This window comes from Herbiconiux sp. (assembly GCF_004297105.1).
Lineage (GTDB): Bacteria > Actinomycetota > Actinomycetes > Actinomycetales > Microbacteriaceae > Herbiconiux.
Window position 1 is genome coordinate 1 of the sequence record NZ_SCVE01000019.1, and the last position, 56,958, is coordinate 56,958.

The 56,958-nt window shown below is 67.7% G+C and carries 51 protein-coding genes and 2 tRNA genes (1 of these 53 only partly in view); 32 read left to right on the plus strand and 21 right to left on the minus strand.

Features of this window, described 5'->3' with window-relative positions:
- Positions 1–39 precede the first annotated feature (39 nt).
- On the minus strand, positions 40–1,152 hold the full coding sequence (gene serC / locus EPO52_RS15605) for a phosphoserine transaminase (protein WP_290808287.1): 1,113 nt from the start codon (positions 1,150–1,152) through the stop codon (positions 40–42).
- A gap of 90 nt (positions 1,153–1,242) precedes the next feature.
- On the opposite strand from serC, the gene EPO52_RS15610 reads away from it, so the two are divergent.
- The 6 genes from EPO52_RS15610 (at position 1,243) to EPO52_RS15635 (ending at position 6,831) form a co-directional block, all read left to right on the plus strand.
- Positions 1,243–1,935, plus strand: a complete 693-nt coding sequence (locus tag EPO52_RS15610) for a metal-dependent transcriptional regulator (protein ID WP_290808289.1) — start codon at positions 1,243–1,245, stop codon at positions 1,933–1,935.
- 224 nt (positions 1,936–2,159) lie between these two features.
- The gene (locus EPO52_RS15615) at positions 2,160–3,137 is read left to right on the plus strand and encodes an NlpC/P60 family protein (protein ID WP_290808292.1); all 978 of its coding nucleotides are present in this window, start codon (positions 2,160–2,162) and stop codon (positions 3,135–3,137) included.
- Between the two features lie 352 nt (positions 3,138–3,489).
- Positions 3,490–3,996: an HNH endonuclease gene (locus EPO52_RS15620; protein ID WP_290808295.1), complete on the plus strand. Its 507-nt coding sequence runs from the start codon at positions 3,490–3,492 to the stop codon at positions 3,994–3,996.
- Between the two features lie 39 nt (positions 3,997–4,035).
- Positions 4,036–4,107 (plus strand) — tRNA-Arg (locus tag EPO52_RS15625).
- 26 nt (positions 4,108–4,133) lie between these two features.
- Positions 4,134–5,465, plus strand: coding sequence for an MFS transporter (locus EPO52_RS15630; RefSeq protein WP_290808297.1), 1,332 nt, complete (start codon positions 4,134–4,136; stop codon positions 5,463–5,465).
- A 76-nt stretch (positions 5,466–5,541) separates the two neighbouring features.
- The gene (locus tag EPO52_RS15635) at positions 5,542–6,831 is read left to right on the plus strand and encodes an alpha/beta hydrolase-fold protein (protein WP_290808300.1); all 1,290 of its coding nucleotides are present in this window, start codon (positions 5,542–5,544) and stop codon (positions 6,829–6,831) included.
- On the opposite strand, the gene EPO52_RS15640 is transcribed toward EPO52_RS15635, so the two are convergent.
- Both EPO52_RS15640 and EPO52_RS15645 read right to left on the minus strand, forming a co-directional pair.
- Positions 6,828–7,856: a 6-phosphofructokinase gene (locus tag EPO52_RS15640; protein WP_290808302.1), complete on the minus strand. Its 1,029-nt coding sequence runs from the start codon at positions 7,854–7,856 to the stop codon at positions 6,828–6,830. The genes EPO52_RS15635 and EPO52_RS15640 overlap by 4 nt on opposite strands.
- 4 nt (positions 7,857–7,860) lie before the next feature.
- The gene (locus tag EPO52_RS15645) at positions 7,861–9,516 is read right to left on the minus strand and encodes a glycerol-3-phosphate dehydrogenase/oxidase (RefSeq protein ID WP_290808305.1); all 1,656 of its coding nucleotides are present in this window, start codon (positions 9,514–9,516) and stop codon (positions 7,861–7,863) included.
- 138 nt (positions 9,517–9,654) lie between these two features.
- Between EPO52_RS15645 and EPO52_RS15650 the strand changes: the two genes are divergently transcribed.
- Positions 9,655–10,431 carry a triose-phosphate isomerase family protein gene (locus EPO52_RS15650; protein ID WP_290808308.1) on the plus strand — a complete coding sequence of 259 codons (777 nt, stop codon included), beginning with the start codon at positions 9,655–9,657 and terminating at the stop codon, positions 10,429–10,431.
- Positions 10,432–10,479: 48 nt separating this feature from the next.
- On the opposite strand, the gene EPO52_RS15655 is transcribed toward EPO52_RS15650, so the two are convergent.
- Genes EPO52_RS15655 through EPO52_RS15665 form a run of 3 tightly spaced genes read right to left on the minus strand, consistent with a single transcriptional unit; the run spans position 10,480 to position 13,574 of the window.
- Entirely contained in the window at positions 10,480–11,757 is a 1,278-nt protein-coding gene (locus tag EPO52_RS15655; protein WP_290808311.1) for a RuBisCO large subunit C-terminal-like domain-containing protein, read from the minus strand.
- A 10-nt stretch (positions 11,758–11,767) separates the two neighbouring features.
- Positions 11,768–12,607 (minus strand): HAD family hydrolase, encoded by an 840-nt coding sequence (locus tag EPO52_RS15660; RefSeq protein WP_290808312.1) that lies wholly within the window; start codon positions 12,605–12,607, stop codon positions 11,768–11,770.
- A 22-nt stretch (positions 12,608–12,629) separates the two neighbouring features.
- Entirely contained in the window at positions 12,630–13,574 is a 945-nt protein-coding gene (locus tag EPO52_RS15665; RefSeq protein ID WP_290808313.1) for a hypothetical protein, read from the minus strand.
- A gap of 209 nt (positions 13,575–13,783) precedes the next feature.
- Between EPO52_RS15665 and EPO52_RS15670 the strand changes: the two genes are divergently transcribed.
- The 6 genes from EPO52_RS15670 to EPO52_RS15695 all read left to right on the plus strand — a co-directional run bounded on the left by EPO52_RS15670 (position 13,784) and on the right by EPO52_RS15695 (position 20,925).
- The gene (locus EPO52_RS15670) at positions 13,784–15,283 is read left to right on the plus strand and encodes a glycerol kinase (protein WP_290808315.1); all 1,500 of its coding nucleotides are present in this window, start codon (positions 13,784–13,786) and stop codon (positions 15,281–15,283) included.
- Between the two features lie 109 nt (positions 15,284–15,392).
- Positions 15,393–16,886 (plus strand): glycerol kinase GlpK, encoded by a 1,494-nt coding sequence (glpK, locus tag EPO52_RS15675; RefSeq protein ID WP_290808319.1) that lies wholly within the window; start codon positions 15,393–15,395, stop codon positions 16,884–16,886.
- Between the two features lie 21 nt (positions 16,887–16,907).
- Positions 16,908–17,750, plus strand: coding sequence for an HAD-IIA family hydrolase (locus EPO52_RS15680; protein ID WP_290808321.1), 843 nt, complete (start codon positions 16,908–16,910; stop codon positions 17,748–17,750).
- Positions 17,751–17,776: 26 nt separating this feature from the next.
- Positions 17,777–19,174, plus strand: coding sequence for an iron-containing alcohol dehydrogenase (locus EPO52_RS15685; protein WP_290808324.1), 1,398 nt, complete (start codon positions 17,777–17,779; stop codon positions 19,172–19,174).
- A gap of 84 nt (positions 19,175–19,258) precedes the next feature.
- Positions 19,259–20,131 carry a class II fructose-bisphosphate aldolase gene (locus tag EPO52_RS15690; RefSeq protein WP_290808327.1) on the plus strand — a complete coding sequence of 291 codons (873 nt, stop codon included), beginning with the start codon at positions 19,259–19,261 and terminating at the stop codon, positions 20,129–20,131.
- On the plus strand, positions 20,128–20,925 hold the full coding sequence (locus tag EPO52_RS15695; RefSeq protein ID WP_290808330.1) for an HAD-IA family hydrolase: 798 nt from the start codon (positions 20,128–20,130) through the stop codon (positions 20,923–20,925). Before EPO52_RS15690 ends, EPO52_RS15695 begins: the two co-directional genes overlap by 4 nt.
- A 28-nt stretch (positions 20,926–20,953) precedes the next feature.
- Here the strand turns inward: EPO52_RS15695 and EPO52_RS15700 are convergent, their stop codons facing one another.
- Positions 20,954–21,727, minus strand: coding sequence for a GntR family transcriptional regulator (locus EPO52_RS15700; RefSeq protein ID WP_290808332.1), 774 nt, complete (start codon positions 21,725–21,727; stop codon positions 20,954–20,956).
- Between the two features lie 222 nt (positions 21,728–21,949).
- On the opposite strand from EPO52_RS15700, the gene EPO52_RS15705 reads away from it, so the two are divergent.
- The 5 genes from EPO52_RS15705 to EPO52_RS15725 all read left to right on the plus strand — a co-directional run bounded on the left by EPO52_RS15705 (position 21,950) and on the right by EPO52_RS15725 (position 28,398).
- Positions 21,950–24,124 carry an alpha-ketoacid dehydrogenase subunit alpha/beta gene (locus tag EPO52_RS15705; RefSeq protein ID WP_290808335.1) on the plus strand — a complete coding sequence of 725 codons (2,175 nt, stop codon included), beginning with the start codon at positions 21,950–21,952 and terminating at the stop codon, positions 24,122–24,124.
- 32 nt (positions 24,125–24,156) lie between these two features.
- The gene (locus EPO52_RS15710; protein WP_290808338.1) at positions 24,157–25,584 is read left to right on the plus strand and encodes a dihydrolipoamide acetyltransferase family protein; all 1,428 of its coding nucleotides are present in this window, start codon (positions 24,157–24,159) and stop codon (positions 25,582–25,584) included.
- Between the two features lie 175 nt (positions 25,585–25,759).
- A complete protein-coding gene (locus tag EPO52_RS15715; RefSeq protein ID WP_290808341.1) occupies positions 25,760–26,851 on the plus strand; it encodes an acyltransferase in 1,092 nt (363 codons plus the stop codon).
- 57 nt (positions 26,852–26,908) lie between these two features.
- A complete protein-coding gene (locus EPO52_RS15720) occupies positions 26,909–27,133 on the plus strand; it encodes a helix-turn-helix domain-containing protein (protein ID WP_290808344.1) in 225 nt (74 codons plus the stop codon).
- Positions 27,130–28,398: a HipA domain-containing protein gene (locus EPO52_RS15725; protein WP_290808348.1), complete on the plus strand. Its 1,269-nt coding sequence runs from the start codon at positions 27,130–27,132 to the stop codon at positions 28,396–28,398. The genes EPO52_RS15720 and EPO52_RS15725 overlap by 4 nt, the downstream gene beginning before the upstream one ends.
- Before the next feature lie 55 nt (positions 28,399–28,453).
- Here EPO52_RS15725 and EPO52_RS15730 read toward each other — a convergent pair whose 3' ends face one another.
- Together EPO52_RS15730 and EPO52_RS15735 are read right to left on the minus strand one after the other, a co-directional pair.
- On the minus strand, positions 28,454–28,645 hold the full coding sequence (locus EPO52_RS15730; protein WP_290808351.1) for a hypothetical protein: 192 nt from the start codon (positions 28,643–28,645) through the stop codon (positions 28,454–28,456).
- A 27-nt stretch (positions 28,646–28,672) separates the two neighbouring features.
- Positions 28,673–30,088, minus strand: a complete 1,416-nt coding sequence (locus EPO52_RS15735; RefSeq protein WP_290808354.1) for a glutamate decarboxylase — start codon at positions 30,086–30,088, stop codon at positions 28,673–28,675.
- Between the two features lie 63 nt (positions 30,089–30,151).
- Between EPO52_RS15735 and EPO52_RS15740 the strand changes: the two genes are divergently transcribed.
- A complete protein-coding gene (locus EPO52_RS15740; protein ID WP_290808357.1) occupies positions 30,152–30,436 on the plus strand; it encodes a GNAT family N-acetyltransferase in 285 nt (94 codons plus the stop codon).
- An 82-nt stretch (positions 30,437–30,518) separates the two neighbouring features.
- Here EPO52_RS15740 and EPO52_RS15745 read toward each other — a convergent pair whose 3' ends face one another.
- Positions 30,519–31,550, minus strand: coding sequence for a right-handed parallel beta-helix repeat-containing protein (locus tag EPO52_RS15745; RefSeq protein WP_290808360.1), 1,032 nt, complete (start codon positions 31,548–31,550; stop codon positions 30,519–30,521).
- 152 nt (positions 31,551–31,702) lie between these two features.
- Here EPO52_RS15745 and EPO52_RS15750 point away from each other — a divergent pair, with 152 nt between their 5' ends.
- From EPO52_RS15750 to EPO52_RS15760, 3 genes are read left to right on the plus strand one after another with little or no spacing between them, the layout of a single operon-like run.
- Positions 31,703–32,950, plus strand: coding sequence for a glycosyltransferase (locus EPO52_RS15750; RefSeq protein ID WP_290808363.1), 1,248 nt, complete (start codon positions 31,703–31,705; stop codon positions 32,948–32,950).
- Positions 32,947–35,295, plus strand: coding sequence for a right-handed parallel beta-helix repeat-containing protein (locus tag EPO52_RS15755; protein WP_290808366.1), 2,349 nt, complete (start codon positions 32,947–32,949; stop codon positions 35,293–35,295). The genes EPO52_RS15750 and EPO52_RS15755 overlap by 4 nt, the downstream gene beginning before the upstream one ends.
- Positions 35,296–35,324: 29 nt before the next feature.
- Positions 35,325–36,620 (plus strand): GNAT family N-acetyltransferase, encoded by a 1,296-nt coding sequence (locus EPO52_RS15760; protein ID WP_290808369.1) that lies wholly within the window; start codon positions 35,325–35,327, stop codon positions 36,618–36,620.
- A gap of 102 nt (positions 36,621–36,722) precedes the next feature.
- On the opposite strand, the gene EPO52_RS15765 is transcribed toward EPO52_RS15760, so the two are convergent.
- Both EPO52_RS15765 and EPO52_RS15770 read right to left on the minus strand, forming a co-directional pair.
- Positions 36,723–37,319, minus strand: a complete 597-nt coding sequence (locus tag EPO52_RS15765; protein ID WP_290808372.1) for a TetR/AcrR family transcriptional regulator — start codon at positions 37,317–37,319, stop codon at positions 36,723–36,725.
- Between the two features lie 23 nt (positions 37,320–37,342).
- Positions 37,343–38,458 (minus strand): LLM class flavin-dependent oxidoreductase, encoded by a 1,116-nt coding sequence (locus tag EPO52_RS15770; RefSeq protein WP_290808375.1) that lies wholly within the window; start codon positions 38,456–38,458, stop codon positions 37,343–37,345.
- 67 nt (positions 38,459–38,525) lie between these two features.
- Between EPO52_RS15770 and EPO52_RS15775 the strand changes: the two genes are divergently transcribed.
- The 3 genes from EPO52_RS15775 to EPO52_RS15785 all read left to right on the plus strand — a co-directional run bounded on the left by EPO52_RS15775 (position 38,526) and on the right by EPO52_RS15785 (position 43,207).
- Positions 38,526–39,011, plus strand: coding sequence for a YbaK/EbsC family protein (locus EPO52_RS15775; RefSeq protein ID WP_290808378.1), 486 nt, complete (start codon positions 38,526–38,528; stop codon positions 39,009–39,011).
- Between the two features lie 102 nt (positions 39,012–39,113).
- A complete protein-coding gene (locus EPO52_RS15780; protein ID WP_290808381.1) occupies positions 39,114–42,890 on the plus strand; it encodes an AAA family ATPase in 3,777 nt (1,258 codons plus the stop codon).
- An 8-nt stretch (positions 42,891–42,898) separates the two neighbouring features.
- Complete coding sequence (locus EPO52_RS15785) at positions 42,899–43,207, plus strand: hypothetical protein (protein WP_290808383.1); 309 nt, start codon at positions 42,899–42,901, stop codon at positions 43,205–43,207.
- 72 nt (positions 43,208–43,279) lie between these two features.
- Here the strand turns inward: EPO52_RS15785 and mscL are convergent, their stop codons facing one another.
- The 3 genes from mscL to EPO52_RS15800 are packed head-to-tail and all read right to left on the minus strand — an operon-like array spanning position 43,280 to position 44,716.
- Entirely contained in the window at positions 43,280–43,738 is a 459-nt protein-coding gene (gene mscL / locus EPO52_RS15790; protein ID WP_290808386.1) for a large conductance mechanosensitive channel protein MscL, read from the minus strand.
- Positions 43,739–43,748: 10 nt separating this feature from the next.
- On the minus strand, positions 43,749–44,069 hold the full coding sequence (locus EPO52_RS15795; protein ID WP_290808389.1) for an FmdB family zinc ribbon protein: 321 nt from the start codon (positions 44,067–44,069) through the stop codon (positions 43,749–43,751).
- Positions 44,070–44,128: 59 nt separating this feature from the next.
- Positions 44,129–44,716, minus strand: coding sequence for a 5-formyltetrahydrofolate cyclo-ligase (locus EPO52_RS15800; RefSeq protein WP_290808392.1), 588 nt, complete (start codon positions 44,714–44,716; stop codon positions 44,129–44,131).
- A gap of 82 nt (positions 44,717–44,798) precedes the next feature.
- Between EPO52_RS15800 and galU the strand changes: the two genes are divergently transcribed.
- From galU to EPO52_RS15825, 5 genes are all read left to right on the plus strand, one after another.
- Positions 44,799–45,689, plus strand: coding sequence for a UTP--glucose-1-phosphate uridylyltransferase GalU (gene galU / locus EPO52_RS15805; RefSeq protein WP_290808395.1), 891 nt, complete (start codon positions 44,799–44,801; stop codon positions 45,687–45,689).
- 64 nt (positions 45,690–45,753) lie between these two features.
- On the plus strand, positions 45,754–46,398 hold the full coding sequence (locus EPO52_RS15810) for a GNAT family protein (RefSeq protein WP_290808398.1): 645 nt from the start codon (positions 45,754–45,756) through the stop codon (positions 46,396–46,398).
- Positions 46,399–46,487: 89 nt separating this feature from the next.
- Positions 46,488–47,453 (plus strand): hypothetical protein, encoded by a 966-nt coding sequence (locus EPO52_RS15815; protein WP_290808401.1) that lies wholly within the window; start codon positions 46,488–46,490, stop codon positions 47,451–47,453.
- 68 nt (positions 47,454–47,521) lie between these two features.
- A complete protein-coding gene (locus EPO52_RS15820) occupies positions 47,522–48,838 on the plus strand; it encodes an acyltransferase (RefSeq protein ID WP_290808404.1) in 1,317 nt (438 codons plus the stop codon).
- Positions 48,839–48,867: 29 nt separating this feature from the next.
- Positions 48,868–48,943, plus strand: a tRNA-Ala gene (locus EPO52_RS15825).
- Between the two features lie 72 nt (positions 48,944–49,015).
- Here the strand turns inward: EPO52_RS15825 and EPO52_RS15830 are convergent.
- Positions 49,016–49,897 (minus strand): aldo/keto reductase, encoded by an 882-nt coding sequence (locus EPO52_RS15830; protein WP_290808407.1) that lies wholly within the window; start codon positions 49,895–49,897, stop codon positions 49,016–49,018.
- 141 nt (positions 49,898–50,038) lie between these two features.
- A complete protein-coding gene (locus EPO52_RS15835) occupies positions 50,039–50,494 on the minus strand; it encodes a MarR family transcriptional regulator (RefSeq protein ID WP_290808410.1) in 456 nt (151 codons plus the stop codon).
- 102 nt (positions 50,495–50,596) lie between these two features.
- Between EPO52_RS15835 and EPO52_RS15840 the strand changes: the two genes are divergently transcribed.
- Positions 50,597–51,829, plus strand: a complete 1,233-nt coding sequence (locus EPO52_RS15840; RefSeq protein ID WP_290808413.1) for an MFS transporter — start codon at positions 50,597–50,599, stop codon at positions 51,827–51,829.
- A gap of 237 nt (positions 51,830–52,066) precedes the next feature.
- Here EPO52_RS15840 and EPO52_RS15845 read toward each other — a convergent pair whose 3' ends face one another.
- From EPO52_RS15845 to EPO52_RS15855, 3 genes are all read right to left on the minus strand, one after another.
- Complete coding sequence (locus EPO52_RS15845) at positions 52,067–52,948, minus strand: DNA-formamidopyrimidine glycosylase family protein (protein WP_290808416.1); 882 nt, start codon at positions 52,946–52,948, stop codon at positions 52,067–52,069.
- A gap of 133 nt (positions 52,949–53,081) precedes the next feature.
- The gene (locus EPO52_RS15850; RefSeq protein ID WP_290808418.1) at positions 53,082–55,256 is read right to left on the minus strand and encodes a glutamine synthetase III; all 2,175 of its coding nucleotides are present in this window, start codon (positions 55,254–55,256) and stop codon (positions 53,082–53,084) included.
- Between the two features lie 173 nt (positions 55,257–55,429).
- A complete protein-coding gene (locus EPO52_RS15855; protein WP_290808421.1) occupies positions 55,430–55,909 on the minus strand; it encodes a MarR family winged helix-turn-helix transcriptional regulator in 480 nt (159 codons plus the stop codon).
- Positions 55,910–56,009: 100 nt separating this feature from the next.
- Between EPO52_RS15855 and EPO52_RS15860 the strand changes: the two genes are divergently transcribed.
- Positions 56,010–56,636 carry an NAD(P)-binding domain-containing protein gene (locus EPO52_RS15860; protein WP_290808424.1) on the plus strand — a complete coding sequence of 209 codons (627 nt, stop codon included), beginning with the start codon at positions 56,010–56,012 and terminating at the stop codon, positions 56,634–56,636.
- A gap of 153 nt (positions 56,637–56,789) precedes the next feature.
- Here EPO52_RS15860 and EPO52_RS15865 read toward each other — a convergent pair whose 3' ends face one another.
- A protein-coding gene (locus EPO52_RS15865) for a sucrase ferredoxin (RefSeq protein WP_290808427.1) crosses the window boundary here: on the minus strand, positions 56,790–56,958 show its final stretch. Its footprint extends 815 nt past the window's final position; 169 of the gene's 984 nt are visible here — the last part of the coding sequence; the start codon falls outside the window, past its right edge — the gene reads right to left on this strand; it ends in the stop codon at positions 56,790–56,792.

The following is a 56,958-nucleotide window of genomic DNA, read 5'->3' on the forward strand; positions in this document are numbered from 1 at the left end:
TTATCCGCATCCGGGGGAGCGGAAGCCGTCATCCGCAGGTCAGAGGGCGTCGACCACGTATTCGATCGACGCGATCAGCTGGCGCACATCGGATGGCTCGATGGCCACGAACGTCGCCACGCGCAGCTGGTTGCGACCGAGCTTGCGGTAGGGCTCGGTGTCTACGATGCCGTTCTGCCGCAGCGTCTTGGCGATGGCGGCGGCATCGATCGAATCGTCGAAGTCGATCGTGACGACCACCTGCGAGCGATGCGAGGGATTCGCCACGAACGGGGTGGCGTACGACACGCCCTCGGCCCAGTCGTAAAGGGCCGACGACGACTCGGTCGTGCGGGCCGAGGCCCAGCCCAAGCCGCCGTTGCCGTTGATCCAGGAGATCTGGTCGTCGAGCAGCACGAGCGTCGAGATGGCGGGGGTGTTGAGCGTCTGGTTGAGCCGCGAGTTGTCGACGGCGTTCTTGAGGCTCAGGAACTCGGGGATGTAGCGATCGGATGCAGCCACCCGCTCGATGCGCTCGATCGCGGCCGGCGACATCAGGGCGAGCCAGAGCCCGCCATCCGAGGCGAAGTTCTTCTGCGGGGCGAAGTAGTAGACATCGGTCTCCGCGGCGTCGAAGTCGATGCCACCGGCAGCGCTCGTGGCGTCGATCACGGTCAGCGCACCGGCGTCGCCGTGCACGCGCTCCACCGGCGCCATCACGCCCGTGCTCGTCTCGTTGTGCGGCCAGGCGTACACGTCGACGCCCTCGAGCACCTCGATCTCGCCGCGTGAGCCGCCCTCCGACTTCACCACGTGCGGGGCCTCGAGCCACGGCGCGCCCGCGGCGGCCGCGAACTTCGAGCCGAACTCGCCGAACGAGAGGTTCTCGGCCCGCTTCTCGATGAGACCGAAGGATGCTGCGTCCCAGAACGCGGTCGAGCCGCCGTTGCCGAGCACGACCTCGTAGCCGTCGGGCAGCGAGAAGAGGGTGGAGAGGCCCTCCCGCACCGAACCCACGAGGTTCTTGACGGGAGCCTGTCGGTGGCTCGTGCCGAGCAGGGTCGCTCCTCGCGTCACGAGGTCTTCGAGCTGGCCGGGTCGCACCTTGGATGGGCCGCATCCGAATCGTCCGTCTACGGGAAGTCGGTCGCGGGGGATCTGGATCTCGGCCATGGAGTCCATAGTATCGACGCACGAGGCCCGACCGGCACGGGGGGACACTAGGCTGGTTTAGGTACGCCTCACAAGGCCTAGGAGTATGCAGTGACTGATCTGATCGACACGACCGAGATGTACCTCCGTACGATCCTCGAGCTCGAGGAGGAGAACATCAATCCTCTGCGCGCCCGCATCTCGGAGCGGCTCGGCCACTCGGGTCCCACGGTGTCGCAGACGGTCGGCCGTATGGAGCGCGACGGGTTGGTCGTCGTCACCCTCGACCGGCACCTCGAGCTCACCGAGGCCGGTCGCAAGAAGGCGATCTCGGTGATGCGAAAGCACCGTCTCGCCGAGCGTCTCCTGAGCGACGTCATCGGGCTCGAGTGGGAACTCGTGCACGACGAGGCATGCCGCTGGGAGCATGTGATGAGCGAGCAGGTCGAACGGCGCATCCTCGACATGCTCGACCACCCCACGGAGTCGCCGTACGGCAACCCGATCCCGGGGCTCGACGCCTTCGGAGACGCGGCCTCGATCCCCTTCACCAAGGGCGTCGTCAACATCGTCACGCTCGTGCACGGAGCGGTCGGAGCGCAGACGAAGACCATTCGCCGGCTCGGTGAACCCGCCCAGGTCGACCCCGAACTCCTGCTGCAGCTCAAGCAGGCGGGCGTCGTTCCGGGCAACACCGCGGCCTTCACGGCGGTGGGTTCCTACGTTCTAGTCGAGGTTGAAGGTTTCAGCGAAGGCCTCGAGCTGCCGAACGAAGTCGCAAGCCACATATTCGTTGGTATCTAGCCGACCGGGGCATCCGTAGCGTTACGGAATTGTTAAAAAGCGGGCCGGTGGAAGTGACAAACGGCACGGCCTCCCGTATTCTCGGACGAGTCCACGACCCGCCCCAAGGGTGTGGGCACGGGCCAAGACACCTCGTTTCCCGTCTCTTGGCTGCAGAAACCGCACGCTACTCGGTGTGGACGGGAGCAGAGCCCTAGCTGCGAGAGGTGCCGGAGGATTTGATTTTGGCCCAGACTGGTGACTCGCTCGATTCCGAGCGGAACCCCGAGAACCCGAACACACCCGAGACACCCACCCCGCAGGCGATGACCCGTCGCGAACGTCGTGAGCTCGAAGCCCGTGAGGGCGTCGCCGCATCGACCGCCGTGGCCGTCCCGACCTCGAAGGCCGTGGAGCGTATCGCGGCTCCGGCTGTGCCCGTAGCGCCTGCGGCGGCCAAGCCCCGCGCCGATGTGGCCGTTCTGGCCAAGCGCGGCCCGAGCATCCGCAAGCCCCGCTTCACCAAGCGTGGTGCCGTGAGCGCGGTTGTCATGACCTTCGCCGCGGCCCTGATCGCCACGATGGCACTTCCCGCCTACGCCTTCGGTGGTGGCGGCAGCTTCGACGCCGGTGTGGCGACGGATGCCGACCTGAGCGGTGCGCAGACGCTCGTCGTTCCGGATGCCTCCGCGGCCCTCGCGGTGAGCCGCGACAACTACAAGGCACCGACGACTGAAGAGCTCGCTTCGTCGCGCCAGGCCGCTGCCGCCGCCGTCGCCGCCACGGAAGCAGCTGCGGCTGCGGCGAACACGGCCAGCACCACTGCCGCAAAGGGCGCCACCTCGTCGAGCGCCTTCACCGTCAACCCGCCGTCGGGCTCCTACAGCGGGGCTGCGATCGTGGCCTTCGCCGAGCAGTTCGTGGGCGTCGTGCCCTACGGAAGCGGTGCGAGCCCGGACACCAGCTTCGGCTGCGACGGGCTCACCCAGTACGTCTTCGGCGCCTTCGGCATCTACCTGCCGCGCACCGTGAGCAACCAGGCGGCCATGGGCATCCCGATCTCCCCGGCGGATGCGCAGGCCGGCGACCTGATGATCTACCCGATCGGCCACGTGGGCATCTACGCGGGCGACGGAACGATGATCGACTCGCCCGACTGGGGCCGATACGTCGAGCACCGCCCGGTCTGGGGCAGCTACTACTTCGTCAGGATCGTGGCCTAGCCCGCATCCCGACCCGGTGATGGTGTGTAAACACTTCGTTACCGACACATGAAACGGCGCCCACCTAGTAGGTGGAGCGCCGTTTCTGTCGTAACCTGATGCTCTGATCGTCCTCGAGAGCACGGAGAGCCTGATGACACACGGTAGGAGCGTCCGCACCACGGGCCGTCTCCTGCTGCTCGTGCGCAGGCACACGAGTGGACTGAGTCAGAGCCAGATACCTGGTTCTGCATGCAAGGCGCTGTCATCATGACGGCGCCTTTTTTGTTGTCCGCACGTCTCCTGCCCTCCCTGGCGGGCTGTGAATCATCGAACACCTGGAAGCCGTCCAGGTCTCTTCGAAAGGGAGAGCATGCGAACACTTGTACTCAATGCAGGATATGAACCGCTCGGAGTCGTCTCGTTCAAGCGAGCGCTCGTCCTCGTGCTGAATGAGAAGGCGCGCGTCTTGGCGAGCGATGAGGAGCATCCGGTTCTCGGCACCTCGGTCGCCTTCGACCGCCCGGCCGTCATCCTGCTCACCCGCTACGTGCGTGTGCCCCTGAACCGGATGATGCCGGTCTCGCGCCGGGGCGTGCTGCGTCGCGACAATCAGCGCTGCGGCTACTGCAATGCATCCGCCAGCACGATCGATCACATACAGCCCCGTTCGCGCGGCGGCAAGGACACCTGGGAGAACCTCGTGGCCTGCTGCCTGCGCTGCAACAACATCAAGGGCGATCGCACGCCCGAGGAGATGGGCTGGTCGCTGCGCTTCGCCCCGCGGATGCCGCACCAGGCGGGCTGGTCGATCAAGGGTGCCGAGAAGGCGGAACCGCAGTGGGAGACCTTCCTGCCGGCGGAGGCCCTCGCAGCCTGACGCCGTGGTGTGCGCCCGCCCGCTAAACTGGGCGGGTCAGCCTCTGTAGCTCAATGGAAGAGCAGTTCCGTCCTAAGGAAAGGGTTGGGGGTTCGAGTCCCTCCAGGGGCACCCCTCCACTCCGGTAGGGTCGACGGGTGATTCAGAGTCACTCGGCCGATGCGGAGGCCAGGTCGGCGCGACGTGCGCAGGTGCGCGTCATCCTGGCGGGCTCGGTGCCCAATCTCGTGCAGTGGTTCAACCTGTACGTGTACGCCACGTTCGCCCCGTACTTCCGCACCGAGTTCTTCGATCCCGATTCGACGGAATCGCTCGTCTACGTCTACGGGATCTTCGCCCTGACCTTCGTGGTGCGGCCGCTCGGCTCGTGGCTGTTCGGCCGGCTCGCCGATGCGCGTGGGCGGCAACGGGCGCTCGTGCTGGCGGTCGCGATGATGTCGGCCGGATCCGTCGCCCTCGCGGTGACCCCGACTCAGCAGGCGATCGGTGCGTGGGCGGCTGTGATCCTCGTGGTCGTGAGCGTCTTCCAGGGCATCGCGACCGGGGGAGAGTATGCGGCCGCCACGGTGCTGTTGTCCGAGTCGGGAACTCGGGGGCATCGCGGATTCTTCGCCTCCTTCCAGAGCACGACGATCGTCGGCGGGCTCGTGCTCGCCCAGGCGTGCCTCCTGGTGCTCCTGGCGGCGAGCGACCGCGCGGCCATCTCCGAGTGGGGCTGGCGTCTCGCATTCGCCGCGGGAGGTGCGGCCGGACTCGCCTCGTTGTGGTGGGCTCGCACATCCGATCGCGCGCCCTCGACGCAGAAGGTGCCGGGATCGGCCCCGGCGTCGACGCTCGGAGCGCTGTTCCGCCAGCATTGGCGCCCACTCGTCTGGGTGTTCCTGTTGACCGCGGGCGGCAGCGCAGCGTTCTACACCGCCACGGTCACCGTTCCCCTCCTCGTTCGCGAGACGTTCTTCGCCGCCGACGGTTCGAGCGGAGAGGTCACGGCGACGGGACTCGTGCTCGCCGCCCTCGTCGTGCTGATGCTGCTGCAGCCACTCGGCGGTGCCCTGAGTGACCGGATCGGCAGAAAGCCCCTCCTCATCGCCTTCGGGGCGCTGGGCGTGCTGGGCGCCGGACTTCTGGTGCAGGCGACCACGCGGGCGACGTCACCGCCTGTCGTGTTCGGCATCCTGCTTCTCGCGTTCGCGGTGTTGACCTGTTACCTGTCGGTGAACGGCATCGCCAAGGCTGAGGTGTTCCCCGCCCACATTCGAGCGCTGGGCGTGGGCTTCGGGTATGCCGTGGCGAACTCGCTCTTCGGAGGCACGGCGCCGGTGATCTACCACGCCACGGCCGCCGACGACAGCACCGGCTTCGTCGTGTACCTGACCGCACTGCTCGCAGTGACACTGTTCGCCGCCCTCAGGATGCAGGGAGGATCCGCCACCGCACTCGATGCGCCGAAGAGCGCGGCGGGGCGCTGAGCCGCGTGCTCAGCCGAGGGCCGGTACGCTGGCGGGAGTTCGAGTCCATCGGGGCTCTTGACCTCGGGAGTTTTGCGTGCTGGATCCACTTCTCGACCTCAACATCGTCGACGGGCTCGTGCTCGGGGCGTGCAGCGTCGCGAGCCTCGCCTTCGTGCTCTACCTGATCGCGCGCCGGCCCTCGAGGCTCTGGGTGCTCACCGCGCTCGTGGGCATCCTGGGAGCCGCGCTGATCGCACTCGTGATCGTGTTCCTGGTGGAGAAGGTCTGGAACACCTTCGGCGTCGCCTTCTCGCCCACCACCGTGATGTGGATCGTGCTCACCTTTTCGGCCGTGGGTCTCGCCATCGTGAACCTGTGGCGCTCGCGGGTGCTGCGCAAGATCATCGCGATCGTCGCCATCCTCGTGTTCGTGCTCACCGGTGTGGTGGGGGTGAACGCGAGCATCGGCATCACGAAGACCGTCGGTGCGCTGCTCGGCATCTCCACTGCGAAGCCGTTGCCGGTTCCCGGCCCGATCGTGTCCCCTGGGCCCACCAACGCCGGCCCGCTGTACCAGACGTGGTCGCCGCCGGCCGACATGCCCGCGACGGGCAAGGTCGGGTCGATCGACATCCCCAACACCGTGTCGGGCTTCGACGCGCGCCAGGCCGTGGCCTACGTGCCGCCGGCCAACCAGGTGGAGAACCCGCCTCAGCTGCCCGTGGTGATCCAGCTGAACGGCCAGCCCGGCAGCCCCAGCCTCGATGACACGAAGACCGCTCTCGACGCGATGGCCGCGGCCAACAACGGGCTGGCACCGATCGTGATCAACCCCGATCAGCTCGGTGGCGACGGCAGCGTCGATCGGCTCTGCCTCGACACCTCGCTCGGCAACGTCGAGACGTACATCATGAAAGACGTCGTGCCCTATGTGAGGACGCATTTCAACGTCATCCAGGACCCGAAGTACTGGACCTTCATGGGCTTCTCCAACGGCGGTGAGTGCGCGGCCTACTTCGGTGCCAAGTACCCCGACACGTTCGGCAACTTCGTCGACATGTCGGGCGACGAGTACCCGGGCGTGGAAGACAGCTCGACCGCCGCGAACCTCTTCGGCGGCGATCAGGCGGCGTACGAAGCGACCTGGCCGGTGAACATCATGAAGCGCACGACCTACCCCGACTCGGTGGCGGTCTTCACCATCGGCGGCAACGACGAGTTCAAGGCGGGTATCCAACGCCTCCGGGATGCGGCCACGGCCGCGGGCATCAAGGTGACGTACACCGAGATCCCGGGTTCGGGCCACGACGGCGCCTCCGTCACCGGCGGCCTCGACGCGGCCTTCACCACTCTCTACCCGCGCTGGGGCCTCAAAGCCCCCTAACCGAACAGGCGGAATGCCTCGTCGTATCGGTCTTGCGGAACGGTCTTGAGCTTGCCGATGGCCTCCACGAGCTCGACCCTCACGATGGCGGTCGAGCGGGTGGCGACCATGGTCCCCCAGGCCGAGTCGTGCACGGCATCGACCGCCGCCATGCCGAGACGCGTGGCGAGAACGCGGTCGGAGGCGCTGGGGGTCCCTCCTCGTTGGATGTGACCCAGGGTCGTCGATCGGGTCTCGATACCCGTTCCCTTCTCGATGAGCGGGGCGAGCATCTCGCCGATTCCACCGAGGCGCGGCCGGTCGAAGGCATCGAGCCCGCGCTCGGAGTGCGCGTGGTTCATGCCCTCGGGCACGAAGCCCTCGGCGACGACCACGATCGGGGTGCGGCCTCGTTCGAAGGGTTTGCGCACCCAGTCGCAGATCTCTTCGATCGACGCGCGCTGCTCGGGGATGAGGATGGCATGGGCGCTCGTAGCCATTCCTGCGTGCAGTGCGATCCATCCCACGTGGCGGCCCATCACTTCAGCGACCATGCACCGATGGTGCGACTCGCCCGTCGTGTGCAGGCGATCGATGGCTTCTGTGGCGATCTCGACTGCGGTGTCGAACCCGAAGGTGTAGTCGGTGGCCGAGATGTCGTTGTCGACGGTCTTGGGCACACCCACGATGTGGATTCCCTCGTCGTGCAACAGCTTCGCGGCGGTGAGGGTGCCTTCGCCGCCGATCACCACGAGGGCATCGACGCGATGCTCCCGCAGCACTGCCGCGACACGGCCGGGGCCACCGCCCTCCTCGAAGGGCGAGGTTCGCGATGTGCCGAGGATCGTGCCGCCGAGCTTGGAGATGCCACGCACGCTGCGCCAATCCAGCTCGACGGCGACGCCGTCGAGAACCCCCCGCCAACCGTCGATGAATCCCACGAATTCGTCTCCGTATCCGCGGATGCCACGGAGGACGCACGCGCGGATGACAGCGTTCAGCCCGGGGCAGTCCCCGCCGCTGGTGAGTATGCCGATGCGGGTCATCGCGTCACACCGGCACCACGTGAGGATGCCGCACTCCGCCTTGCAGGCGCGTGATGTACTCGCGGTGGCCGGCGATCTCGGCCTCGATCCGCTCGGTGTCCCAGCCGGCGACGGATGCGGCGAAGATCGCGACCTCGCGCTCGACATCCGTGCCGAGGGCGGGCTCGAGGCCGACCATGGTGCGGCGGTGGAGGATGTCGACCAGCGTGAGGGCGCCCTCCGACGTGAGTGCGTGCACGACCTCGGCTGCCGTGACGGCCCCGCGACCCTGGCCGAAGACGGCCTTGAAGCGGTCATCGCTCGCATGCAGCTCCGCGATCCGCTTCGCGCGCGCGCCGTAGACGGCGACCAGGCGATCCGAGATGTCACCGTCCCAAGGCAGCTGCTCCCGAAGTCGTGAGGCGTTTCGCACCTTGGCTGCCCAGGTGGCGGAGTAGGCGCCGGGCAACGGCCGCCTGGCGGTGGCCGACTTGGGCAGCTTCGTGCCCAGGATCTCGCCCGCCTTGTCGGTGACCTGTTGGCCGAGGCTGAGGTGCGGAGTGAGTTTGCCACCCACGATCGTGATGAGACCCGGGACGCTGTCGTGGGTCAGGATGAGATGGCTGCGCGGGATGGATCCCGGCTTGGCGCCGGGCCGATACGGCAGCGGCCGCACGCCGGTGTAGGTCAGCAGCACGTCATCGGTTGTGAGGTGTGCTCCGGGGATGAGGAGATTCGTCTCCGAAAGCAGATAATCGACCTCGTCGTCCTTCCCCCGTACGGCCGAGGCGTCGCCTTCGAAGTGGTCGTCTGTTGTTCCGATGAGGTAGCGGCCGTTCCACGGGATCACCAGGATCGGCCGGTTGTCGGAGCGCGCCTCGAAGTAGATGCACGCTTCCGGTGCGCCGGGAAAGGCATCGACCACGAAATGCGTGCCGGTGGTTCCACCGACCTGGCGGTCGATGCCGTGCTTCGAGCCGAGCTCGTCGACCCAGGGGCCCGCGGCGTTCACCACACATCGCGCTGCGATCTCGAACGTCTCCCCGGTGAGTGTGTCGCGAGCGGTGACGCCGGTCGCGCCGTCAGAGCCGGTCAGCACCTCGACCGCCTCGACGTAGTTGGCGACGTCAGCACCCGAGGCCTGGGCCGAGAGAATCGTTTCGAGCACGAGGCGCTCGGGGAAATCGACCTGGCCGTCGTAATAGCGGGCAGCGCCCGTGAGGCCTTTCTTGTCGAGTCCGGGAAGTTCGGCCGCGATGTCCTTTCGGCCTAGTCCGCGATGGGTGGGCAGCGACTTCGAGAACGAGAGGACGTCGTACATGATCATGCCGATCCTGAACATCCACCCGGGCAGGTGATTGTGCCTGTAGAACGGGACCACGAAGGCCAGGGGTTGCACCAGATGCGGAGCGATGCGCAGCAGGCACTCGCGATCGTGCAGCGATTCGTACACCAGTGGGATCTCGCCGTGCTCCAGATACCGGAGGCCGCCGTGGATGAGACGGCTGTTCCAGGAGGACGTTCCGATCGCGAAGTCCCCCTTTTCGATCAGGGCCACACTCAAACCGCGTTGCGCGGCATCGCGGGCGACCGCGGCTCCGTTGATGCCGCCGCCGACGATCAGCAGGTCATACGGGCGACGGGTCAGACGGCCGGAATCCGCCCGGAAGAAGTCGTTCATGCTGTCTCTTTCTCCATTGACGTTGACGCTCTCCTGGGTGCGGTCGAATGACTGCACCTAAGATGTATATACATCATCGCACAACTTGATCCCGGGCTGATAGATTCGGGATTCCCACCCCGGCGAGGAGGCCGTTCCATGTTGCCCACGACCCTGATCGGGTGCAGTTCGAAGAGCTATTTCACTGCATCCACCGCCACTGAGTGGCTTGACATCGTCTCCGCCGGCTTGGCTGAGATGCCGCTCCGCGGGGAGGGGGTCTTCCTCTGTGTGCCGTTCCCTCTCGTCACCGAGGCGATCCGGGTGCTCAAGCCCTTGAATGCTCTCGTCGGAACCCAGGACGTGTCGTCGTTCCCGAGTGGGCCCTACACGGGGGAGGTGAGCGCCGAACTGCTCTCCGGACTCGGTTCCCGATTCGCGATGGTGGGTCACCCCGAACGGGTGAAGAACAACGGCGAGGGCCCGGCCGATTTCGCGTCGAAGTCGGAGGCGGCGGCGGCTTTCGGAATCGTGCCCATCCTGGTGGTCGGGGAGCCGGAGCGCGGGGCCGACCCCGAGCAGGTCATACGCCCTCAACTCGACGCGGCATTCGGCCGGGTCGATCCTCGGTGCCCGGTGGTGGTGGCCTACGAGCCCACATGGGCCATCGGTCAGGCAGAGCCTGCACCCGGCGAGCACGTGGTCGGAGTCGTGGCACGCATCCGTGAGCTGCTGGCCGATATGGGCCGTGCCGGCACGCGTGTGCTCTACGGGGGCAGCGCCGGTCCCGGGACATTCGACGGCATCGCGCGAGCCGGCCGCGCTGCGGGCAATCCCGCAGGAGTTCCGGATGGGGTCTTCCTGGGTCGTGCCGGCGTCGATCCACATGGATTCCTGGCCACCGTCACCGAGGTGCGAGCGGCCACCGGTTCCTGACAGGCCGGGGTGGGGCGGTGGCCGCCCGCTGGGTGCCGCCCCACCCGCCTAGAGGGTTCCCCACGCGGCGACAGCGAGGCCGAGTTCTTCGTTGGAGGCCGCCGCCTCGGCCACCGGCACTCCGGCCATCCTCGCGTCGACCGCCTGCCGCATGGCGCGGACGCCGGCGGCGGCACCACCGGGGTGACCCTGAATGGCTCCACCGACGCCCAGCACGATGTCGTTGCCCAGGTCGCTCACGTAGCGATCGACGGTTCCGGGATGCACCCCGCCGCCGATTATGGGCATGGTGGGGCGGATGCCCGGACGCTCGAGCAGCAACTGATGGGCGGTGCGCACGTACTGCAGCGGGCGGACGGGATAGCCGCTGTAAGGAGTCGTGACGAGCGCCATGTCAGCCCCTGCGAGGCGCGGGAGCAGGCCCATGGCGAGGGGCGCGCTCATCCCTGTTGAGGCGCCTTCGAAATAGGGCGCCGCTCCCGCGAAGTGGCCGAGCACGGGTACGCCCACGCTCTCGGCGAGTGCTTCGAGTGCGCCGTAGCCCGCGGTGGCATACGTCACCATCACGGCCCGCGCACCTGCGTCGACCGCTCGCCGTGCGGTGTCGAGCATCCGGTCGGGGCGGTCGGTGACATTGGGGATGTAGAGCGTCTCGATCCCGGTGCTGTCGGCCGCCACTCGTGCGGCGGCGGTGAACCGGCGCACGCGTTCGACCACGGGGGAGTAGGGCGGGTTGGCGATCAGCTCATCGTCTTTGATCATGTCGATCCCACCGAGCGCGGTCGCCAGGAAGATCTCGGCGCCGGCCTCGGGGGTCAGCCCCGTGCAGGGCTTGATCATGTTGAGCAGCAAGGGGCGGTCCACCACGCCCAGGAGCTCGCGCAGGCCCTCGACGCCGAAGGAGGGGCCGCTGAACTCGGCGGCCAGGCTGTCGGGCAGCTCGAGTTCGACGAGCTTCGCCTGCACGGAGGTGGATGAGTCATTGCCGATGACCGTGGTGAGGATCATCGGAATCGACGCACCGAAGTTGATCGTCGGGATCGCGATCCGCACGAAGTAGCCGAAGTACTCGGCCGACTCCCCGACGATGACGTCGATCGGCGGAGCGCTGAGCACGCTGATGACCCGAGCTTCGTGCTGTGCACGCATGCGATCGGTGACGCCGGGCACGGGCAACCAGGTACCGATGGTCTGACCGACGGCGAATGCCGCTGTTCTGGCCAAGACATCTGCATCGGAGGGGAGCGCGAGGTAGTAGGTGGCGACCAGGTAGTCGTCGCCCCGGAGCTTCTCCGGTGTCGCGAAGAGGCTGAGTGGGGTGGGCATGTCGTGCTCCTTAGATCTCGGCCGGTGAGCCGGCGGCGATGAGGTTCCGAGTGAGCTCGAGGATGACGGCGGCTCCGTCATCGGCATGGTGGCCGGTCTGATGGCGGGTCACGTCGACGACCTCCTGCCGGGCGTTCCCCATCGCCACCGGGTGGCCGATCTGTGAGAGCCACACGACGTCGTTGCCGCCGTCGCCGAGACCCAGCACGTCGTCGGGGGAGAGGCCGAGGCGCTCGAGCACGAACTGGAGTGCCGCCCATTTGTTGGCATCGGAGTCGACGAGCTCGAAGAACACGTCCATCGATCGGGTCGCGCGAGGGAGGCGCTCGAGAATCTCCGATGCCGTGTCATCGAGTCGCTCCGGTGTGCCGTAGAGCATCATCTTCACCACCGTGGCGGGCTCGATGGTGCCGGGGTCGGCGACGGCGACCTCGTCTTCGTTCAGATCGATCAACTGTCGTCGCATGGGGCCGTCGCGCCCGACGACGATGTCGTCGGGCGTCCACCAGGTGAGTTCGAGGTCGAGGTCGCGATGAGCGCCGATGGCGGCTTCGACGTCACTGCCGTGCATGGTGATCACGCGGGTGTTCTCTCCTCTCACCGGGTCGACGACCACCGCCCCGTTGCAGCACACGACCTCATTGGTGATGCCGAGGTGCTGGGCCAGCTCGAGGGTGTTCTGGCGCGAACGCCCGGTGAGGAGAATGACTGGGATACCGAGTTCCAGAAGTGACCCGATGGCGGCCCTGGTGCGTGGACTCACACGATGGTCGCCACCGGCGATCGTTCCGTCGACGTCGAGCGCCACCACGCGCACCGCCGCCAGCTGCCCGGTATCCCAGTCGGTCATTGAAATCGTCTCCTTGTGTCGGTCAGCTCAGTGCGGTCACGATTGCCGCCGCGCCCAGAACGAGCGTCGTCGCCGGCCAGATGGCCGCCGCCGGGGGGTCGATGTGCGTGTCGCCGTGAGCCAACCACAGTCGGCTGAAGATCTCGGCGAACCACGCGCCGATCAATCCTGCGGCCGCTCCGATCAGCATCGCGATCCACGCTTCCCCTCCCACGAGTGGGAGGAACGTGACGGCTGCAACCCCCGCGGGGAGGGTGATGTGGTGGGTCACCGGCACCGGCAGGCCGATGCTCAGGAAGATGAGCGAGACCGCGGAGATGCCGAACATGAACGTCTGCGCACTGCCGCTCAGCTGGGGCAGAGCCTGCAACAGGGTCACTGCGACGAACGCGGAGAGCAGCCCCACGAAGATTCCGAGCACGGTATTGGGCACGAAGCGCTCCTGCCCCTCGATCCAGCGTCCTTTGTCGCTCGGCGAGTAGGCGGCCCAGCCCGAAGATCCCGTTCCGTTGTGCTGGAAGACCTTCGTCTTGCCGAAGAGGATGCGCACCACGATCGCCGAGATGATCACGGTGACCGCCACCGAGTCGGTGTGGGCGCCGAACCACGGGATGATCGCCACCAGCTTCTGGAGAACGTATCCGAAGACACCGAAGCCCGCACCCACGAGGAGCACGTCGGGTCGCGCGAATTTCGCGAGCGGAGTCACGATGTCCTTGCCGACGAGGTCGCTCTTGCGGGCGGCGTAGGCAGCCGCCGCCACGCCGCCGGCGAACGCGATGTGCGGCCCGAATGCGGGCCCGAACGCCACCTGGCTCAACAGGGTCGAGTTCGGGTCGGCGATCAATGCCACGACGCCGACGAGCACGAGGATGCCGGTGAAGATGAAGGCTTGGAGTGCCCCGATCGCGGCACCGAAGAAGCCGCCGGCGGCGGCGGCGAGAAGGGAGGCGAAACTAATGTCCATTGAAGGATCCTTTGCGTCACGTCGTTGTGCTGCTGTGGGCGGAATGCCCTGAAGACTCCGGCACGATGCGGGAGCGAGGGGAAGCGTATCGCTCGGATGTCTATCCGGGCAATACTTGACTATACAGCTACGTACGAATACGTTTACGCCAGTCATACAGGTCCCGTGCATTCGCACGGGCCGGTCTTTAACACGACGAAGTGGGAGACATGGTCAAATACATCCTCGGTATCGATGAGGGCACAACAAGCGCGCGCGCATTCGTGATCGATGAAGACAGCAATGTGGTCGGCTTCGGGCAGGCCGAGCTGACGCAGATCTATCCGCGACCCGGTTGGATCGAGCACGATCCGATGCAGATCCTCAACACTCAGCTCGAGGTGATCCGTGCCGCGCTCCGAGACGCGGGCATCTCGCCCGACGAGCTCTCCGGCGCCGGCCTCACGAATCAGCGCGAGACCGGCATCGTTTGGGAGAAGGAGACGGGCCGGCCGATCTACAACGCCGTGGTGTGGGCATCCCGGCACTCCGTCGACGTGGTGCAGGGCTGGGTCGACCAGGGCATCGGCGGGCTCATCCAGGAGCGCACCGGACTGATTCCGGATGCCTACTACACCGGCTCCAAGATCCGCTGGATCCTCGATCAGGTGCCCGGAGCGCAGGGTCGCGCCGAGCGCGGAGAGCTGCTCGCCGGCACAGTCGACACCTGGCTCATCTGGAACCTCACCGGGCGCAAGTCGTTCGTCACCGACTACTCCAACGCCTCACGCACGATGATGATGAACCTCGAGACCCTCGAGTGGGATGAGGAGCTGCTCGGCCACTACGGCATCCCGAAGCACATGCTCGCCGAGATCCTGCCTTCGGACTCGAACTTCGGTGACCTCGAAGCCACGTTCGGAACCTCCATCCCCATCGGTGCAGACCTCGGCGACCAGCAGGCCGGGCTCTTCGGACAGGCCGCATTCCGCAAAGGCCAGGTGAAGATGACGTACGGCACGGCCGGCGTGCTCAACATCAACACCGGCGACACTCCCATGCGCATCGAGGGGCTCACCCCGAGTCTCGCGTGGGGGGTGCAGGGCACGACGGCCTACGAGATCGAGGGCGTGCTGTTCTCGATGGGCAAGACCATGCAGTGGTTGCGTGATGATCTCCAGCTGATCCACGCCGCGCCTGACAGCGAATGGTATGCCGGTCAGGTTGCCAGCACGGAGGGCGTCTACCTCATCCCCGCCTTCACGGGGCTCGCCGCCCCCACGTGGGACCCGTACGCCCGTGCGGCCCTGATCGGGATGAGCAACGCCACCAACCGCCTGCACATCATCCGCGCCGCGGTCGAGTCGATGGTCTACCAGACCCGTGATGTCGTGGATGCGGCGATCGCGGGTTCGGGCATCACGATTCCCGAGCTACGCGTCGACGGTGGCGCAGTGAAGAACAATCTCCTCTGCCAGTTGCAGGCCGACATCCTCGGCATTCCGGTCGTGCGGCCCAAGGTGGCCGAAGCCACGATCTTCGGAGCGATGCTGATGGCCGGCTTGTCCACGGGCGTCTTCTCGAGTCTCGAAGAGCTCGAGTCCAAGTGGGCTGTCGATCGGGTCTTCGAGCCGGAGATGAGTCGCGACGAAGCCGAATCGCTCTACGCGGGCTGGACGGCGGCACGGGAGCTGACGAAGGGCTGGACCAAGAAGGTCAACCTCGCGTGAGCGGGTCGACCCTCTGAACACCGGGGCGGGGCGGATGCGATCGGTCGCGTCCTCCCCGCCCGCCTGGCCGCCCCGGCCTCCCCATCAGACACGATGAAGTGAGAGAACTATGACGCAGTACATCCTCGGTATCGACGAAGGAACGACGAGCGCTCGCGCGTTCGTGATCGACGAGGACGCGAATGTGCTCGGTTTCGGACAGGCGGAGCTGACGCAGATCTATCCGCGGCCCGGCTGGCTCGAGCACGACCCCATGCAGATTCTGAACACCCAACTCGACGTCATGCGCACCGCACTCTCACAGGCAGGCATCAGGGCTGATCAGCTGAGTGCCGTCGGTCTGACCAACCAGCGTGAGTCCGCGATGGTCTGGGAGAAGGACACCGGCCGCCCGATCTTCAACCTCATCGTATGGGCATCGCGTCACTCCGACGAGATCGTGCAGGGCTGGGTCGATTCCGGCTTCGGGGAGCTGATCAAGGAACGCACGGGACTCGTGCCCGATGCCTTCTATGCAGCCTCGAAGATCCGCTGGATCCTCGACAGTGTGCCCGGCGCCCAGGAACGCGCCGAGAGGGGCGAGTTGCTCGCCGGCACGGTCGACACCTGGCTGATCTGGAATCTGACCGGACGCACCTCGTTCGTGACCGAACCCTCGAACGCCTCTCAGACCATGATGATGAACCTCGACACCTGCGAATGGGACGAGGACCTCTTGCGAGGCATGGGAATCCCGCGCCACATGCTCGCCGAGATACTGCCCTCCGACGCGACGTTCGGCTCGATCGAAGCCACTTTCGGGGCGGATGTCCCGATCACGGCCACTCTCGGCGATCAGCAGGCCGGTCTCTTCGGTCAAGCCGCGTTCAAGCAGGGCCAGGTCAAGATGACCTACGGCACGGCGGGTGTTCTCAACATCAACAACGGGGCGACTCCGTTCCGGCCGGAGGGTCTCACTCCGAGCGCCGCCTGGAACATCCAGGGCCGCATCAGCTACGAGACCGAGGGCGTGGTCTACGCGATGGGGAAGACCATGCAGTGGCTGCGCGACGACCTCCAGCTGATCCATGCCGCGCCCGACAGCGAATGGTACGCCGGGCAGGTTGCGAGCACAGAGGGCGTGTACTTCGTGCCGGCCTTCACCGGTCTCGCGGCTCCCACCTGGGACCCGACCGCTCGTGCCGTCCTGGTGGGCATGAGCAACGCCACGAGTCGGCTGCACATCATCCGTGCCGCCGTGGAATCGATGGTCTACCAGACGCGCGATCTCGTCGACGCCGCGGTGCAGGGTTCGGCCTTCGACATCCCGGAGCTTCGCGTCGACGGGGGAGCGGTGAAGAACGATCTGCTCTGCCAGCTCCAGGCAGACATCCTCGGTATCCCGGTGATGCGACCGAAGAACGCCGAGGCGACCATCTTCGGTGCGATGTTGTTGGCCGGGCTCTCGGCAGGGGTCTACACGAGCCTGGACGAGTTGGAGACGAAGTGGGTGGTCGACCGGGTGTTCGAACCGGGCATCAGCCGGGACCACGCCGACTCGCTCTACGCCGGCTGGACGCAGGCGCGCGATCTCACGGGCGGCTGGACCCGCAAGTCCGCCTGAGTGCGAGGAACAGAAGAGACGATGCGCGGCACAGCACTCCCCGCTCTGAGCGGGCACCCCATCGAATTCGATTCGTACGTCTTCGATCTCGACGGCACCATCTATCTGGGGGAGGCGCTGCTCCCCGGAGCCGAAAGGCTCGTCGAAGGCCTCCGCGACCGAGGGAAGCGGGTGGTCTTCTGCAGCAACAACCCCACCAAACGGCCGGAGGACTATGCGGAGAAGCTCACCCGGCTCGGTCTGAGCACAGATCCCTCAGACGTCTACACCAGCCTGACGGCAACGGTGAGCTGGATCTCGCGGATGATGCCCGAAGCCACGGTCTTCCCGATCGGTGAGGAACCACTTGTGATGGCCCTCGCCGAGGCGGGAATCGCGATGAGCGACGATCCCGAGCGCGTCGATCTGGTCGTGACCTCGTACGACCGCGGGTTCGAGTACCGCAAGCTCCAAATAGCGTTCGACGCGCTGTGGTTCCACAAGCGTGCCCGGCTGGTCACGACGAACCCCGACCGATTCTGCCCCTTTCCGGGAGGCCGAGGAGAGCCGGATGCGGCCTGCATCACGGCCGCGGTCACGGCCGGCACCGGGGTCGAGTGCGAGGCCGTCTTCGGCAAGCCGTCGAAGGATCTGCTCGACATCATCAGCGCGGAGACCGGCCTCGACCCGGCCACGAGCGTGATGGTGGGGGACCGGCTGGCCACCGACATCCTGTTCGCCCACAACACGGGCATGTGCTCGGCTCTGGTTCTCACCGGAGAGGCCGACCTCGACCAACTGAGTGCCGCGCCGGAGGAACAGCGGCCGACCTGGGTGCTCGAACGAATCGACGATCTACTCGACTACGACCGTGTGAGCGCCTGACCATGGTGCGCACGCCGAAGGGACCCATGACAACCGCCTCCGAAACCGCACACCCGGCCGGATTCGCCGACACGCTCGCGGAACACTCGCTCTCCGCCTCCGGTGGGTCGATGACGACCGTGGCCGGACCGGGCGCACTCGCTGCACTCACCGGTCTCATCGCCCACATCGCGCCCGAAGGCGAGATCGTCATTCTCTCGGACGGTGCACCGAAGACGGTGGCCGGCAGCGCTGTGATGGACGCGGTGATCGCTGTGCTGCCTGCCGGGCGAACCGCCCGGTGTCTCGTCGCGGCCGAGTCGGGCCACGGCGTGGTGCTCGACGAGACGACGATCGCCGAGGTCTCCACTCGCGCACGGGGTGCGGCGGTCGTCGTGTCGGTGGGATCCGGGACGGTGAGCGACCTCGGCAAGGTGGTGGCCGCAGCCGTCTCCGCTCCCCTGATCTCCGTGCAGACCGCGGCCTCGGTGAACGGGTTCGCGGATCCGCTCTCGGTCGTCGTCGTCAAGGGCGCCAAACGGACCGTGCCGACTCTGTGGCCCTCTGCGCTGGTGATCGACCACGGTCTGGTGGCCGAGGCGCCTGCGGCGCTCACCCGCGCAGGCGTGGGTGATGCGGTGGCCATCTGGTCGGCACCCGCGGATTGGTATCTGGCCTGCGAGATCGGTATGGATCCTGGGCGCTACGACGACCGGTTCGTGGAACCGGTGAAGCGCATCGCGCCGCGGCTCTCTGATGGATCCGTCACCGAAGCCGACAGGATCGCCGCACTCATCGAGGTGCTCACGGTGGGCGGTCTCGTGATCGGTGACGCCGGCACCACGGCGCCGCTCTCGGGAGTGGAGCACCTGGTGAGCCATGTGCTCGACATGGCGGCGATGGCAGAGGATTCCCCGCACGACCTGCACGGCGCTCAGGTCGGTGTGGCGAGCATCCTCTCGGCAGCTCTCTGGGACATCGCTCTGCATGAGGAGAAGATCCTCGACGCGGATCCCGCTGACTTCGCGGTACCAGAAGGTCTGCGTGAGCGCGTCCTCGCCACCTGGGCGAGCTGCGATCCGTCTGGTGTGCTCGGCGAGGAATGCTGGAGCGCGGTGCAGAAGAAGATGGGGCGATGGAACGATGAGCAGCCGGCGGTGCGTGCGTTCTTCGCGGAGCGCGACCGCCATCGTGCACGGCTCGACGAGCTGGCAGGAGACCCTGCCGAGCCGGCGGCGGCGCTCGCGCTCTGGGGGGCTCCTCGCACCTTCTTGGCTCTGACGCCGGCGGTCTCACCCGAGCGCGCTCGTTGGGCGCTCGCGGCCCTGCCGTTCATGAGAGACCGCATGAGCCTCGCCGACCTGCTCGTGCTGAGAGGGTGCTGGAACGACGAGCTCTTCGACCGGGTCTTCGCGCGAGCCGCCGATGTCGGAGGTGGGTTGTAACTAGATGTATAGAGTTGCCTATACTTGTTATATTGGTAGACGATCCGTGCAACGCTGCACGATCCTCGAGGAGGGAATACCTGCATGACTTTCGCCAGCACGAAGAAGCTCGCGCTCGCCGCCCGGGCGGGAGGCTACGCGGTTCCGGCCGTCAACATCGTCGACAGCATCTCCATCGCTGCGGCGGTCGAAGCTGCCGACGCCGCGGGTTCACCGATCATCTTGCAGACGTCGGTGAAGACGGTCAAGTACTTCGGGGCCCCCGTGCTCGCTGCGGTGGCGCGATCGGCTGCCGAGGCCGCATCGGTTCCCGTGGCGCTCCACCTCGACCACTGTCCCGACCGATCGGTGATCACCGAGGTGATCGCGCACGGCTGGTCGTCGGTTCTCTTCGACGCCTCCGATCGTGCATTCGAGGTGGCTCGGGGCGAGACCGCGGAGGTCGTGGCCGAGGCGCACGCGGCTGGTGTCGACGTGGAGAGCGAGATCGAGAACATCGTGGGAGTAGAGGACGGTGTCGGATCGGATGATCCGAACGTGCACTTCTACTCCGACGAGCAGCTCGTGGGAGTGGCTCTGGAGACGGGAACGGACCTCATCGCGCCGGCGCTCGGCACGGCCCACGGTTTGTACAAGGCCTCACCCGTGCTCTTGGTCGATCGTGTCAAAGCGCTCGCCGCTCTCACCGACGTCCCTATCGTGCTGCACGGCGGCACCGGCCTCTCAGCGGAGGACTTCAGCGCGTTCATCTCCGCCGGTGTGTCGAAGATCAATATCTCGACCGCTCTGAAGCTTGCCTACATGCACTCCGCCCGCGACCACCTCGCCGAGGCGGAGAGGGCGGGCAAGTGGGAGCCCGTGAAGCTCTTCGACCAGATCGGCGGAGCTGTACGGGCCACGGTTCAGGAGAACATCCAGCTGTTCGGCTCTGCCGGCCGAGCGGGGGAGTCCGCATGAGCGCCGCCCCCCGGGCCTTGCTTCTCGACTGCGACGGCGTTCTCGCCGAGACGGAGCTCGACGGCCATCTCGTGGCCTTCAACCGCACATTCGAGCAGCTCGGATTCCCGTTCCGCTGGACGGCCGAGGAGTACGGACCGCTGCTGCGCATCGGAGGCGGCAAAGAACGTCTGAAGGCGTACCTCGCCGCGCATCCGGAGATCGACCTCGGCTCGGGCGACGAGCTGGACGAGAAGATCCTCGCGGCACACAAGCTCAAGTCGGCGATCTATGTCGACCTCGTCGACTCGGGGACCCTGCCGGGCCGTACCGGGATCGCCCGCATCATCGGCGAAGCACTGGATGCGGGCTGGCAGGTGGCGTGTGCCTCCACATCGGCGCAGAAGAGTGTGGAGGCCGTTCTGGCATCGGTGATCGGGCCCGAGCAGCGCGAGCGGATGGCGGGCGTGTTCGCCGGCGACGTGGTGCCTGCCAAGAAGCCGGCACCGGACATCTATCTGCTGGCAGCCGCCTCCCTCGGACGGTCGATCGACGAGGTCGTCGTGGTAGAGGATTCGCAGTCGGGTGCTGCTGCTGCCGCCGCCGCCGGGATGGCCCACGTCGTGACGGTGAGCCACTTCACCGGGGATGACGACTTTCCTGACGCGACCGTGGTGGTCGATTCGCTCGGCGACGCCGGTTCACCCTCGAAGCTGCTCGCCGGCCTCGACGTGCGCAATGCCGATGGCTTCATCGACCTCGACGGTCTGGAAAAGGTCATCGAGGCCGAGGCCGAGGTCGTGGCCCGCGGCTGACTCGGGGTGCGGCGTGGTCCCGGTCGCCTCAGAGGTCGTAGTGGAACTCGAGGCGGATCATGTCTCCACGGAAGTGGATCCGTGAGAACTCGAACGGCAGCCCCGAGGCCGAGGAGATGCGCTGCTCGAGCAGCAGCAATGGCGTACCGACCCTGTTGCCGAAGAGCTTGGCCTCGACCTTCGTTGCGGACGAGGTCTCCAGAGTCTCGGTGACCTTCGCCATCTGCAGGCTGTAGTCGAGTTCGAGCACCGTGCACAGCTGCTGGGTGGCCAGATCGCGATCGATGATGCCCGGCGCGAGCGACTCGGGCACGTAGGACTCGTGCAGGCTGATGGGGGTGTCGTCGACCCGGCGCAGTCGCCGGATGGCATAGACGGGCGTGCCCTCGGTGAGCGAGAGCTCGCGCGCGACCCGGCCGTCGGCCTCCACCAGCGCTTCACTCAGGATCTCGGTCTTCGTGGCGTAGCCCTGCTGCTCGAGCTGCTCACGAATGCCCATGTAGCTGGGAGAGCGGGTGCTGATCTTGCGATGTGAGACGAAGGTGCCCTTGCCCTGCACGCGGAACAGCAGGCCTTCATCGACGAGACGGGCCAAGACCTGGCGTGCGGTCATGCGGCTGATGCCGAAGAGCGTGTTGAAGTCGTTCTCCGACGGGATCTTCTGATCGGGTACCCATTCGCCACCCGTGATCTTCTCGCGGATGAGGTCGGTGAGTTGCACGTAGAGCGGTATCGCAGAGTTGCGATCGAGTGTTTCCGGGCCCGCAGACCCGCCCATCGTGGCCCTCGAAGTCTCTGTCACCGTCGGAATCTCCTTACATGAGACCAGCACGCTCGGACCGATTTGCCGAATCCTGCCCACGCTCTCGCATTGGCGATGTGTACATGTATAGAGTTGTACGGTAGCCTGATTGATGCGCGACGCAATAGTTGTGCTTCGCTCAAGCATACCGGACGCCTTCGGCGACGAGGCCGACAGTCAACTCCGCACTCCCTGCGGCGGATTCATCAAGGATGAGGATTCATGGCAACCACCACACGACTGAAGCCTGCGGCCCAGTGGGTCGAGCTTCGCACCACGAAGTCCGACTGGGACGCTGCAGACCCTGCCCTGCTGCAGACCATGCTCGTGCAACTCAATCTCATTCGAGCGTTCGAGGAATACGTGCTCGAACTCGCCGGACAGAAGCTCATCAACGGTCCCGCGCACTCGTCGATCGGCCAGGAGGGTGGCGCCGTCGGATCGATCCTCCCGCTCGTCAGCGCCGACCAGATCAATGGCTCGCACCGAGGCCACCACCAGTTCATCGCCAAGGCGCTCGGCCACATCCAGCCGGATGGATTCGACGCCACGGCGGAGTTCTCGCCGGCAGTGCGTGAGGTGCTCTACCGCACACTCAGCGAGATCGCGGGCCTCGCCGACGGCTACTGCAACGGTCGAGGTGGCTCGATGCACCTGCAGTGGACGGAGGCGGGCGCCATGGGCACCAATGCCATCGTCGGTGGTGCCGTGCCGTTCGCCGTGGGGTTCGGCTGGGCCGACCGTCACGCCAAGACCGACAATGTCGCCTTCTCCTACTTCGGTGACGGCGCGATGAACATCGGTTCGGTTCTCGAGAGCTTCAATCTCGCCGCGGCCTGGACGGTGCCCACCTGCTTCTTCGTGGAGAACAACCAGTACGCGGTGTCGACCAGTGTGCAGGAGGCGACCGGCGAGGCGCGCCTCTCCGGTCGCGGACTGGGGTTCGGCATCCCGTCCTGGCGGGTCGACGGGCAAGACACCCTCGCGGTGTATCTCGCCACCAAGGCGGCGGTCGACTACATGCGCGACGGCGGCGGCCCCACCATCATCGAGGCCGACACCTATCGGTACTTCCATCAGAACGGTCCGTTCCCGGGGAGCGCCTTCGGCTACCGCAGCAAGGACGAGGAGAAAGGCTGGCGCGACCGCGACCCGATCGCGCTCGTGGAGCAGCACCTCGTGCGCCGCGGCATCCTCGCCTCAGACGACGCGAAGGCACTGCGCGCCCGGTGCAAGGCCATCATGCAGGAGATCGGCACGACGGTCGTCGAGCAGGACCCGAATGGCAAGCCCGGACAGCTCCGGATCCAGGAGCAGTTGTGGCCGAGCCCGGAGTTCATCAACGTGGGCATCCGAGGCGAGATCCCGTCTCTCGAAGGTGCGACCGTCAAGCGCGTGAGCGACTTCACCGCCGACGACCTGGTCGAGAAGAAGTTCGTCGATGTGGTCGCGGATGTGATGCATCGCCGAATGGAGCAGGATCCGTCGATCGTGGTACTGGGCGAGGACGTACATCGTCTGAACGGCGGTTCGCGTGGAGCCACCAAGGGGTTGGCCGACGACTTTCCCGATCGCACGCTCGGCACCCCGATCTCCGAGGCCGCGTTCACGGGCTTCGGCGGAGGGCTCGCCCTCGACGGTCGCTACTACCCGGTGGTCGAGCTGATGTACGCCGACTTCCTCTGGGTGGCGGCAGATCAGCTCTTCAATCAGATCGGCAAGGCGCGCCACATGTTCGGCGGCGAGCACGACATGCCGTTGCTGCTGCGGATCAAGATCGGCACCAATACCGGGTACGGATCGCAGCACTCGATGGACCCTGCCGGCATTCTCGCCACCAGTGTGGGCTGGCGCATCATCGCGCCGTCGACACCGCTCGACTACGTGGGCCTGATCAATACCGCGATGAAGCTGAAGGACCCGATCGCCGTGCTCGAACACGACGCCGACCTCTACAAGGCCGTGGGCCAGGCTCCCAAAGACCTCGATTTCTGTCTGCCGTTCGGTGAAGCCGAGGTGCGCCGAGAAGGCTCCGATGTCACCGTGATCAGCTACCTGGCCATGGTGCAGCGCTCGCTCGATGCCGTCGAGGCCGCGAACGTCGATGGCGAGGTCATCGATCTGCGGTGGCTCGACAAGGCGAGCCTGGACTGGGCGACCGTCGGCGAGTCGATCAAGAAGACCAACCGCGTGGTGATCGTGGAGCAGGGCTCGGCCGGGACCTCCTATGGCGGATGGCTGGCCGACGAGATCCAGCGGCGCTATTTCGACTATCTCGACGCTCCTGTCACCCGGGTGACCGGTTCCGAGTCCTCGCCCAGCATCTCCAAGGTGCTCGAAAAGGCCGCTCTCGCGAGCGCCGACGACATCGTCGCCGCGCTCGTCGGAATCGTCTGAGCGCCGAGTGCTGAAGGAAAGGAACTTCTGACATGGCACGTCTACTGAGGATGCCTGGCGTCTCCGCCGATTCTGATGAGGCTTCGCTCGAGGGATGGCTCGTCGAGGCCGGCGCCACACTGGCCGCCGGCGACTCCGTCGCATCAGTCGAGACCGAGAAGGCCGTCGTCGACATCGAGGTCGACGAGGAGTCGATCATCCACGCCCTGCTCGTCGAGTCCGGCTCGATGGTGCCGGTCGGTGATCCGATCGCGGTGCTGCTGTCTCCGGGGGAGCCGGCCAGCGCCGGCGACGAGCTCGTGGCCCAGCTGAACGGTGGCGCGGACCCGACGCTGAGCCCGCGCTCGGAGGTCGCGGAGGCCGTGGCCACAGGCGACAGCGGCGGTGGTGCGAGTGCGCTACCTTCCGTGGAGTCGGCCGAGACGGTTCCGGGAGTGGTGCCGGTAGAAGCGCCCCCCGTCGCTGCGGCGAGCGAACCGACGGCGATCCCAGCCTCGAGCACCGAGCCGACGTCGGCCACGTCGGAAGGCACATCCGCACCGCGCGCGGGGGAGCGGCTGTTCGCCAGCCCACTCGCCCGGCGGCTGGCGAAGGAGTTGGGTGTCGACATCGTGTCGCTCAGGGGCTCCGGACCCGGCGGGCGCATCGTGCGCGACGACGTGAAGGCGGCAGTGCCGGCGCAGGCCTCGCCCGCTACTCCTGTCCCGGCGGCAGCCGAGGCGGTCTCACCCGCCGCGGTTCCGGTTCCGGTTCCGGTCGTTCCGGCGGCCGTACCCGCCGGGGGGACTGCCACCCCGCACTCGAAGCTCCGGAGGCTCATCGCGACGCGGCTCCAGGAAAGCAAGCGCACCGCGCCGCACTTCTATCTGACGCGCCAGTTGGATGTGAGCGCCTTGCTGGCGCTCCGTTCCCAGCTGAACCAGCAGTCTGCAATACGGCTCTCCGTCAACGACTTCTTCGTGAAGGCCGCCGGCCTGGCGCTGGTCGACGTGCCGGAGATGAACGTGATCTGGACGGAGGACGCCGTTGTGGGCTTCGCGACGGCCGACATCTCGGTCGCGGTCGCGAGCGATCGAGGACTGGTGACCCCGACGATCCGTGGCATCGAAGGTCTTTCGTTGACCAGTCTGTCGTCGAAGATCAAGGATGCGGTCGGCCGAGCCAACGAGGGGCGATTGCAGCAGTCGGAACTCGAGGGGGGCACCCTCTCGATCACCAACCTCGGCATGTTCGGCGTGGATGAGTTCGCGGCGATCATCAACCCTCCGCAGGCCGGGATCCTGGCCATCGGCGCGGCACGGAGACAGCCGGTGGTGCGTGAGGATGGTTCACTCGTCGCCGGCGATGTGATCACCGTGACCCTTTCGGTCGATCACCGGCCTGTGGACGGTGTGGTCGCAGCGAAGTGGCTGGCCCGCCTCGCCGAGCTCGTCGAGAACCCGATGCAGATCCTGCTCTGAACCCGCACGACGTCTCGCAACCTCGCTCGGCCCACGTGCTGAGCGAGGTTGCGCATCGTCGAGCCGCATCCGGCGCCAATTGGTGGGTTCGCGCCGGATGTGATGTGCTTGAGCAGCGGGTCGGCGGATGCCTCGGCCGACGAGACGGGGACTGATTCTGGATACGACGAGTGCGGTGGACAGCGAGACGGGCACCCGTCCCGCGGTCGCCGCCCCGGCGAGACGCGCGATCTGGCTCGACGTGGCGCGGGGCGCCTGCGTGATCGCCGTGGTGATGCTGCACGTGCGCATCTTCGTGTACGACCCGCTCACGCCGCCGACCGCGGGCACGGATGCCTGGCGGCAGTTCACAGAGTTCTTCGGGCCCTTCCGGTTGCCTCTGCTCTTCACCATCTCGGGGCTGCTCGTCTCGAGGCGGGTGCGGGGCGGGTGGGGCGACCGCCGGAACGTGCTGCGGGTCGCATCCTCGTACTGGATCTACCTCGTGTGGCTGTGCGTGTTCGGGGTGATGTCGGCCGTGGTGGCGGCGACCGAGCTGCCCTTCCAGATCGAGTCCACGGCCGACTTCCTGCGCCAGCTCGCGATGCCCGACACCACTCTGTGGTTCGTGTTCGCTCTGGCCCTGTACGTGGTGGTGATCACCTCGCTGCAGCGCTTTCCGCCGATGGTGGTTCTCGGATGCTTCGCCGCCCTCGCCGTGCTGTCGGGCTTCGTGCCGGCCGAGCACGCCGAAGAGCAGTGGCTGCACATGATCTACTTCGCGGTGTTCTTCGCCGCCGGTGTCTACCTGCCGGCTCTGCTCGTGTGGTTCTCGGCCGGGCGCATCCCCACCAAGCTCGTCGGCACCCTCGGTGCGTTCGTGCTGTTCCAGCTGCTCTGGCAGCTCACCGAAGAAGGCACCGTGTTCGAGACCTCGGCGCGGCTGGTTCGCGATTCGGCGGCCGTCACCCTGGCGATCGTGGTGTGCACGGTCCTCAGCCGCATCCCCGCAGTGACCCGTGTGCTGGCGAAGGTGGGGCGCCGCACGCTGCCCATCTACATCCTCCAGCTCCCGGTGATCTGGCTGCTCTTCCTGCTGCCGATTGTTCCCGAGCTCTACGAGATCCCCGTGGTGCGCTACTTCGGCCCCGTGTTCGGCACGGTCGTGGTGGTGGCCGCCTCGCTGGCGGTGTTCTGGCTCATGGACCGCACCCACCTCCGCTACATGTTCCGCCTGCCCGGCCGCGTGAGCGCCCGCATCCTGTCGCCGAACGGCGACAGGTGCTAATGTAGCCGTACGGCGTCAAGTGATGATGTCGCCGAGCGGCTACAGGCGGGGAGAAGGATGCTCACGGTTCGAGAAGCGGCGGCGGTCATCCGTGAGCTGCGAGAAGAGAAACGCTGGACACAGGCAGACCTGGCACAGCGGGCCAGAGTATCGCGATCATTCATCGCGGACTTGGAGAGCGGCAAGCCGACGGTCGAGGCCTCGAAGCTCTTCGATGTCTTCCAGGCGTTCGGTCTCGAGATGGCTCTCCGCGACCGAGAGACCGGCGAGGTGCGCTGGTGAGCGACCTCGAGATCTACCTCGATGGCGTCGAATGTGGCGTCGTGACGCAGACCTCTACTGGGAACATCACGTTTCACTACGACGAAAGCTATCGCCGAACGCAGAGAACGCCTCTTTCGCTGTCGATGCCGCTCGCCGCGTCGACTCACAAGAAGCGCGCGATCCTTCCCTACCTACAGGGTCTGCTGCCCGACAGTGAGGATGCTCTGACCGCAATCGCTCGACGGTATTCGGTCTCTGCGAAGAGTCCGGTCGCGCTTCTCTCCCACATCGGATCAGACGTTGCGGGGGCCGTGCAGATCGTCGTCGAGCAGGGGACTTCGACGGATGCCACCTTGTCGCGCTCCGATATTCGACCTGTCGACGACGCCGAGGTCGGACGGATGTTGCGGCACGTGATGTCGGAGTACTCGGAGGGTGTGCCCTACTACGATTCCGTGGGTCACTTCAGCCTTGCTGGCGCTCAGCCCAAGATCGCGCTGCACAAGGACGTGACAGGTGGATGGAACGTTCCTCAGGATGCCACACCGACGACGCACATCCTGAAACCCGTCGCGGGAACCGTTCGGCGCATCGACGTCGTCGAACAGGTGACGATGCAGGCGGCCCGAGTCCTGGGAAGTCAGGTCGCCAAGTCGGATCTCGAGACCATCGACGGCGTCGATGTCTTCGTCTCGGAGAGATATGACCGCCGCGTTGTCGACGGTGAATGGCGACGGCTCCACCAGGAGGATCTCTGCCAGGCACTCAGCGTGCCGCCTGACAAGAAATACCAGCATCGCGACGGCGGTCCGGGACTGGCGGTGATCGCGGGCCTGATCAGGTCACTCCCTCTCGAGCGAGACAGGCGCGAAGCCGGTCGTGCGTTCTATCAGGCGTTCGTCTTCAACGTCGTGGCTGGGTGCACTGACGCTCATGCCAAGAACTACTCACTGATGTTAGACGGAGAGTCCGTCCGGCTGGCACCTTTGTACGACCTCGTCACCTCTGCGCCATACTGGAATGGCGAAGCCGGGATCGACAGCGCGATGAGTGTCAACGGCGAGTATGCATTCGCGCGGATCGGTGCCGAGATGCTCTCGAAAGCCGGCAAACAGTTCGGAGTCGGAGATGAAGCGGCGGATATCGTTGCAGCGACCCGCGAAGGGATCTTCGAGGCATTCGAGTCGGCGGTCGAGGGTCTGCCGGAAAGCGTGAAGAACTCGCGCGACATTGTCGACGACCTCTTCAGTGGGCTGCGAGCCCTGCCACTCGTGATCTCCTGACGCCGGGGAGGAGAGGGAATGCCGCCGCCGTTTCGTGGCGGTTACCCTGGCAGATTTAGGAAGGGCGGGTGAAGAGAGCGCGGAACCAGGCGCGGAAGCGGGCCGTGTGGTGGTCGGTGAATTCGTTCGAGAGCGCGAGGGTCTCCTCGCCGAGATGGGCGCCCGCGTGGATGGAGGCGAGTGCGTCGAGGGCGCGCTTCTCCTGCTCGGCGGCCCGCCGCATCCGTTCGCTCTCCTCGGTCGCCATACCGCCAGCGTACGTCGCAGCGAGAGCTCAGTGCGTGAACGCGTGCGTCATGCCCTCGGTGGGCATGGGTGCGTCTAGTGCGTCGAGGTAAGCCACGGCGTCACGGATGTCGGTCATGAGGCTCTCGGCCAGGTTGCGACTCAGCCCGTTGCGCACCACGATGCGCTGCACCACGATCTCGTCGAGATCGGCCGGCATCGGGTAGGCCGGGATGAGCCAGCCTTTCAGGCGCAACCGCTCGGAGAGGTGGTACAGGTTCCACGTGTCGGTGTAGCCCGCGGTGAGCTGCCAGGCGAAGACGGGGATGTCGGTGCCGTCGTTCCAGAGGTCGAACGCCGGCATCGTGGCGATCTCGCCGGCGAGGTACACCGCGACGTCCTGCGACGCCTTCTGCACCTTGTAGTAGCCGTCGAAGCCGAGCCGCAGAAAGAGGTAGTACTGGAGCAGCACCTGGGCGCCCGGCCGCGAGAAGTTGAGCGCGAAGCTCGGCATGTGACCGCCGAGGTAGGTGACGTCGAACACGAGGTCGGACGGCAGGTCGTCGACCGTGCGCCAGATCACCCAGCCCAGCCCGGGGTAGACGAGGCCGTACTTGTGCGCCGACGTGCTGATCGAGGCCACGCGCTCGACGCGGAAGTCCCACGCCAGATCGGGCTGCAGGAACGGGGCGATCATGCCACCGGATGCGCCGTCGACGTGGATCGGGATGTCGAGCCCCGTCGTCTCCTGGATGCGGTCGAGCGCGGCGGCGATCTCGGCCACCGGCTCGTACATGCCGGTGTAGGTGACGCCCATGATGGCCACGACGCCGATGGTGTTCTCGTCGACGTAGTTCTCGAGGTCGTGGCCGTCGAGCACCTTGTGCTCGAGCGAGATGGGAATGTAGCGCGGCTCGACGTCCCAGTAGTTGCAGAACTTCTCCCAGCACACCTGCACCGCGCTCGACAGCACGAGGTTCGGCTTCTCGGTCGAGAGCCCCGCCGCCTTGCGCGCGTGCTGCCAGCGCCGTTTCAGGGCGAGGCCGCCGAGCATGCAGGCCTCGGACGAGCCGATGGTGGAGGTGCCGATGGCCTTCGACGCATCCGGAGCATTCCAGAGACCGGCGAGCATGGTCCAGCAGCGGGTCTCGATGGCCGCGGTCTGTGGGTACTCGTCTTTGTCGACCATGTTCTTGTCGGCGGTCTCGGCGTAGATGCGGTTCGCATGCGAATCCATCCAGGTGCCGACGAACGTGGCGAGGTTGAGACGGGAGTTGCCGTCGAGCATCGCCTCGTCGTGCACGATCTGGTAGGCCGTCTCGGGCAGCGACTCGCCGTCGGGCAGCACTCCGAGCGGGAAATCGGTGGCTTCGCCCTCCCGTGCGAACAGGGGGTTCAGCTGATTCTGCCGGGTGAGATCGGCGTGCGCGTGAAACGGGTTCTGCGGCGTGCGAGGCGTGCTCATGGCTTGAGACTAGGGGTTCGCTCCGCCGAGCGACACCCGCCGGATGAGGCGTAATCTTGCAGCATGGCACGCGAATTCCTGCACGATGAGGCGCAGCACCGCTATTCCCTCCGGGTCGATGGCGCGATGGTGAGCGCCGTCGACTACGTCGTGAACGACGGCCACATCTCGTTCACCCACACGTTCACCGACCCCAAGCAGCGGGGCCACGGGTACGCCGGCGAGATCGTGACGTACGCGGTCGACGACGTGGAGTCGACCACCGACTACCGCATCGTGCCGATGTGCTGGTACGTGGGGAAGTGGTTCGACGAGCATCCGGAACGCGCCGGGCTGCTGTCGCGCTGACCGCGTTCCGTCGATTGGCCCTCGGGCCGGTGGGCTTGATATGCTTCTTCGTGGGGAGGGCTTCGGCCCTCTCCACCACTCTTTAACCCGCGGTCCGGCAGGTGCCGTTGGTGGTGAACGCCGGCACGGGGGCGCCGCTCACGGTGGCGACGTTGTCGCACTCCACCACATTGCCGGCGGAGCGCGCCGCCCCCTCGAGCAGCACCGCGTAGCCGTCGGATGCGACCGCGAACGTATTGGCCGAGAAGCGGTTGCCGGCACCCCATCCCGCGAGGATGACGTGCACCTGGGCGCCGTCGATCGGTGCTGCGGTGCCCGTGTTGCCGGTCACCAGCCACTCGGAGCCTTTGACGTCGAGGAGCGAATCGACGGCGGTGGTGCCCGCGCCATCGACCCGGTTGTCGCGGATCTCCCCGCCCGTCGTGCCCTCCTTGACGTCGATGCTCTCGGCGGGGGTGGCCGAGATGGAGTTGCCCAGGAGGCGATTGCGGTCGCTCGCATCCGGAGCGCAGTCGCTGATGTCGCACCAGTTCGACTCCGCCGTGCCGACGTAGATGCCCTCGCCGAACTCGGGGGAGCGGAGGCCCGTGCCGGAGATGGTGCTGCCTTCGACGAGATTGTCGCTGCTGCCGGCGCGCAGGTGCAGGCCCTCGTCTCCCGTGCCGGAGATGGAGAGGCCGGTGAGCTGGTTGTTCGACGAGCGGTCGAGCATCACGCCCTTCTGGCCGCCGGAGACGGTGAGCCCGTCGATAACCCAGAAGGAGGCGCCGTCGAGGTGCAACGTGTAGCCGTGATCGGTCGAGCCGCCGTCGAGAACGGCGCCCGGGCCGGCGCACAGGGTGATCGGCGCGTCGGCGGTGCCGCTCCTCGTGATGGTGAATTCGCCGGAATAGGTCGCATCGGCGAGCACGATCACCGCGCCCGGCTCGGCCGAGGAAAGGGCGGCCGAGAGCTCTCCGGCGGAGGTGACCCCCTGACCCGCGGGGCAGGATGGCGGCTGGACGAACTCGATGGCCGGTTCGGCGTCGGGCGAACAGGCAGAGAGGGAGATCAGGAGAACGGCCGTCAGCAGCACTGCGGCGGTACGCCCGGTCGCCGTTCGCCAGGCCATCATGACCCCAGCATACAAAGGGCTCCCATGCGCCACGGCCAGCCCTGAACTGGGGGTAGCGCATGCATCGTGAGGTATATGTCGCGCTCACTACACTGACAACAGCTCCGGACCCCTCTTCTCTGCTGACCCACGAAAGGCTGGCGGCAACCCCGATGCCCAGCGACCTTTCCGCCTTCTTCGACGACCTCGGCCGCACCCTCGTGTGGCTGGTGCCGTTCGGCGTGTTCGGCGTGGTCTCGTGGAGCTTCTGGTTGATCCGCAAACTCATCTCGGCCAGCACGAAGCCGGTTGTGAACGAGTACCGCACCACGACCACCGTGGTGGTGCCGTCGTACCACGAGGATCCGGATGTGCTGCTCCGCTGCCTCGACACCTGGCGGGTGCAGAATCCGTCACGCATCGTGATCGTGCTCGACGTGGCGGATGTCGAGGCCCAGCAGCGGATCGAGGCGCTGAAGCTGCCCCGCGTCGACGTGATGATGTTCAAGCACCACGGCAAGCGCTCGGCACTCGGCGTGGGCATCCGCTCGGTCGACACCGAACTCGTCATCCTCGTGGACTCCGACACGGCGTGGGAGGACGGGATGCTCGACGCCATCCAGATGCCGTTCATCGATGCAGCCGTCGGCGCCGTCAGCACCCGTCAGAACGTGTATCTGCCGAAGACGAGCGTGTGGCGCCGCGTGGCCGACTGGATCATCGACCAGCGCTACTTCGACTACGCCCCCGCGATGGGGCGGTTCGGCGGGGTGATCTGCGCCTCGGGACGCACGAGTGCCTATCGCCGCGAGGTGATCCTGCCGAAGCTCCCCGACCTCGAGCACGAGATCTTCATGGGCAAGGAGTGCGTGGCCGGTGACGACGGCCGGCTCACCTGGCTCGTGCTCTCCGAGGGCTACCGGGTGACCCACCAGGACTCGGCGCGGGCGCTCTCGATGTTCCCCGACACCTTCCGGGCATTCGTGAAGCAGCGCGTGCGGTGGAGCCGCAACTCGTACCGGTGCTATCTGACGGCCATCCGGCGGGGCTGGATCTTCCGGGTGCCGTTCATCTCGCAGCTGACCGTGATGCAGATCCTCTTCACGCCCGTGAGCATGCTGATCGCGCTGTTCTACGTCTTCCACGCGCTCACCGCGCCTTTTCCGGCGCTCGCCTTCGGCATCGCGATCCTGTGGGCGATGGTGGGGCGCGGCATCCGGGGCGTCTCGCATCTCTGGCGTCGCCCCGAGGACATCGTTCTCCTGCCGCTCGTGACGGGGATCATCGCGTTGGTGGCGTTGCCGATCAAGCTGTTCGCGCTCTTCACCATGAACACGCAGGGCTGGCTGACGCGGTCGGCCGATTCGATCGGTGGCGAGGGGCAGACCGAGTCGACCCTGCGCACGGTGACCGAGGCATGACGGGGACCGACGGGGAGACCGCGGTGCCCTCTGAGCCCGGGGAGTCCGCGGTGCCCTCTGAGCCCGGGGAGCCCGCGGCGCCCGGTGGGGAGACCCCGTCGGCCGTTCCTGAAGCGACCGCCGCGGTGATGCCCGAATCGGCCCCTGCACCTGGTACGAGGCCCGTCGTCGGGCTCACGGCTGAGGAGCGCGGCGACACGGTGGGCCGGGGGCGCCGGGCGCTCGTGCGCGTCGTCGTCGCCGTCGTGATCCTGGGCGGCATCGCTGCCACGATCGTGGTGGCGAACGGGATCCCGGCCCGGGTGAGTGGCTTTGTGAACCAGGTCGCCGCGGGGGTTCTCGGCGGGGCGGCGACGGCGATCCCCTCCCCAGGTGCGAGTGGGCCCGCCGCGACGCCCGCCGCCACGCCGAGCCCCACCCCGACGGCCGAACCGATCTCGGGCGACGAGCAGTACATCGCGACCATGAACGGGAACGAGTCGGCCGCCCGGCCCTCATCGACGCTCGCCCCCTATCCGGTCGACGCGGATGCGAAGCACCAGAGTGATCTCGTCGCCGCGAACGATGCGCGCTGGTCGTTGATCGCCCGAGGCCTCGGGATCGACACCGGCTCGACCGACAAGGTATTCGTGCTCGCCGGGCTCGATCGCCCGTGGACCCTGGCCGACCTCGTGGCGAACGGAGCGGTGCGGCAGCTCGACGACACGACCTACCTGATGACCAAGACGGTGTTCGTGAGCAGCGGCTCCACCCTCGATCTGAACGCCCCCGGGGTGACACTGCGGCTCTCGAGTGGGGCATCCGGATACACACCACTCGTGGCGTGGGGTGGTGCGATCTCGTTCGCGGGCACCGCGGAGGCGCCGCTCACGATCACGTCGTGGGACACGGCGGCGGATGCGGCCGACACCGATGTGACCGACGGCCGCGCGTACGTGCGTATCCACGAGGGAACGGTCACGACGAGCCACACCGACTTCAGCGACCTCGGCTTCTGGAGCGGGCGCACGGGTGGGTTCGCGCTCACCGGTTCCAGCATCCTCCTCTCGACCGGCACGATCGACTCCACGACGTTCTCGGGGATGCACATCGGTCTGTACCTCGACGCCGCGGAGAAGGTGGCGATCACGGGCACCTCCATCCGTGACTCCCTCGAGGAGGGCATCGAGCTCGGCGACGGTGTCATCGGCACCACGATCACCGACACGAGCGTGGTCGGTTCGGCCACCAACGGCATCGACGTGCGCAAGGGCAGCGACGACCTCACGGTCACGGGCGCCACGCTCTCGCGCAACGGCGGCTACGGTCTCCGGTTCGACGGCGCCCCCCGAGCGGATGCGGCCAACTCCTCCGGCTTCTCCGTCGACAACTCCTGGGGACTCACCGTGGCCGACTCCACCATCGGGGACAACGGCTCGGGGGCGATCTCGGTGATCGGTACCAGCCAGGTGGAACTCCGCGGCAACACCGTCGATCAGAAGACCGTGGGATTCCTTCTCCGCGACTCGCAGGCCGAGATCACCGGCAACACGGTGGCGGTGACCCCGGGCAACGGCATCGTCTTCGATGGCGCCCTGTCCTCGGCGCGGGTCGCCGGCAACACGATCTCGGGTGAGGGCCCGAACGCGATCGCGCTGAGCAACGGCGCCGATGACGTGGTGCGGGCCGACAATGACGACTCGGGATGGACGGAGCGGTGGGAGGTCCTCGTGTGGATCGAGGCGCATCCGCTCGCTCTGCTCTGGGGGCTGCTGCTGATCATCCCCATCGTGGGCATCGCCTTCGTGTTCTACCGGGTTCGGCGCCAGCGCAAGATCCGTGAGCTCGTGGAGTCGGCCACGATCGCCGTGGCGGCGGCCGAGAAGGCGAGCTACGAGGGGGCGCGGGGGATGGCTGCCCCGGATGTCGCGGGCGTCGCCGAGGGGGAGGTGCCCGCATCCGCGGCTGCGCCCTCGCCCCTGCCTGCGCCTGCGCCTGCGCCGAAGCGTTCGCCCGCGCCGAAGCCGGCGCGCGCGGCCTCGGTGACACGTGCGGCCGCGGCACCCGCGCCGCCTTCCGTGGTGCGCGCCATGCCCGTGAAGTCGCAGAGACCCATCGACGCGCGCGCCCCGCAGAGCAGCTCGGGGCCAGGTGCCGCCTCGACGTCATCGTCTGCCGAGCCTGCGTTCGGGCGCTTCGCCTCCGTCGAGGAGCTGGCCGTCGCTGCCGTGCTCGACGCCGGCAAGCCGATCGACCGGGTGGCTCACGCACTGCGGGTGCCCGTGGGCTCGGTGGCCGGATGGGTCTCGAAGGCGCGCCGGCAGCGCGAGGCCGCGGAGCGCGAAGCCGCCGATCGCGACCGATGACGTCGCCGGTCTCGCGTAGCGTTGGGGGTATGAGCACCACCGACGACTACGTCTTCCGCACCTTCCCGGCACGGGCGCCCGGCGAAGACCAGCACGATGCCACCCGCGCCTGGCTTCAGGCCGATGCGCAGGGGTTTCACGACTCCCGGCTCGGCGACGCCTCGCTCGATCGGTCGGCCACGAACCTGGCCAACGACCATCAGCAGCTGACGGCGGTCTACACCACCTCTCCTCGGCCGTCGGCGCTCGGCGCGGATGTGCCGGTCGCCACGTTCGCGAGCTTCGAGCGCAGCATCAACGTCGGCGGCGCAGTGCCTCTGCCGGCGCACCTCATCTCGTCGATCACGGTGCGGCCCACCCACCGCCGGCACGGCATCCTGCGTCGCATGATGACCGACGACCTCCGGTCGGCGCACGAGGCCGGCTATGCGGTGGCCGCCCTCACCGTCACCGAGGCCACCATCTACCGCCGCTTCGGCTTCGGGCCGGCCACCACCGTGCACGAGGTCACGGTCACCACCGACCAGCGGTTCCGCCTGCTCACTCCGGCATCCGGTCACACCGAGCTCATCGACCCGGCCACCCTCCTCACGCTGAGCCCCGAAGTATTCGCGGGCTTCCACCGCGTGCGGCCCGGTTCGGTCGACCGGCACCACAGGTACCCCGGGCGCGTGTCGGGGCTCGACGGGCCGAACGGCGAAGAAGACCGCACCGTGCGTGCCGCCGCCCACTACGACGAGAGCGGTGCGATCGACGGCTACGTCTCCTACCGCTTTCTCGGCTGGGACACGAGGCCGCACACGCTCGAGGTGGTCGACCTCGTGGCCACGACCGATGCGGCCTACCTCGGCCTGTGGGAGTTCCTGGGCTCGGTCGACCTCATCGAACGCGTGCGCTACGACGCGGCGCCGGCCGACGACCCGCTGCGCTGGGCCCTCGTCGACCCCCGCCTGATCGAGACGCGCGATGTGGTCGACTGGCTGTGGATGCGCGTTCTCGACGTGCGCGCGGCGTTCGAGGCGCGAGGCTACACCGCCGATGCGGCAGGCGAGGTGGTGCTCTCGGTGACGGATGCGCTGGGCTACGCGCAGGGTGCATTCCGCCTACGGGTGGCCGACGGCCGCGCCGTCGTCGAGGCCGCCGACCGGTCGCAGGCCGAGCTCGAGCTCGACGTGTGGGTGCTCGGCACGCTCTACCTCGGCGGGGTCGACCCCGCCGTTCTCGCGGCGGCGGGTCAGTTGCACGAGGTGGCTCCGGGTGCCGTATCGCGCCTGCGCACGCTCCTACGCCCGGTGGCCCCGGTTCACGGCATCACGCACTTCTGAGCGGCGTCCCCTTCCGAACGGTATGAGATTCGGGGTTCGCGTCGACAGAGTGTCGATCGACCCCACGATTCTCATACCGTTCGGCGCGGGTGGCGCAAAGGACTAGTGCTCGAGGGCGCGGCGGGCCGTGCGGAGGAACGTGGCGCGGGTCGCCGTGGCCCCGTCGAGGTAGCCGCCGATGAGGGCCGCGTCGCGCAGCAGCACGAGCGCCTCGGTGTCTTCGGCGGGATCGGCCGCGCCTGAGGCTTCGAGGGCGGAGTGCACCGCGTCGCGGAACCAGGCGCGGTGCTCGGCGACGATGCGGCGCACCTCGCCCGTGGCATCCGGGTACTCCACCGCGGCGTTGATGAACGGGCAGCCGCGGGTGTGGTTGAGCGCGATGTCGTCGGCGATGGCCTCGAGCAGGTGGTCGACGAGATCGGAGGGCGATGAATCCGGCGTCATCGCGGCCGTGAACGCGGTGCGGATGGCGTCGTCTTCCCGCCGCAGGTAGGCGGCCACGAGGGACTCCTTGCCCACGAAGTGCCGGTACATCGTGGCGCGGGTGACACCGGCATCGGAGAGGATGCGATCCATGCCGGTGCGGTGGATGCCCTCGCGGTAGAAGAGCTCCGACGCCACGCGCAGCAGTCGCTCCCGCGCTTCCGATGGACGCGCCGACGGCACCTGCGTCTGGCCGGCGGCGGTGTCGAGCGTCATGACCTCAGCCTAGAACAGTCGTTCTACCCGAGTGTCGATGTGAGGTGGCCCGCGAGCTCGGGGAACTGCGCGGCCAGCAGCTCGAGTGATCGCACCCGCGCCGGAACAGCGTCGATGGGGTCCCCCTCGAACGCGCCCGCGACGGGCGACACCATCACTTCGTCGACCCCGTACTGCGTGGTGAACTGACGGATACGCTCCGCCACCGATTCGGGCGTGCCGATCAGCCAGCGCCGCGACTGCTCGAGCACCGAGTCCTGCTCCACGGGCGAGAGGTCGGTGCTGCGCGCCTCCTCGATGGTGAGCTGAGCGGCCAGCGTTCCGCCGGTGCGGAGGCGGGCCATCGAGATGAGCTGGGGGAGTGCCGCCAGCTGTGCCTCGTCGGCCGACTCGGCCACCGAGATGTTCGTGGTGAGCAGGGTCTTCGGCGCCGCCAGCGACTCGGATGGCTGAAAGCCCGAACGATAGATCTCGAGTGCCTGCTCGATGCCCGGCTGCCCGAAGTGGTTGGCGAACACGTAGGGCAGCCCGAGCTTGGCGGCCAGGGTCGCGCTGAAGTTGCTCGACCCGAGCAACCACACCTGAGGTGCCGAACGCACCAGCGGCGTGGCCTTCAATTCATAGGATCGGCCCCGGATGCTGAGCCCCACGCCGGGCTGGTCGTCGGCCCCGAAGGCATCCGGAGCAGGCGCGCGGTCGGAACCGAGCAGCGCCGCCACGGTCTCGACGTCGGTGGGGAAGGTGTCTGCGGGGTCGCCACCCTCGCCGCGCTGCCCGCGCAGCATGTAGGCGGTGACGGGGTCGGAACCGGGCGCGCGGCCGAGCCCGAGGTCGATGCGCCCCGGGTGCATGGCCTCGAGCAGTGCGAACTGCTCCGCGATCGACAGGGGGGCGTGATTCGGCAGCATGACGCCGCCCGAGCCGACACGGATGCGCGACGTCTGCGCCGCGAAGTGCGCGATGAGCGTCGACGGCGAGGTGGAGGCCACCGCCGGCATGTTGTGATGCTCGGCCATCCAGAAACGCGTGTAGCCGAGCCGGTCGGCCGCCTGGGCGAGCGCCAGGCTCGCCGCCACGGCGTCACCTGAACTCTGCTTGGTGCGGACGGGGATCAGATCGAGAACCGAGAGGTGCGTCATGGTCTTGTTCTCAGCGGTCGGGAGGGCGTGTTTATTCCGGGCCTCGGGCATCCTCTAGCATCGGGGGATGGCCGTCGATCGTGATCATCCCGCCGTCGTGCGCGTGCGCGCCGCCCTCGAAGCCGCGGGGGCGCCCGCCGAGGTGGTCTGGCTCGACGATGCGGCGAGCACGGCGGCGCTCGCCGCCGAGGCGCTCGGCATCGAGGTAGGTGCCATCGCCAACTCGCTGGTGTTCCTGCTCGACGGCGAACCGCTTCTGGTGCTCACGAGCGGCTCCCACCGTGTCGACACCGCGTGGCTCGGCGAGCAGCTGGGCGGCCGCATCACGCGCGCCGATGCCGGCCGTGTGAAGGATGCCACGGGCCAGGTGATCGGCGGGGTGGCCCCGGTCGGGCATCCCGCGCCCCTCCGCACCATCGTCGACGTGGCCCTCGCCGCCTACCCGCAGATCTGGGCCGCCGCCGGCCACGCGCACACCGTCTACGCCACCACCTTCGACGAGCTCGTCCGGGTGACGGGTGGCACCCCGTCGGAGGTCGTACCGGGCGACTGAGAGCCCGACCCGGCCCCCGACCACACCACGACGCGCCGCGGATCTTCGCGAAACCCCCACCGATTGCCGGGCTTTCCGGCCTCGCGCACGTACGGTAGCGGTGTGTGGCGTGCCGATAAGAAACGAGAAGCAGACGATTCGACGTCTGCCGCCGACTCCGTGGAGTCGGTGTGGGGCCGCAACGGGCAGACCGCCGATGGCGGCCCGGTCGGCCAGGTATTCACGACTGAGAGCCTGGTGGAGCCCACCCGCGAGCGCTGGCGCGAGGAGATCGCGTCGCTCGGCGGGCCATCGCCCTTGCTCCATTTCGATGATTCGCCGCGCTCGCGCATCGAGCTCAGCACCACGCATCCCGGTGGTCTCGCCCAGTTCATCACGGGCAACGCCACCCTGCTCTCGAGCCTGATCCGCGACGAGCTCGCGCTCCGCAATGCCCGCATCGCCGCGGGAGCCATCACCGATAAGGGCGTCGAGCTGCGCTCGGTGCGTGGCATCGACTCCGTGCACCTCGCCATCGGCCTCGCCGAGTGGCGCGTCACCCGGCCCGATGGCACCGATGAGGAGTTCCGTGCCCCGGTGCTGCTCCGGCCCATCTCCGTGCGTCGCTACGGCCGCGACTTCGAGCTCAAGCTGCGAGGCCTGCCGTTCGTGAACCCGGTGCTCGCCCGGGTGCTGCAGGAGCAGTTCCAGATCACGGTCGACCGTGAGTCGCTCGTGGCGCTCGCCGCGCAGAACGGCGTGTTCAAGCCGCAGCCCGTCATCGACCGGCTGCGCAGCCTCACCTCGCACCTGGCCTGGTTCCAGGTGCACCCGCGCCTCGTGGTGTCGTCGTTCGCGGATGTCGCGAGCAGCATGCTCGCCGACAGCGTCCAGCTGGCGCATCCGGTGCTCGACGCTCTCGCCGGCAACCTCACCTCGCGCCGCGCGGTGCAGGACGGGTACCACCCCGTCGACCCCTCGCCGCAGGATCACCGTGCCCCGGCCACCGACACACTGCTTCTCGACGCCGACCCCGAGCAGGAGAACGTGATCGCCCAGATCTCGGGCGGCAACTCCCTCGTGGTGAAGACGTTGCCCGGCACCGGCGGGACGCAGACCATCGTGAACGCCATCGGCGCCCTCGTGTCGCAGAACAAGCGCGTGCTCGTGGTGAGCCCTCGCCGGCTCAGCCTCGGCGGCATCAACCGCCGCCTCTCGGATGTGGGGCTGCCCGGCGTGGCCGTGTCTCCACGCACCCTGCGCCGCGACCTCATCCAGTCGATCGGCCGCAACGAGAAGGCGACTCAGCCCCGCGTGGCCGACGTCGACGAGGCGCTCGTGCGCCTGCGCAGTGTGCTCGTCGACTACCGCAGCTCGATGGCGCGGGTCGACCCCGTGCTCAAGGTCTCCGTGCTCGACGCGCTGCGCGAACTGGCTCGTCTCGCCCTGCTACCGAATCCGCCGGCCACCACCGCGCGGCTCGACCGTTCGGCCCTCGAGTCGCTCGCCTCCGGGCGCGCGAAGGCCGCCAAGACGCTCAGCCGCGCAGCCGAGCTGGGTCAGTTCCGCTACGGCCCCGACGACTCGCCCTGGTACGGCGCTCAGTTCTCGTCGAGCGACGACGCGCACCGCGCCCACCAGCTCGCGAAGCGGCTCAACACGTCTGATCTGCCGAAGCTGCTCACCGGCGCCTACGACCTCATCGGTCAGACGCGCATGCGCCCCTTCTCGTCGCTCAACGAGCTCGGCACCTACCTGCGGCTGCTCGCCGAGCTGCGCGAGACGCTCGACAAGTTCTTGCCCGTGGTCTTCGACCGCTCGCTCACCGACCTCATCGCCGCCACCTCGGCGCGCCGCGATGCCCCTCAGATGTCATCCACCTCGCGCCGCCGCCTCAAAGCGCTCGCGAAGGAGTACGTGCGACCGGGCGTGCACATCGGCGACATCAACGAGGCGCTGCGCCGCATCCAGCAGCAGCGCACGCTGTGGTACCGCTTCGCCGCGGCGGGCATCCCGCCGGAGATCCCCACCGGCATCAACGACGTTCAGGTCGCGTTCCAGCGCGTCACCGAAGACCTCGCTCAGCTCGACCTGCCGCTCGGCACCGTGGGCACGTCGCGTCAACTCGCGTCGCTGCCCATCGACCAGCTCATCGGCATGGTCGAGGGCCTCGCCGCGGAGTCCGAGGTGCTCGCCAACCTGCAGGAGCGCACCGCCCTGCTCGACTCGCTGCACGAGCACGCGCTCGACCCGCTCCTGGTCGATCTCTCGAACCGGCACGTGCCCGAAGCCGGCGTGGCCGACGAACTCGAGCTCGCCTGGTGGCAGTCGGTACTCGAGCAGATGCTCGCGCACGACCGCGCGCTGCTCGGCGCCAACACCGGGGTGCTCGACAGGCTCGAGGGCGACTTCCGGCTCGTCGACGAAGCGCACGCCTCGATGAACGGGCAGCTGCTCGCCTGGCAGCTCGCCGAGACGTGGAGCGTGGGCATCCTCGACCACGCCGATGAGGCTGCAGCGCTGAAGGGCCTGCTGCGATCGGATGGCGTCACCTCTGCCTCGCTGCACGCCGCGGCCCCGCACCTCGGGAAGACCCTCGCGCCGGTCTGGGTCGCCTCGCCCTACGAGGTGTCGGAGATCACGGATGCGATCACGTTCGACACGGTGATCCTCGTCGACGCGGGCGCCACCACCCTCGCGGAGAACGTGGGCGCCATCCGTCGCGGCCGTCAGGTCGTCGCGTTCGGAGACCCGGTCACGCAGACCCCCTCGCACTTCGAGGTGGCCATCCGGCCGATCGACGAACAGCGTCTGCGGCCCTCGGCCGAGGCATCCGCCGTCGACGACCTGCATGCCGACTCGGCGTTGGCGAAGCTCGCCGACCTCGTGCCGACCCTCTCGCTCACCCGGAGCTACCGCGCCGGCGGCGAAGACCTCGCCGAGCTCGTGAACCACCGCTTCTACGGCGGCAAGATCGACTCCCTGCCCTGGGCGGGAACGTTCCTCGGGCACGGCTCGCTCGCCCTGCACTACGTCGAGGGCCGCGGCGGCATGCCCGACGCCGAGACCGGCGCCGTGGAGTCGATCGACGCCGAGGTCGACGAGGTCGTGGCGCTCGTGCTCGATCACGCCATCAACTACCCGCGCGAGTCGCTCATGGTGATCACGGCATCGCCGAAGCACGCCGTGCGCGTGCAGCAGGCCGTGCTCGCGGCGTTCGCGAAGCGCAGCGACCTGGCCGACTTCATCCTCAAAGAGAGGGCCGAGCCGTTCATGGTGGCGACCCTCGAGCAGTCGGTGGCGCAGAGCCGCGACCGGGTCATCTTCTCCGTGGGTTATGGCAAGACCGCGCACGGCCGCGTGCTCACGAACTTCGGCGGACTCGCCAAGCCCGGTGGCGAGCGACTGCTCGCGGTGGGCATGACGCGCGCCCGCCGCTCGATGGACATCGTGAGCTGCTTCACTCCCGCCGACATCGACGAAGACCGCATGAACTTCGGCGTCGTGGCGCTGCGCCAGATCCTGCAGGAGGCCGAGTCGGGCCCGACGCCCGACACCTTCTCCTCTCCGGGCGACGCCCTGCTCATCGACCTGGCGCGCCGGCTCGGTGCGCGCGGTCTCGACGTGGCGTTCGAGCACCGTGGCAAGCTCACTCTGGTGGCGTCGCACGACGGCCGGGCGATCGCGATCGAGACGGATGCGGTGGTGCACTCCACCTCGTTGCGCGAATCGCTGCGGCTGCGCCCCGACATGCTGCGCCGCCTCGGCTGGCACTACCTGCGCGTGCACTCCTTCGAGCTGTTCTCCAACCCGGAGGCCGTCGCTGCACGTATTGCGTCGGTCATCGGGGTGCGCGAACTCTCCCTCGTGGAGACGTCGCCGATCACGGTTCGCGTCTAGGCACCTCAGTGGCAGGCAAGCACGCGGGTTCACCGGAGCCCGAGGAATTCGGTGAGTCGCCGCATCCGGAACCGCAGGATGCGGCGGAAGCGGATGTGCCGCCGCCACCTGTTGTGAACGTGCACCGAACGGGCTCCCGGCGGGTCTCCACCGTGCCGGCGCCGGGCAGTGACCCGACGCCTCAGGCGACGCCCGAGAGCACGCCGGTTCGTGCATCCGAGGACACCGACGAGGCCTGGGGCTCCCGCCCCTCGTCCGTGGGGGCCGCGGGCCCCAACGACGACCGCCTCAAACGCGACGTCCCACCCCACTGGTAACTCCTCGCGACTCGCCAAAAAGCGGCCTGTTTCCTTCACAATGCGCCATATTTTGGCGAGTCGCGAGGAGGGTCAGTGCTTCGGGGTGGTGGGGGAGGTGAGGGATTCGCCTGCGGCCGCGGCGCGCTCTGCGGCGAGCAGGTCGCGGATCTGGATGAGCAGCTCCGTCTCGGTGGGCGGCAACTCCTCGTTCTGCTCCTCGAGCGACTCGGCCGGGGTCTTCTTGAGGGCGAAGGCCGCCTTCTTGAGGTGGTTGATCGGAACCACGAACACGAAGTAGACGACGATGGCCACGAGCAAGAACTGGATGATCGCACCGAGCACGGAGCCGAACTTGATCTGGGCGTCGCCGACCGTGACGATGGCGATGCCGTCGAGCGTCTCGGCCTTGAAGATCGCGCCGATCAGTGGGTTGAAGATGTTCGTGACGATCGAGTTGACCACCGCGGTGAATGCAGCTCCGATGACCACCGCGACGGCCAGGTCGATGACATTTCCGCGGAGGATGAACTCCTTGAATCCTTTGATCATGCCGACAAGCCTATGGTGTGGTCTTCGGCGCGGAGGGTGTCGAGGAGGGCGTGGTGGAAGCGGGCGCGCTCGACGACTTCGACGAGTCGGAGGAGCTCGACGTGCCCGACGAGCTCGATGAACCGGAGCTGCTGCCGTCGCTCGACGACGACTTCGCGCGGGAGTCGGTGCGGTAGAAGCCGGACCCATTGAAGGTCACGCCCACCGGGCTGAACACCTTGCGCAGCTTGCCCCCGCACACCGGGCACTCGGTCAGGGTGTCGTCGGTGAAGGCCTGCTGGATGTCGAACGCGTTGTCGCACTCGGTGCAGCGGTAGGAGTAGGTGGGCACGGGAGCCTCCGGGAGAAGAGTGACGAGGTGGAACGGATGATCGCGCGAAGCGGTGGGGTTCAGGACGGGAAGCGCACGATCCTCGTGGGTGTGACGGCACCGTCGACGGGTGCGTCATGCACTTCGCGCGGCACCTCGTCCAGGATCTCATCGTCGAAGACCACCGCAAAAACGGGCGGGCACTTCTCCATCGAACCGAGCGTGCGGTCGAAGTAGCCGCGGCCCCAGCCCATCCGTGTGCCCCGCTTGTCGACGGCGGACGCGGGGATGAGGATGAGGTCGGCATCGTTGATGGCGATGGGCCCCAGAATGCCGCCCACGGGCTCAGGCAGGCCGTACAGGCCCTCGGTCTCCGTCTCGCCGTCACCCTCGGCCCAGTCGAGCAGACCGTCTTGCCGCGCGATGGGCAGCAGCACCCGTCGGCCGTGGGCCAGCGCCCAGTTGAGGAAGGGGCGGGTGTTGGGCTCGAAGGAGGTGGAGAGGTAGGCGGAGATGGTGCGGGCATCCGTCGCCGTGGCGAGTTCGATGAGCTTCTCGGTGAACCCCTCGTTGGCCGTGTCGACGACGTGGGCCGGGCGGGTGCGCCTGCGCTCGCGCAGTTCCGCGCGGAGCGCCCGCTTGTCGTGCGAGACGTCGTCGGAGGCCATGCGAGCAATTCTAGGCGCGCCCAGATGACGGGTGTGTTTCGTGCGGCGTTGACGAACCGGGAATCTGGCTACGCTGGTGACCATGGGGAAAAAACTGACCAAAGCTGTCATTCCGGCGGCGGGCCTCGGCACCCGCTTCCTTCCGGCCACCAAGGCGATGCCGAAGGAGATGCTGCCGGTGGTGGACAAGCCGGCCATCCAGTACGTGGTGGAGGAGGCCGTCGATGCCGGTCTCAACGACGTGCTCGTGGTGACGGGCCGCAACAAGGCCGCCATCGAGAACCACTTCGACCGGGTGTACGAACTGGAGTCCACGCTCGAGCAGAAGGGCAAGGGCGACATGCTCCGCGTGGTGAACGAGTCGACCTCGCTCGCCGAGATGCACTACGTGCGTCAGGGCGACCCGCTCGGCCTGGGCCACGCCGTGCTGCGCTCGCGCATGCACGTGGGCGATCAGCCCTTCGCGGTTCTGCTGGGTGACGACATCATCGACGCCCGCGACCCGCTTCTGAAGCGCATGATCGAGGTGCAGGAGAACCGGAGCGCGACGGTGATCGCGCTGATGGAGGTCGACCCGTCGATGACGCATCTCTACGGCGTCGCCTCGGTGGAGAAGACCGATGAAGACGACGTGGTGAAGGTCACCGGCCTCGTCGAGAAGCCCGAAGACGGCACCGCGCCGTCGAACCTGGCCGTGATCGGCCGTTATGTGCTGCAGCCCGAGGTGTTCGACATCCTGGAGAAGACGCCTCCCGGCAAGGGCGGCGAGATCCAGCTGACGGATGCGCTGCTCACGCTCGCGGCCGATGACTCGATCGCGAACGGCGTCTACGGCGTGGTGTTCCACGGCCGCCGGTACGACACGGGAGACAAGCTCGACTACATCAAGGCGATCGTGCAGCTGGCCAGCGACCGCAACGATCTCGGGCCCGACCTGCGGCCCTGGTTGAAGGACTTCGTGGCCGGTCTCTGACCCGCCGCGAATCCGAGCGCGACACACTCTCCGCGGCGCTCGCGCACGCGGTAGTGTTCGAGCAATGTTCGTACCCACACTCTCCGAGGGGCCGGTCTCGATCCGGCCGATCCGCGTTCGCGACGCCAAGCCGCTCGAACGCGAGCTCATCGAGAACCGCAGCTGGCTGCGCAAGTGGGAGGCCACCAACCCGCAGGGGCCGATGTCGTTCGATACCCGGGCGAGCATCCGATCGCTGCAGGCGAACGCGCGGGCGGGGCTGGGGCTGCCGTTCATCCTCGAGTACGACGGACAGCTCGCCGGTCAGTTGAACGTGTCGTCGATCAGTTACGGCTCGGTGGCCTCGGCATCGATCGGGTATTGGGTGTCGGAGCGGTTCGCCGGCAAGAACATCACGCCGATCGGGGTGGCGCTCGCGTCGGACTACTGCTTCTACTCGGTGGGCCTGCACCGGATCGAGATCTGCATCCGGCCTGAGAACGGGCCGAGCCTGCGCGTGGTGGAGAAGCTCGGCTTCCGCTACGAGGGTCTGCGACGGCGCTTCATCCACATCAACGGCGACTGGCGCGACCATTTCTGCTTCGCGCTCGTGCGCGAAGAACTGCCGGTGGGGGTGCTCCGACGCTGGCAGGAGGGGCGTATCCCTCCGGGCGACGGATCGGTGCCGGAGTCGGAGCGCATCGCGGCCCAGCGGCAGTTGCCGATCTAGCTGCGCTGCTGCTTCATTCCCGTGGCGGAGTGCGGGACACGCTCGCTGGCGTGCCGCGCTGTGAGCGTCTCTGCGCTTACCGTGGGGGAATGACAACGGAATGGCTCGGCGGAGGGTTCATGATCGCCCTCGCGGCGGTGCTGTGGCTCGTCTACCTGGTTCCGTCGTGGTTCCGCAGTCGGCAGTACCAGGCGACCGAGCGCAACGCGGTTCGGTTGCAACAGACCCTGCGCATCCTGGCCGAGACCGCCGAGGTGCCGCACGAGGTGCGCGTCGAAGCGAATGCCCGCAGCATCGCGGAGCAGGAGCGCGTGCTCAGGCATCGCGCCGCCGTGCGCGAGATCGAGACGGTGCCTGCGGCCGTGCGCACCGCCGACCGCATCCGCCGCTCCCGCGCCGTCACCGCTCTCGTTCTCGCGATCTCCGTCGTGGTGGCTGTGCTCGGAGGGGTGCAGGTGGTGTCGACCGGCACCTGGATCATCCTCGCCGCCGGCGTCATCGCCTCCGTCGTCAGTTTCACGATGATCCTGAAGCTCGCGAAGGCGGGCAGGCGGCTTCGGCTGCCGCGTCCCGCCGGACTGGTGTCGCCCCCGCTGGTCGACCACGGCGATGCCTTCGAGACCGCCGAAGCCGTGGCATCCGCCCCCGAAGAGGAGCAGGCCGGACTCGAGCAGGCCGACGACGACACGTCCTGGGTTCCGGTGGCCGTCCCTCGTCCCGCTTACCTCGCGCGCACGGCATCCGTTCCTCGGGGGCTCATCGACGACCTCGATGAGGAATCCGCGTCGGAGCAGGCCCCGGTCGACGTCGAGACGGATGCTGCCGCCCATCACGAGTCGCTCCGTCGCGCCGCCGCTGCGGCCGAGGCCGCGCTCCGCGAACGTCTGCGCCTCGAGCACGAGACGGTGGCCGAGCTTCCCTCCGCGACATCGGCGCCCGCATCCGTCGTGGAGCGACCCGTGCCCTCGCGCTTCGCCCGCATGGGCATCGTCGACGGCGACACCGCGCCGCACCTCGACCTCGACGCCGTGCTGGCCCGCCGCCGCGCCGGCTGATCCACCCGACGCCTCGTCGTGCGGTGGTATTCCGTGCCGGCGATACACCCTCCTCCTAGGATGACTGCATGAGCGACGCCGGAGTCCGACCCTCGCCGACCGCCACCAGCGCGGCGGGCACCTCATCCTCGATCGACCTCTCCAAACGCGATCTCACCCTCGACCTGGCGCGCGTGTTCTGCGTGCTGCTCGTGGTGGTGATCCACCTCCTCATGGTGGGAGTGGGTCTCGGGCCGGATGGGCAGGTGCTCGTCTCGCGGCCGCTCGAATCCCAGTGGTGGTTCGCGCCGGTCACGTGGGCGGGGCAGATCATGCCGCTGTTCTTCGTGGTGGGCGGATTCGCGTCGATCACCGCGTGGCGGAGTCTGGTGCGACGCGGAGGCACGGGCGTCGACTACGTGCGCGGCCGGGTGCTGCGTCTCGCGCAGCCGGCGCTGCCGCTGTTCATCTTCTACGCGGTGGTCATCGGCGGAGCGCGGCTCATCGGAGTCGACCCCGAACTGGTCGACGTCGCGGTGGTGGGGGCTGCTTCGCCGCTCTGGTTCCTGGCGGCCTACACACTGTGCCAGGCGCTCGTGCCGGTGATGGTGTCGTGGCACCAGCGTGCCCCACGGGCGACGCTCGTGGTGCTCTTCGTGGGTGCCGTCGTGGTCGACACGATCCGTTACTCGACCGGCATCGACGCGATCGGACTCGCGAACCTCTTCTTCGTCTGGCTGCTCGTGCAGCAGCTCGGCTTCTTCTACGCCGACGGATGGTTCGCCGCACGCCGCTGGTGGACCCTCGTGATCATCGCGGTGGTGGCCTACGCGTCGCTCGTGCCGATGACGGCCATCGGTCCCTACGCCGACGACATGCTCACGAACCTCAACCCGCCCACGGTGCCGCTGATCGCGCTCGCGGTGGCCCAGGCGTGCATCCTCCGCCTCCTGCGGCCCGCCCTGGCCCGGCTCATGAACACGCATGCGGCACGGGCGGTGGTGTTCCTCGTGGGCACGCGGCTCATGACGATCTACCTGTGGCACCTGCCGGTGATCCTCCTCATCTCGGGCATCGCGCTGCTCATCCCGGGCGCGAGCCCCGAGCCCGCCAGCCTCGTGTGGTGGTGGACGAGGCCTCTGATGTTCCTGCTCGTGATGGCGGCGGTCTTCGGGCTCTCGTTCCTCGTGGGCCGCTGGGAGGCTCCGCGGGAGTTCGGGCCCAAGCCGCCCACACCGGTGGTGGCGGTGGCGACGGTTCTGGCCTTCATCCCGCCCTTCGCGGTGATGGAGTTCTTCATGGATCTGCCCCTCGCGATCGGCGGCAGCGTGCTGCTCGCGGTGGCCGTGCTGCTGCTCGGGCGGTGGCCGGCGGCGAGTTCGCGTTCCGCCCCGATTTCGTCGTAGACTTTCGGGGTTGTCGTTTCGACGTCAGCGGGGCTATGGCGCAGTTGGTAGCGCGTCTCGTTCGCAATGAGAAGGTCCGGGGTTCGAATCCCCGTAGCTCCACCACAGAACCCCCGGGATCATCGCGATCCCGGGGGTTCTTGCGTTCGTGCGCCGATCGGAGTCGACGCGTGCGGGTCAGGCCTCCGGGATGTCGCGGCCGAACGTCTCGAGGGTCACGGCCTCGGGCGCCGGTCCACCACGAACGCCCGTGTCGAGGGCGTCGATCGCAGCGATCTGCTCGGGGCTCAGCTCGAAGTCGAAGACGTCGAAGTTCTCGGCGATGCGCTCGGGCTTCGTCGACTTCGGGATGACCGAGCGGCCGTCCTGGATGCCCCACCGCAGCATCACCTGAGCGGCGGACTTGCCGTGCGCATCCGCGATCTCCAGGATGGCCGGATCTTCGAGGGCGCTCTTGTCGGAATCGCGGTAATGCGTGATGCCGCCGATCGGCGACCACGCCTGGGTGAGGATTCCGCGCTCGGCGTGCAGGGCCTGCACCTCCTTCTGCTGGAAGTAGGGGTGCAGCTCGATCTGGTTGACCGCCGGCACGACGGCGGTCTCGGCGAAGAGCTTCTCGAAGTGCTCGGGCATGAAGTTGCTGACGCCGATTGCGCGCACCCGGCCGTCGGCGAGGAGTGTCTCGAGCGCCTTGAAGGCGTCGATCGTGAGGTCGAACCGGCCGGGGAGGGCCTGGTGCAGGATGAGGAGGTCGATCGTGTCGACGCCGAGCTTGCCGGCGCTCTTGTCGAAGGCGTGCAGTGTGGCGTCGTAGCCGAAGTCGTTGATCCACACCTTGGTCTCGATGAAGACGTCCTGCCGGCGCAGGCCGGAGCGGCGGATGCCCTCGCCGACCTCGCGCTCGTTGCCGTAGGCGGCTGCCGTGTCGATGTGGCGGTAGCCCGTGTTCAGGGCTGCTGCGACGGCGTCGGTGGTCTCATCCGGCGGGGTCTGGAAGACGCCGAGGCCGATCGTGGGGAGTTCGACGCCGTTGTTGAGCGTCAGGATGGGGACAGTCATCGTGATCTTCTTTCCTACTCGGTTCGCCACTCACGCTACGCCGCACCGGGCGCGACTGAGGGGCACTGATGGTACCCGCCTCCGGGGAAACCCGTGGCACGCTCCAGGTGCGGTGAGGCGGGGTGCCTTTCCTGAGGCGCGTCAGGCGGACGTTGGGGCGTCGAGGGCGTGGATGGCTTGCACGAGCGGCGCGAGCTCGGGGGTTCGGTCGGCCTCGGCCAGGGCCTCCTCGAGCACGGTATCGTGCACCGGGCGCGCCTTCTCGAGCAGGCGGTGGCCGGCGGTCGTGAGCTCGGTGTAGATGCCGCGGCGATCATCGGCGCACAGGATGCGCGTGAGAAGGTTGCGGTCTTCGAGACGGTTCACGAGACGCGTGGTGGCGCTGCTGCTCAGAGCTGCCGCTCGGGCGAGTTGCTGCATCCGCATGTGCCAGCCGTCTTGGCGGTTGAGGGCGTCGAGAACGGTGTATTCCACAACGGAGAGGCCCGCCTCGGCGCCGAGGGCCTGCTCGAGGCGTGTCTCGATGAGGCCGTGCAAGGCGGCGAGGGTGCGCCAGCCCTGGGCGCGGATCTCGACTGCATCGTCGGCGATGCCCATGGGTGTCTCCTTCCGGCGCGGGATACTTGCTTGCGCTATTAGCTAGCGTGTGCAACTATTTTACCCAGCGCCTGCAACTAATACTAGACGAGGAACACACTCATGCCCATCGGATTGATCGCACTCGCCATCGGCGGCTTCGGAATCGGCCTCACGGAATTCGTGATCGCCGGTCTGCTGCCCGAAGTGGCGGCCGACTTCGCCGTCGACGAAGCCACCGCGGGCTGGCTCATCACCGGCTACGCCCTGAGCGTGGCGGTGGGCGCCATCGCCCTCACCCTTCTCGTCACCCGCCTTCCGCGCAAGCAGGTTCTGATGGGGCTCCTCGGCCTCTTCATCCTGGGCAACCTCGTGTCGGCCATCGCCCCCGACTACTCCGTGATGCTGCTCGGCCGCATCATCGCCGCCCTGTGCCACGGCGCCTTCTTCGGCATCGGCGCGGTCGTGGCGGCCGACATGGTCGCCCCCGAGAAGCGCTCCGGCGCCATCGCCATCATGTTCACAGGACTCACCCTGGCCAACGTCCTGGGCGTGCCATTCGGCACCTTCGTGGGCCAGGCCTTCGGCTGGCGCGCCACCTTCTGGGCCATCACCGTCATCGGCGTCGTCGCTCTGGCCGGCATCGCCGCCCTCGTGCCCGCCCGCACCGGCAACGCGGATGCCCCGGCACTCAGTGTGCGGCGGGAGCTCAGCGCGTTCCGCTCCCGCCAGGTGTGGCTCTCGATCATCGTGACGATCCTCGGCTTCGGCGGCATGTTCGGCGCCTTCACCTACATCGCCTACACGCTCACCGGTGTCTCGGGATTCGATGCATCCGTCGTGCCGTGGTTGCTCGTGGTGTTCGGCGTGGGGCTGTTCGCGGGCAACCTCCTCGGGGGCAGGCTCGCGAGTCGCTCGATCGACGGAACCCTGATCGCGCTGCTCGCCGGCCTCACCGTGGTGATGGTGGCGTTCGCCCTCCTGGCCGCCAACCCGGTGGCGACGGTGATCGCCCTGGTGCTCATGGGGGCGTTCGCGTTCGGCACCGTGCCGGGCCTGCAGACCCGGGTGATGGTCCACGCGGAGCACGCGCCCACACTGGCTTCGAGCGCCAACATCGCCTCGTTCAACGTGGGCAACGCGCTCGGCGCCTGGATCGGCGGCCTCGCCATCGCCGCGGGGCTCGGCTACACCTCCCCGATCTGGGCCGGCGCCGCCATGACGGCGGTCGCCCTCGGGGTGATGGTGTTCGCAGCCACCCGCCGCTCGGCGAAGCCCGCCGGGACCGTTGGGGCGCAGTCTGCGCCTGCGTCGGCCGTGGCCTCGGCGACTGGCGCGACCCCGCTCGCGCAGTAGTGGTGGTCGCGGGTGCTGCGCGTCGTCTGCGGGGGCGTCGGCCACCGGTGACGCTGCTCCCCGCGGTGACTCAGCTCGTGGGTGCTTGAGTCCTGTGCTCTGGTGCTGCTGATTGTGGTGGGGTGCGCATCCGTCGCGACTCGGCGGTCGGAGACCGGAGGTCGGGGCTCGGAGGCCGGGGCTCGGAGACCGGAGGCCGGGGCTCGCTGAGCGGCCCCATCCGCTCGGCGTCGCGCGCTACTTGAGGAGGCGGGAGAGCACTCGGTCGGCCAGTGGCTTGCCGCCCGTCTGGCAGGTGGGGCAGTACTGCAGGCTCGAGTCGGCGTAGGTGACCTGCCGCACGGTGTCGCCGCACACGGGGCAGACCTCGCCCGTGCGACCGTGCACCTGGAGGTTCGACTTCTTCTCGCGCTTCAGCTCGGAGGCCGCGAGGCCGTCGGCGCGCTCGATCGCGCCGCGGAGGGTCGACTGCACCGCGGCGTAGAGGAGTGACGCCTCATCCGGGGTCATGGCCGCGGGCTTGAAGGGCGACATCCGTGCCGCGTGCAGGATCTCGTCGGAGTAGGCATTGCCGATGCCCGCGATCACCGACTGGTTGCGCAGCACTCCCTTGATCTGCGAGCGGCCCGCAGCCGCCAGGATGCCCGCGAACACCTCCTCGGTGAACCCGGGCTCGAGCGGGTCGGGGCCGAGGCGCGCGATGCCCGGCACCTCGGCGGGATCGCGCACGAGGTACAGAGCGAGCGACTTCTTGGTGCCGGCCTCGGTGATGTCGAGCCCCGACCCGGATGCGCCGAGCCCGTCGTCGGCCAGCACGAGCCGAGCGGCGAGCGGTCCCTTCGACGGGCGACCGGAGGGCGGGGGAGGAGGGCCCTCGCGCCAGCGGATCCAGCCCGCGCGGGCGAGGTGGAGTACGAGGTGCAGGTCGCCGATCTCGAAATCGAGGAACTTGCCGTGCCGCGACACCCCGCGAACGACTTCGCCGGCCACGGCGGATGCGGGCGGATCGAACGTCTTGAGCGCGGCGAACGACACCAGGTCGAAGCGCTCCACGGTGCGCCCGCTGAGGCGCGCCCCGAGGTCGCCCACGAGCGCATGCACCTCAGGCAACTCCGGCATGCCCCCAGTCTCCCCCCACCCCCCCCCGACACCCGCCAAACCTCCTCGCGACTCGCCAATATCCGTTCAAAGTGCGCAGATCTAGGCCTGATTTTGGCGAGTCGCGAGGAGGGAGGGTGAGGGAGGGGGAGGGCTACAGCACGAAGAGCATCTCCTGGTAGGTGGGGAGCGGCCAGAGGTCGTCGGCCACGATCTCCTCCAGGGAGTCGGCCGCGGCGCGCACGGCGAGCATCGCGGGCAGGAGCGTTGCCGCGTGCTGGGCCTCCGCGAGCGCGGAGTGGCCGTCATCCGACGCCAGCGACGTCTTCAGTGAGGCCAACGACGAGCGGAGCGCCGCGACCGCCGCCGACACCTCGTCGAGCGGAGCGGTGTCGGGCTCGACCCCGGCCGCCTTCAGCGCCACCACGTTCTGTGCCACCTCGGTCTGGTGCCGCACGGCCGCGGGCAGCACGATCGTGGTTCCCATCTCGAGCGTGAGGCGCGCCTCGACGCCGATCGTGAGCGCGTACTGCTCCAGGCCGATCTCGTAGCGCGAGTGCATCTCGCGCTCATTGAACACCTTGTACTTCGAGAACAGCTCGAGCGCCTCGGGCGTGATCAGCTCGGGCAGGGCGTCGAGCGTGGTCTTGAGGTTCGCGAGACCGCGCTTCTCCGCCTCGATGGGCCAGGCATCCGCATAACCGTCGCCGTTGAACACCACGGCACCGTGCTCGGTGATGATCTCGGTGAGCAGCGCCTGCACGGCCTCGTCGAAGTCGGTGCCGGATGCCACGGCCTCCTCGAGCGCGGTGGCCACGTAGTCGAGCGAGTCGGCCATGATCGTGTTGATCGTCACCATCGGCCCCGAGACCGTCTGCATCGAGCCCGGCGCGCGGAACTCGAAGCGGTTGCCGGTGAAGGCGAACGGGCTCGTGCGGTTGCGGTCTCCGGGGTCGGTGGGCAGGTGGGGCAGCGTGTCGACGCCGATCACCATCGTGCCCTTGCCCTTCGACGACTTGGCCGGCCCCTGCGCGATCTGCTCGAAGATGTCGGCGAGCTGGTCGCCGAGGAAGATCGAGATGATGGCCGGGGGAGCCTCGTTGGCGCCCAGACGGTGATCGTTGGTGGCGGATGCGACCGACGCGCGCAGCAGGCCGGCGTACTTGTGCACGGCGCGGATGACGGCGGCGCAGAACACGAGGAACTGCGCGTTGTCGTGCGGGTTGTCGCCCGGTACCAGCAGGGAGCCGAGCTCGGAGTTGCCCAGGGAGAAGTTGACGTGCTTGCCCGATCCGTTGACGCCCTGGAAGGGCTTCTCGTGGAACAGGATCTCCATGCCGTGCTTCTTGGCGATGGTCTTGAACGTGGTCATGAGCAGCTGCTGGTGGTCGGCCGCGATGTTGCCGCGCTCGAACATCGGAGCGATCTCGAACTGGCCGGGGGCCACCTCGTTGTGACGCGTCTTCGCCGGGATGCCGAGCTTGAACAGCTCGCGCTCGGTGTCCATCATGAAGCCGAGCACGCGCTCCGGGATGGCACCGAAGTAGTGGTCGTCGAACTCCTGGCCCTTGGGCGGCTTGGTGCCGAAGAGCGTGCGGCCCGCGTTCATGAGGTCGGGGCGGGCGAGGAAGAAGTGGCGGTCGACCAGGAAGTACTCCTGCTCGGGGCCGCAGAAGGAGACGACCTTCTCGATGTCGGTGTGCCCGAAGAGCGCCAGGATGCGCTCGGCGTGCTCGCCCATCGCCTGCTGCGAGCGGAGCAGCGGCGTCTTGTGGTCGAGGGCCTCACCCGTCATCGACACGAACACCGTCGGGATGCAGAGGGTGTTGCCATTGGGGTTCTCGAGCACATAGGCGGGGCTCGTGACATCCCAGCCCGTGTAGCCACGGGCCTCGAACGTGTTGCGCAGCCCGCCGTTGGGGAAGCTGGAGGCATCGGGCTCGCCCTGCACGAGGGTCTTGCCGGCGAACTCGGCGAGGGCCGATCCGTCGCCGGTGGGCTCGAAGAAGGAGTCGTGCTTCTCGGCAGTGAGACCGGTGAGCGGATAGAACACGTGGGCGTAGTGGGTGGCGCCCTTCTCGAGCGCCCAGTCCTTCATGGCGCTCGCCACGGCATCCGCCACCAGGGGGTCGAGGCTCGCGCCCTTCTCGATGGTGGAGATCACCGACTTGTAGACGGATTTCGGCAGGCGCTTCTGCATCACGGCCTTGCTGAACACGTTCTCGCCGAAGACCTCGCCGGGCGCTTCGGATTCGTCGAAGCTGTGCGCAGGAGGGACGTATGCCTCCACGTCGCGGATGGCCTGCATTCGAACGGCATTACCACTCATCTGAATCTCCCTCGGCGCGGCGCGGCCTCTGGGTCCGAGGCTGTAGTCGGACACCGCTCCCTCAATCTAGGGATGTGTCATGGCGGGCTTGTTTCGGGCGTGTGACGGTTTGAATCCGCGTGATTCCGGGGATCTCGCCCGGTGCCGCCGTGCTGTCGCCCGATCGGGGGACGTCAGGGCAAGCGGCGAAGAGTGTTCTCGGGATCAAGCTTCTGCAGCATCGCCTGCATGATGTCGTCGAGCTGGCGGAGCTGCTCGTCGCTGAGCACGTCGATCACGTGGGCACGCACGTTCTCGACGTGACCCGGGGCGGTGGCGACGACCTTCTGCCAGCCCGCCTCCGTCAGGTGCGCATTGGTGGCGCGCCGGTCTCCGGGGCACGGCACCCGTTCCACGTAGCCGCGTGCCTCGAGGCGGCTGACGACGTGCGAGAGACGGGGGAGCGTGGAGTTCGTCGTGGCGGCGAGTGCCGTCATCCGCAAGAGGCGCTCGGGGCTCTCGGAGAGCTTGGCCATCACGAGGTACTCGAAGTGGGTGAGCTGCGCGTCGCGCTGCAGCTGTGAGTCGAGAACGGTGGGCAGCAACTCCACCACGGCCTCGAGCCGGATCCACGCCCTGAGCTGCTCGGGGGTCAGCCAGCGCGTGTTCTCCATGGCCTCCAGTCTAAGTCACTTGTAGATACAACTAAAGCGGCGTAGTGTTCTGATTATTAGTTGTAGCAACAACTAAAATCATCGGAGAGCAGGAGTCACCATGTCAGACATCACCATCATCGGCGCCGGGTCCATGGCGGGAGCCATCGCGGCGCTCGCCGCCAAGGGAGGCCGCAGTGTGCAGGTGCTCGCACGCGATGCGGATGCCGCAGCGGCGGTCGCCGGGCCGCTCGAGGGCGCGACATCCGGAACCGTCGGAGACGATCTCGCCAGCGAGATCGTGGTTCTCGCCGTGCCGTACCCGGCCGTGGCCGACCTGCTCGCCGCGTATGAGGGCCGCCTGAACGGGAGCGTTCTCGTCGACATCACGAACCCCCTCGACTTCTCGACGTTCGACTCGCTCGTGGTGCCCGCCGACGGATCGGCCGCCGCCGAGATCGCCGCGGCCGTGCCGGGGGCCCGCGTGCTCAAGGCCTTCAACACGACGTTCGCCTCGACGCTCGCGAGCGGTTCGGTCGGCGACGCGCAGCCGACGACGGTGCTGATCGCGGGCGACGATGCAGCGGCGAAGGCGGCGCTCGCTGCGATCGTGACGGATGGCGGCCTCCGCGCCGTCGACGCCGGCGCCCTGTCGCGGGCTCGCGAGGCCGAGGCGCTCGGCTTCCTCCAGCTCACGCTCGCAGCGCAGGAGAAGATCGCCTGGACGGGCGGCTTCGCCCTCATCTGACCCTCCCTCCCTCCCAGATCCGTCACTTTTTGCTCAAATCCGCCCAGTTTCGAACAGATTCTGACGGATCTGCAGGGTGGGGGTGCGCGGGTTCGTCACTTTTTGTTCGAGAATGCGCGCATTTGAACAAATACTGACGGATCTGGGAGGGGGTCAGCGGGCGAGGGTGAGGAGCTGCCACTGGCGCACGCGGCCCGGCCGCGTCGCCGCACAGGTGGAGAGGAGCGGATCGGAGAGCGCCTCGGTGAGGTCGACCGTGATCGTTCCTTCATCGTCGTGCAGTCGCACCGTCCAGCGGGCGTGGCCCTCGCCGCCGTCGTGC

Bases quoted from the DNA above. Each gene is read 5' to 3' on its own strand.
- EPO52_RS15655 (WP_290808311.1), bottom strand. From the start codon at position 11,757: ATGCCCACCCCACTCAGCCTCTTCGCGACACCGGAGAAGCTCCGGGGC.
- EPO52_RS15665 (WP_290808313.1), bottom strand. From the start codon at position 13,574: ATGGACATTAGTTTCGCCTCCCTTCTCGCCGCCGCCGCCGGCGGCTTC.
- EPO52_RS15735 (WP_290808354.1), bottom strand. From the start codon at position 30,088: ATGAGCACGCCTCGCACGCCGCAGAACCCGTTTCACGCGCACGCCGAT.
- EPO52_RS15620 (WP_290808295.1), top strand. From the start codon at position 3,490: ATGCGAACACTTGTACTCAATGCAGGATATGAACCGCTCGGAGTCGTC.
- EPO52_RS15830 (WP_290808407.1), bottom strand. From the start codon at position 49,897: ATGACTGTCCCCATCCTGACGCTCAACAACGGCGTCGAACTCCCCACG.
- EPO52_RS15685 (WP_290808324.1), top strand. From the start codon at position 17,777: ATGACAACCGCCTCCGAAACCGCACACCCGGCCGGATTCGCCGACACG.
- EPO52_RS15855 (WP_290808421.1), bottom strand. From the start codon at position 55,909: ATGGAGAACACGCGCTGGCTGACCCCCGAGCAGCTCAGGGCGTGGATC.
- EPO52_RS15850 (WP_290808418.1), bottom strand. From the start codon at position 55,256: ATGAGTGGTAATGCCGTTCGAATGCAGGCCATCCGCGACGTGGAGGCA.
- serC (WP_290808287.1), bottom strand. From the start codon at position 1,152: ATGGCCGAGATCCAGATCCCCCGCGACCGACTTCCCGTAGACGGACGA.
- EPO52_RS15645 (WP_290808305.1), bottom strand. From the start codon at position 9,516: ATGAACGACTTCTTCCGGGCGGATTCCGGCCGTCTGACCCGTCGCCCG.
- EPO52_RS15730 (WP_290808351.1), bottom strand. From the start codon at position 28,645: ATGGCGACCGAGGAGAGCGAACGGATGCGGCGGGCCGCCGAGCAGGAG.
- galU (WP_290808395.1), top strand. From the start codon at position 44,799: ATGGGGAAAAAACTGACCAAAGCTGTCATTCCGGCGGCGGGCCTCGGC.
- EPO52_RS15765 (WP_290808372.1), bottom strand. From the start codon at position 37,319: ATGACGCTCGACACCGCCGCCGGCCAGACGCAGGTGCCGTCGGCGCGT.
- EPO52_RS15690 (WP_290808327.1), top strand. From the start codon at position 19,259: ATGACTTTCGCCAGCACGAAGAAGCTCGCGCTCGCCGCCCGGGCGGGA.
- EPO52_RS15650 (WP_290808308.1), top strand. From the start codon at position 9,655: ATGTTGCCCACGACCCTGATCGGGTGCAGTTCGAAGAGCTATTTCACT.
- EPO52_RS15840 (WP_290808413.1), top strand. From the start codon at position 50,597: ATGCCCATCGGATTGATCGCACTCGCCATCGGCGGCTTCGGAATCGGC.
- EPO52_RS15740 (WP_290808357.1), top strand. From the start codon at position 30,152: ATGGCACGCGAATTCCTGCACGATGAGGCGCAGCACCGCTATTCCCTC.
- EPO52_RS15810 (WP_290808398.1), top strand. From the start codon at position 45,754: ATGTTCGTACCCACACTCTCCGAGGGGCCGGTCTCGATCCGGCCGATC.
- EPO52_RS15845 (WP_290808416.1), bottom strand. From the start codon at position 52,948: ATGCCGGAGTTGCCTGAGGTGCATGCGCTCGTGGGCGACCTCGGGGCG.
- EPO52_RS15695 (WP_290808330.1), top strand. From the start codon at position 20,128: ATGAGCGCCGCCCCCCGGGCCTTGCTTCTCGACTGCGACGGCGTTCTC.
- EPO52_RS15705 (WP_290808335.1), top strand. From the start codon at position 21,950: ATGGCAACCACCACACGACTGAAGCCTGCGGCCCAGTGGGTCGAGCTT.
- EPO52_RS15815 (WP_290808401.1), top strand. From the start codon at position 46,488: ATGACAACGGAATGGCTCGGCGGAGGGTTCATGATCGCCCTCGCGGCG.
- EPO52_RS15755 (WP_290808366.1), top strand. From the start codon at position 32,947: ATGACGGGGACCGACGGGGAGACCGCGGTGCCCTCTGAGCCCGGGGAG.
- EPO52_RS15710 (WP_290808338.1), top strand. From the start codon at position 24,157: ATGGCACGTCTACTGAGGATGCCTGGCGTCTCCGCCGATTCTGATGAG.
- EPO52_RS15760 (WP_290808369.1), top strand. From the start codon at position 35,325: ATGAGCACCACCGACGACTACGTCTTCCGCACCTTCCCGGCACGGGCG.
- EPO52_RS15670 (WP_290808315.1), top strand. From the start codon at position 13,784: ATGGTCAAATACATCCTCGGTATCGATGAGGGCACAACAAGCGCGCGC.
- glpK (WP_290808319.1), top strand. From the start codon at position 15,393: ATGACGCAGTACATCCTCGGTATCGACGAAGGAACGACGAGCGCTCGC.
- EPO52_RS15720 (WP_290808344.1), top strand. From the start codon at position 26,909: ATGCTCACGGTTCGAGAAGCGGCGGCGGTCATCCGTGAGCTGCGAGAA.
- EPO52_RS15750 (WP_290808363.1), top strand. From the start codon at position 31,703: ATGCCCAGCGACCTTTCCGCCTTCTTCGACGACCTCGGCCGCACCCTC.
- EPO52_RS15770 (WP_290808375.1), bottom strand. From the start codon at position 38,458: ATGACGCACCTCTCGGTTCTCGATCTGATCCCCGTCCGCACCAAGCAG.
- EPO52_RS15680 (WP_290808321.1), top strand. From the start codon at position 16,908: ATGCGCGGCACAGCACTCCCCGCTCTGAGCGGGCACCCCATCGAATTC.
- EPO52_RS15640 (WP_290808302.1), bottom strand. From the start codon at position 7,856: ATGACCCGCATCGGCATACTCACCAGCGGCGGGGACTGCCCCGGGCTG.
- EPO52_RS15860 (WP_290808424.1), top strand. From the start codon at position 56,010: ATGTCAGACATCACCATCATCGGCGCCGGGTCCATGGCGGGAGCCATC.
- EPO52_RS15775 (WP_290808378.1), top strand. From the start codon at position 38,526: ATGGCCGTCGATCGTGATCATCCCGCCGTCGTGCGCGTGCGCGCCGCC.
- mscL (WP_290808386.1), bottom strand. From the start codon at position 43,738: ATGATCAAAGGATTCAAGGAGTTCATCCTCCGCGGAAATGTCATCGAC.
- EPO52_RS15800 (WP_290808392.1), bottom strand. From the start codon at position 44,716: ATGGCCTCCGACGACGTCTCGCACGACAAGCGGGCGCTCCGCGCGGAA.
- EPO52_RS15745 (WP_290808360.1), bottom strand. From the start codon at position 31,550: ATGATGGCCTGGCGAACGGCGACCGGGCGTACCGCCGCAGTGCTGCTG.
- EPO52_RS15660 (WP_290808312.1), bottom strand. From the start codon at position 12,607: ATGACCGACTGGGATACCGGGCAGCTGGCGGCGGTGCGCGTGGTGGCG.
- EPO52_RS15820 (WP_290808404.1), top strand. From the start codon at position 47,522: ATGAGCGACGCCGGAGTCCGACCCTCGCCGACCGCCACCAGCGCGGCG.
- EPO52_RS15835 (WP_290808410.1), bottom strand. From the start codon at position 50,494: ATGGGCATCGCCGACGATGCAGTCGAGATCCGCGCCCAGGGCTGGCGC.